This window comes from Paenibacillus thalictri, from assembly GCF_004307995.1.
Classification (GTDB): Bacteria; Bacillota; Bacilli; order Paenibacillales; family NBRC-103111; genus Paenibacillus_AF; species Paenibacillus_AF thalictri.
In genome coordinates this window covers 115,344-173,014 of record NZ_SIRE01000002.1, presented here as the reverse complement: position 1 = coordinate 173,014, position 57,671 = coordinate 115,344, and the positions used below count along the sequence as shown (strand labels likewise).

At 51.7% G+C, this 57,671-nt stretch carries 55 protein-coding genes, 1 riboswitch and 1 other annotated feature (2 of these 57 cut by a window edge); of the genes, 50 read left to right on the top strand and 5 right to left on the bottom strand.

The window, feature by feature from the left end:
• The 7 genes from EYB31_RS01060 to EYB31_RS01030 form a co-directional block, all read left to right on the top strand.
• Positions 1-891 carry the 3' portion of an Rne/Rng family ribonuclease gene (locus tag EYB31_RS01060; RefSeq protein WP_131011411.1) on the top strand. The gene continues 345 nt to the left of window position 1, outside the view, so only the last 891 of its 1,236 coding nucleotides appear in the window; its start codon lies off the left edge, out of view; it ends in the stop codon at positions 889-891.
• A 103-nt stretch (positions 892-994) separates the two neighbouring features.
• Positions 995-1,085 (top strand) — a sequence feature (ribosomal protein L21 leader region).
• Between the two features lie 14 nt (positions 1,086-1,099).
• Complete coding sequence (gene rplU / locus EYB31_RS01055; protein WP_131011410.1) at positions 1,100-1,411, top strand: 50S ribosomal protein L21; 312 nt, start codon at positions 1,100-1,102, stop codon at positions 1,409-1,411.
• Positions 1,412-1,428: 17 nt separating this feature from the next.
• On the top strand, positions 1,429-1,758 hold the full coding sequence (locus EYB31_RS01050) for a ribosomal-processing cysteine protease Prp (protein ID WP_131011409.1): 330 nt from the start codon (positions 1,429-1,431) through the stop codon (positions 1,756-1,758).
• 38 nt (positions 1,759-1,796) lie between these two features.
• Positions 1,797-2,108, top strand: coding sequence for a 50S ribosomal protein L27 (rpmA, locus tag EYB31_RS01045; protein ID WP_131011408.1), 312 nt, complete (start codon positions 1,797-1,799; stop codon positions 2,106-2,108).
• A gap of 236 nt (positions 2,109-2,344) precedes the next feature.
• Positions 2,345-3,106, top strand: coding sequence for a Spo0B domain-containing protein (locus tag EYB31_RS01040; protein WP_165452136.1), 762 nt, complete (start codon positions 2,345-2,347; stop codon positions 3,104-3,106).
• 10 nt (positions 3,107-3,116) lie between these two features.
• Positions 3,117-4,418 carry a GTPase ObgE gene (obgE, locus tag EYB31_RS01035; protein WP_131011406.1) on the top strand — a complete coding sequence of 434 codons (1,302 nt, stop codon included), beginning with the start codon at positions 3,117-3,119 and terminating at the stop codon, positions 4,416-4,418.
• Between the two features lie 166 nt (positions 4,419-4,584).
• Complete coding sequence (locus EYB31_RS01030) at positions 4,585-5,013, top strand: Dps family protein (protein ID WP_131011405.1); 429 nt, start codon at positions 4,585-4,587, stop codon at positions 5,011-5,013.
• A 74-nt stretch (positions 5,014-5,087) separates the two neighbouring features.
• Here EYB31_RS01030 and EYB31_RS01025 read toward each other — a convergent pair whose 3' ends face one another.
• The gene (locus EYB31_RS01025) at positions 5,088-5,591 is read right to left on the bottom strand and encodes an NUDIX domain-containing protein (protein WP_131011404.1); all 504 of its coding nucleotides are present in this window, start codon (positions 5,589-5,591) and stop codon (positions 5,088-5,090) included.
• A 141-nt stretch (positions 5,592-5,732) separates the two neighbouring features.
• Here EYB31_RS01025 and EYB31_RS01020 point away from each other — a divergent pair, with 141 nt between their 5' ends.
• From EYB31_RS01020 to EYB31_RS40630, 7 genes are all read left to right on the top strand, one after another.
• The gene (locus tag EYB31_RS01020) at positions 5,733-6,245 is read left to right on the top strand and encodes an ACT domain-containing protein (protein ID WP_131011403.1); all 513 of its coding nucleotides are present in this window, start codon (positions 5,733-5,735) and stop codon (positions 6,243-6,245) included.
• A gap of 37 nt (positions 6,246-6,282) precedes the next feature.
• The gene (locus tag EYB31_RS01015) at positions 6,283-7,569 is read left to right on the top strand and encodes a homoserine dehydrogenase (protein WP_131011402.1); all 1,287 of its coding nucleotides are present in this window, start codon (positions 6,283-6,285) and stop codon (positions 7,567-7,569) included.
• Between the two features lie 49 nt (positions 7,570-7,618).
• Positions 7,619-8,587 (top strand): homoserine kinase, encoded by a 969-nt coding sequence (gene thrB, locus EYB31_RS01010; RefSeq protein WP_131011401.1) that lies wholly within the window; start codon positions 7,619-7,621, stop codon positions 8,585-8,587.
• Positions 8,584-9,447 (top strand): prephenate dehydratase, encoded by an 864-nt coding sequence (gene pheA / locus EYB31_RS01005; protein ID WP_131011400.1) that lies wholly within the window; start codon positions 8,584-8,586, stop codon positions 9,445-9,447. Before thrB ends, pheA begins: the two co-directional genes overlap by 4 nt.
• Positions 9,448-9,666: 219 nt before the next feature.
• Complete coding sequence (gene ahpC, locus EYB31_RS01000; RefSeq protein WP_131011399.1) at positions 9,667-10,230, top strand: alkyl hydroperoxide reductase subunit C; 564 nt, start codon at positions 9,667-9,669, stop codon at positions 10,228-10,230.
• Positions 10,231-10,244: 14 nt separating this feature from the next.
• Positions 10,245-11,774: an alkyl hydroperoxide reductase subunit F gene (ahpF, locus tag EYB31_RS00995; protein ID WP_131011398.1), complete on the top strand. Its 1,530-nt coding sequence runs from the start codon at positions 10,245-10,247 to the stop codon at positions 11,772-11,774.
• A 355-nt stretch (positions 11,775-12,129) separates the two neighbouring features.
• A complete protein-coding gene (locus EYB31_RS40630) occupies positions 12,130-13,755 on the top strand; it encodes a LysM peptidoglycan-binding domain-containing protein (protein WP_206105416.1) in 1,626 nt (541 codons plus the stop codon).
• 47 nt (positions 13,756-13,802) lie between these two features.
• Here EYB31_RS40630 and EYB31_RS00985 read toward each other — a convergent pair whose 3' ends face one another.
• Positions 13,803-14,066 carry a hypothetical protein gene (locus EYB31_RS00985; RefSeq protein WP_131011397.1) on the bottom strand — a complete coding sequence of 88 codons (264 nt, stop codon included), beginning with the start codon at positions 14,064-14,066 and terminating at the stop codon, positions 13,803-13,805.
• A 62-nt stretch (positions 14,067-14,128) separates the two neighbouring features.
• Between EYB31_RS00985 and EYB31_RS00980 the strand changes: the two genes are divergently transcribed.
• From EYB31_RS00980 to yajC, 8 genes are all read left to right on the top strand, one after another.
• Complete coding sequence (locus EYB31_RS00980; protein ID WP_131011396.1) at positions 14,129-14,818, top strand: BofC C-terminal domain-containing protein; 690 nt, start codon at positions 14,129-14,131, stop codon at positions 14,816-14,818.
• A 170-nt stretch (positions 14,819-14,988) separates the two neighbouring features.
• Positions 14,989-15,492, top strand: a complete 504-nt coding sequence (gene ruvC / locus EYB31_RS00975; RefSeq protein WP_131011395.1) for a crossover junction endodeoxyribonuclease RuvC — start codon at positions 14,989-14,991, stop codon at positions 15,490-15,492.
• Complete coding sequence (gene ruvA / locus EYB31_RS00970) at positions 15,489-16,121, top strand: Holliday junction branch migration protein RuvA (RefSeq protein ID WP_131011394.1); 633 nt, start codon at positions 15,489-15,491, stop codon at positions 16,119-16,121. Before ruvC ends, ruvA begins: the two co-directional genes overlap by 4 nt.
• 23 nt (positions 16,122-16,144) lie before the next feature.
• Positions 16,145-17,152, top strand: a complete 1,008-nt coding sequence (gene ruvB, locus EYB31_RS00965; RefSeq protein WP_131011393.1) for a Holliday junction branch migration DNA helicase RuvB — start codon at positions 16,145-16,147, stop codon at positions 17,150-17,152.
• Between the two features lie 98 nt (positions 17,153-17,250).
• On the top strand, positions 17,251-19,332 hold the full coding sequence (locus EYB31_RS00960; RefSeq protein ID WP_165452135.1) for a SpoIID/LytB domain-containing protein: 2,082 nt from the start codon (positions 17,251-17,253) through the stop codon (positions 19,330-19,332).
• A 7-nt stretch (positions 19,333-19,339) separates the two neighbouring features.
• A complete protein-coding gene (gene queA / locus EYB31_RS00955; RefSeq protein WP_131011391.1) occupies positions 19,340-20,404 on the top strand; it encodes a tRNA preQ1(34) S-adenosylmethionine ribosyltransferase-isomerase QueA in 1,065 nt (354 codons plus the stop codon).
• A 69-nt stretch (positions 20,405-20,473) separates the two neighbouring features.
• The gene (gene tgt / locus EYB31_RS00950; protein WP_131011390.1) at positions 20,474-21,607 is read left to right on the top strand and encodes a tRNA guanosine(34) transglycosylase Tgt; all 1,134 of its coding nucleotides are present in this window, start codon (positions 20,474-20,476) and stop codon (positions 21,605-21,607) included.
• A gap of 35 nt (positions 21,608-21,642) precedes the next feature.
• Entirely contained in the window at positions 21,643-21,975 is a 333-nt protein-coding gene (gene yajC / locus EYB31_RS00945) for a preprotein translocase subunit YajC (RefSeq protein WP_131011389.1), read from the top strand.
• Between the two features lie 72 nt (positions 21,976-22,047).
• Here yajC and EYB31_RS00940 read toward each other — a convergent pair whose 3' ends face one another.
• The gene (locus EYB31_RS00940; protein ID WP_131011388.1) at positions 22,048-22,437 is read right to left on the bottom strand and encodes a TIGR04086 family membrane protein; all 390 of its coding nucleotides are present in this window, start codon (positions 22,435-22,437) and stop codon (positions 22,048-22,050) included.
• Between the two features lie 192 nt (positions 22,438-22,629).
• On the opposite strand from EYB31_RS00940, the gene EYB31_RS00930 reads away from it, so the two are divergent.
• Positions 22,630-23,307, top strand: a complete 678-nt coding sequence (locus EYB31_RS00930) for a DUF421 domain-containing protein (RefSeq protein ID WP_131011387.1) — start codon at positions 22,630-22,632, stop codon at positions 23,305-23,307.
• A 35-nt stretch (positions 23,308-23,342) separates the two neighbouring features.
• On the opposite strand, the gene spoVB is transcribed toward EYB31_RS00930, so the two are convergent.
• Entirely contained in the window at positions 23,343-24,908 is a 1,566-nt protein-coding gene (gene spoVB / locus EYB31_RS00925) for a stage V sporulation protein B (RefSeq protein WP_131011386.1), read from the bottom strand.
• A 160-nt stretch (positions 24,909-25,068) separates the two neighbouring features.
• Here spoVB and EYB31_RS41385 point away from each other — a divergent pair, with 160 nt between their 5' ends.
• The 15 genes from EYB31_RS41385 to EYB31_RS00855 all read left to right on the top strand — a co-directional run bounded on the left by EYB31_RS41385 (position 25,069) and on the right by EYB31_RS00855 (position 45,123).
• Positions 25,069-25,443 carry a post-transcriptional regulator gene (locus EYB31_RS41385; RefSeq protein WP_131011385.1) on the top strand — a complete coding sequence of 125 codons (375 nt, stop codon included), beginning with the start codon at positions 25,069-25,071 and terminating at the stop codon, positions 25,441-25,443.
• Between the two features lie 105 nt (positions 25,444-25,548).
• Positions 25,549-26,781, top strand: coding sequence for a protein translocase subunit SecD (gene secD, locus EYB31_RS00915; RefSeq protein WP_131011384.1), 1,233 nt, complete (start codon positions 25,549-25,551; stop codon positions 26,779-26,781).
• Entirely contained in the window at positions 26,771-27,688 is a 918-nt protein-coding gene (gene secF, locus EYB31_RS00910) for a protein translocase subunit SecF (protein WP_131011383.1), read from the top strand. The genes secD and secF overlap by 11 nt, the downstream gene beginning before the upstream one ends.
• A gap of 111 nt (positions 27,689-27,799) precedes the next feature.
• Positions 27,800-28,753, top strand: a complete 954-nt coding sequence (locus tag EYB31_RS00905) for a cation diffusion facilitator family transporter (RefSeq protein ID WP_131011382.1) — start codon at positions 27,800-27,802, stop codon at positions 28,751-28,753.
• Between the two features lie 15 nt (positions 28,754-28,768).
• On the top strand, positions 28,769-31,216 hold the full coding sequence (gene recJ / locus EYB31_RS00900; protein WP_131011381.1) for a single-stranded-DNA-specific exonuclease RecJ: 2,448 nt from the start codon (positions 28,769-28,771) through the stop codon (positions 31,214-31,216).
• Positions 31,213-31,731, top strand: a complete 519-nt coding sequence (locus tag EYB31_RS00895) for an adenine phosphoribosyltransferase (protein ID WP_131011380.1) — start codon at positions 31,213-31,215, stop codon at positions 31,729-31,731. Before recJ ends, EYB31_RS00895 begins: the two co-directional genes overlap by 4 nt.
• 142 nt (positions 31,732-31,873) lie before the next feature.
• Complete coding sequence (locus EYB31_RS00890) at positions 31,874-34,063, top strand: RelA/SpoT family protein (RefSeq protein ID WP_131011647.1); 2,190 nt, start codon at positions 31,874-31,876, stop codon at positions 34,061-34,063.
• Positions 34,064-34,079: 16 nt separating this feature from the next.
• The gene (gene dtd / locus EYB31_RS00885; protein ID WP_131011379.1) at positions 34,080-34,520 is read left to right on the top strand and encodes a D-aminoacyl-tRNA deacylase; all 441 of its coding nucleotides are present in this window, start codon (positions 34,080-34,082) and stop codon (positions 34,518-34,520) included.
• A gap of 134 nt (positions 34,521-34,654) precedes the next feature.
• Positions 34,655-34,828 carry a hypothetical protein gene (locus tag EYB31_RS40010; protein ID WP_165452134.1) on the top strand — a complete coding sequence of 58 codons (174 nt, stop codon included), beginning with the start codon at positions 34,655-34,657 and terminating at the stop codon, positions 34,826-34,828.
• 342 nt (positions 34,829-35,170) lie between these two features.
• On the top strand, positions 35,171-37,126 hold the full coding sequence (locus EYB31_RS00880; protein ID WP_240761985.1) for an FAD-dependent oxidoreductase: 1,956 nt from the start codon (positions 35,171-35,173) through the stop codon (positions 37,124-37,126).
• Between the two features lie 387 nt (positions 37,127-37,513).
• A complete protein-coding gene (gene hisS, locus EYB31_RS00875) occupies positions 37,514-38,770 on the top strand; it encodes a histidine--tRNA ligase (RefSeq protein ID WP_131011378.1) in 1,257 nt (418 codons plus the stop codon).
• A 12-nt stretch (positions 38,771-38,782) separates the two neighbouring features.
• Entirely contained in the window at positions 38,783-40,561 is a 1,779-nt protein-coding gene (aspS, locus tag EYB31_RS00870; RefSeq protein WP_131011377.1) for an aspartate--tRNA ligase, read from the top strand.
• A gap of 149 nt (positions 40,562-40,710) precedes the next feature.
• Complete coding sequence (locus tag EYB31_RS00865; protein ID WP_131011376.1) at positions 40,711-41,460, top strand: tRNA threonylcarbamoyladenosine dehydratase; 750 nt, start codon at positions 40,711-40,713, stop codon at positions 41,458-41,460.
• Between the two features lie 30 nt (positions 41,461-41,490).
• Positions 41,491-42,801, top strand: a complete 1,311-nt coding sequence (locus tag EYB31_RS00860) for a replication-associated recombination protein A (RefSeq protein WP_131011375.1) — start codon at positions 41,491-41,493, stop codon at positions 42,799-42,801.
• Positions 42,802-43,833: 1,032 nt separating this feature from the next.
• Complete coding sequence (locus EYB31_RS00855; protein ID WP_131011374.1) at positions 43,834-45,123, top strand: hemolysin family protein; 1,290 nt, start codon at positions 43,834-43,836, stop codon at positions 45,121-45,123.
• A 56-nt stretch (positions 45,124-45,179) separates the two neighbouring features.
• Here the strand turns inward: EYB31_RS00855 and mnmA are convergent, their stop codons facing one another.
• A complete protein-coding gene (gene mnmA, locus EYB31_RS00850; protein WP_131011373.1) occupies positions 45,180-46,292 on the bottom strand; it encodes a tRNA 2-thiouridine(34) synthase MnmA in 1,113 nt (370 codons plus the stop codon).
• 249 nt (positions 46,293-46,541) lie between these two features.
• Between mnmA and cymR the strand changes: the two genes are divergently transcribed.
• The 12 genes from cymR to mltG form a co-directional block, all read left to right on the top strand.
• Entirely contained in the window at positions 46,542-46,961 is a 420-nt protein-coding gene (gene cymR, locus EYB31_RS00845) for a cysteine metabolism transcriptional regulator CymR (protein ID WP_131011372.1), read from the top strand.
• Positions 46,962-46,972: 11 nt separating this feature from the next.
• Positions 46,973-48,118, top strand: a complete 1,146-nt coding sequence (locus EYB31_RS00840; RefSeq protein WP_131011371.1) for a cysteine desulfurase family protein — start codon at positions 46,973-46,975, stop codon at positions 48,116-48,118.
• Positions 48,119-48,315: 197 nt separating this feature from the next.
• Entirely contained in the window at positions 48,316-48,837 is a 522-nt protein-coding gene (locus EYB31_RS00835) for a PRC-barrel domain-containing protein (protein ID WP_131011370.1), read from the top strand.
• A gap of 9 nt (positions 48,838-48,846) precedes the next feature.
• On the top strand, positions 48,847-49,047 hold the full coding sequence (locus EYB31_RS00830) for a hypothetical protein (protein WP_131011369.1): 201 nt from the start codon (positions 48,847-48,849) through the stop codon (positions 49,045-49,047).
• 181 nt (positions 49,048-49,228) lie between these two features.
• Complete coding sequence (locus EYB31_RS00825; protein WP_131011368.1) at positions 49,229-50,299, top strand: AI-2E family transporter; 1,071 nt, start codon at positions 49,229-49,231, stop codon at positions 50,297-50,299.
• Between the two features lie 162 nt (positions 50,300-50,461).
• Positions 50,462-50,603: riboswitch (cyclic di-AMP (ydaO/yuaA leader) on the top strand.
• A 115-nt stretch (positions 50,604-50,718) separates the two neighbouring features.
• Positions 50,719-52,551, top strand: coding sequence for an APC family permease (locus EYB31_RS00820; protein ID WP_131011367.1), 1,833 nt, complete (start codon positions 50,719-50,721; stop codon positions 52,549-52,551).
• 700 nt (positions 52,552-53,251) lie between these two features.
• Positions 53,252-55,879 carry an alanine--tRNA ligase gene (gene alaS / locus EYB31_RS00815; RefSeq protein ID WP_131011645.1) on the top strand — a complete coding sequence of 876 codons (2,628 nt, stop codon included), beginning with the start codon at positions 53,252-53,254 and terminating at the stop codon, positions 55,877-55,879.
• A gap of 96 nt (positions 55,880-55,975) precedes the next feature.
• Positions 55,976-56,239, top strand: coding sequence for an IreB family regulatory phosphoprotein (locus EYB31_RS00810; RefSeq protein WP_131011644.1), 264 nt, complete (start codon positions 55,976-55,978; stop codon positions 56,237-56,239).
• 81 nt (positions 56,240-56,320) lie between these two features.
• The gene (gene ruvX / locus EYB31_RS00805; protein ID WP_131011366.1) at positions 56,321-56,737 is read left to right on the top strand and encodes a Holliday junction resolvase RuvX; all 417 of its coding nucleotides are present in this window, start codon (positions 56,321-56,323) and stop codon (positions 56,735-56,737) included.
• A 5-nt stretch (positions 56,738-56,742) separates the two neighbouring features.
• Positions 56,743-57,045, top strand: a complete 303-nt coding sequence (locus EYB31_RS00800; RefSeq protein WP_131011365.1) for a DUF1292 domain-containing protein — start codon at positions 56,743-56,745, stop codon at positions 57,043-57,045.
• 43 nt (positions 57,046-57,088) lie between these two features.
• Complete coding sequence (locus tag EYB31_RS00795; protein ID WP_131011364.1) at positions 57,089-57,376, top strand: DUF1292 domain-containing protein; 288 nt, start codon at positions 57,089-57,091, stop codon at positions 57,374-57,376.
• An 86-nt stretch (positions 57,377-57,462) separates the two neighbouring features.
• Positions 57,463-57,671, top strand: partial view of an endolytic transglycosylase MltG gene (mltG, locus tag EYB31_RS00790; RefSeq protein WP_131011642.1) — the 5' portion only. It continues 856 nt past the right edge of the window; the window shows 209 of its 1,065 coding nt (coding positions 1-209); it begins with the start codon at positions 57,463-57,465; its stop codon lies beyond the right edge, outside the window.

Genomic DNA, 57,671 nt, shown 5'->3' with positions numbered 1-57,671 from the left:
CATTTTTCGATTCCCGGCCGCTTTGGGGTCTATATGCCCGATGCCGGTTATATCGGCGTCTCCCGTAAAATCGGCTCTGAGGCCGAACGCGAGAGGCTGAAGGGCATCACCGAAAAGCTGCTTCAACCGGAAGAGGGATTTATTGTTCGTACCGTGGCGGAGGGCGAATCGGAGCAATCGCTTGCCGACGACCTGCAGCTTCTGCGCCGGGTATGGGACTCGATCCGCCTGGAACAGGCAGCTTCTGTCCACGCTCCCCGCAGGTTGTACAGCGAGCCCGGGCTGATTCACCGTCTGGTCAGGGATTTGATGAAACACGATGTGGACGAGCTTGTCGTAAGCCAGCAGGCGATTTTAAACGATGTCGTGCTGCTGCTGCGTTCCTTGCTTCCTTCGTTTAGCCGCAACATTCGCGAGTATCTCGGCCGGCAGCCTTTATTTTTGGAGCTGGGCATCGACGAGCAGATCTATAAGGCGTTCAGCCGCAAGGTGTGGCTCGATAACGGAGCTTATCTGGTCGTGGACAAAACGGAAGCGCTGACCGTGTTTGACGTCAACACGGGGAAATATACAGGAGCTATCGGTCTCGAGCAGACGGTATACGAGGTGAACATGGCCGCGGCCAAGGAAATCGCCCGGCTGCTTCGTCTGCGGGACATCGGCGGTCTGATCGTCATTGACTTTATCGATATGGATGCGGCCGAACACCGGCAGCAGGTGGTGGATATGCTGGAGGAGCAGGTAAAGCGGGACCGTACGAAAACCGTCATTTTTGGCTGGACCCGGCTTGGCCTTGTCGAGCTCACGCGCAAGAAAGTCAGAGAAAACCGGGAGCTGCAAGGGCTTCAGGATTGTCAAGCATGCGGCGGCAGCGGCAAAATCCGCGTCTGAGAGAGGCGTACACCTTGAGAATATGAGCTTATGCAAAAAAAATCCACAGCAGGCATTGCGCCTACCCTAACATTTGTGATAATATATTTCAGTGTGTTGCTATAGCATGCTGTAACCGCTCGAATCGGGTACTCAAGAACAACTGCCGTTTTACGCAGCGCTGTCACCTGGACTAGGCGAGTCTTAAGACATGAGGGAGGTGCAACAAATGTACGCAATTATTGAAACTGGCGGTAAGCAATATAAAGTTCAAGAAGGCGATGTTCTGTACATCGAGAAATTGGAAGCTGGCGAAGGCGAATCCGTTACTTTTGACCGTGTTCTCGCGGTATCCAAAGAAAGCGGCCTCGTAATCGGCGCTCCGACCGTTTCCGGCGCTAACGTTTCCGCGAAAGTGGAAAAGCAAGGCAAAGGACGGAAAATCATCGTTTACAAATACAAAGCAAAGAAAAACTACCACAAAAAGCAAGGTCATCGTCAACCGTACACGAAGGTTGTTATTGAGAAGATCCAAGCTTAATTTGGCGGAGATCTCTTATGATTCGTGTCAATATAAAAAGACGGCCGGATAATCGGCGCATCGAGCGGTTTCGGGTTGAAGGCCATGCGGAGTACGACAAGTCCGGTAAAGATATTGTGTGTGCTGGCGTATCGGCTGTTACGGTCGGAACGGTCAATGCGGTAGAGGCCCTTTTGGGCGTCGAGCTTGTCCATCGGATGAAGAACGGCTTGCTGCAGGTCGATGTGCCTGCGAAGCTGGATCCTCGTATCGAAGAGCAAGTACAGCTTTTGCTGGAATCGATGGTAGTGATGTTAAGTACGATAGAACAATCATACGGTGCATATATAGCAATGCAAGAATCGTAATTGAACCACACAACTATTAGAAGAAGGAGGTAACTCTCATGTTGCAATTAAATCTTCAGTTGTTCGCATCCAAGAAGGGTGTAGGTTCCACGAAGAACGGCCGCGACAGTATGTCGAAACGTCTTGGCGTGAAACGTTCGGACGGACAAACGGTTACAGCCGGCAGCATCCTCGTTCGTCAACGCGGTACGAAGATTCACCCGGGAAATAACGTGGGCATCGGCTCCGATGATACGTTGTTCGCGAAAATCGAAGGCGTTGTGAAATTCGAACGTTTCGGACGCGATCGCAAAAGAGCGAGCGTTTATCCGGTGGCAGCGGCTCCTGTGGCTGCATCCGTGGAAGTGTAACAAACAAGCGGTTATAACCCTGGCGAATTCCGGTTCGCCGGGGTTTTTTATTAATTTTTATCCAATCGGACAGCTTTAGACGGGACTGGTGAACTTTCCCATACAGCGTGGTATACTGAATAGGCGCCAATAAGAGTTGCGAACATTTGCCTTGAGTACACTTATGTTGACGCGGACCTGTGCGCAGCTGCGGTAAAAGCGGCAGAGGGTTGATGCGGAAGTGGGGAGAAAAGCGCATGAATCAAAACAACGGCCTGCAGTTGTTCAGAGCTGCAAGTTTTATGGGATTATTGTTAATACTGGTTGTATATCCGCTGGCATGGCCGCTGCGTCTAGTTGTCTGTCTGCTGCTGCTTGTTATCGCGGTTTTCGAAATCAAGGCCGTACGCGCAGGGGAACAGCGCGAATGGTGGGCTCTGCTTGAGAACGAACGGCGCGAATCGGAGAACCGGATGATCCGGACGCTGAATCATCACCGTCACGATTGGATGAACGATATTCAGGTTTTGTTCGGTTATATCAAGCTGAAGAAATACGAGCCGCTGCAGGATTACGTGGAAAAAATCAAATTCAACATCGGGCAAGAAAGCGGCATCTCGAAGCTGGGCGTAAGCCGGCTTGTCGCCTACCTGCTGTCTTTCCGTACGCTCACCAATGAAGTGCGGCTCGAAGTGGAGATGGGGCAAGAGATCAGGTTAAGCGAGCTCCCGCTCGACAAGCAGGAAGCCGCTGAGGCCATCATTGAACTATTGGAAGCGTTCCGGCTCCATGCCAAACCTTCCTCCGAAGATGCGGGACTGATCAGTCTGGAGCTGGCGGTGGAAGAGGATCATTTGCTGATCGATTGCGTGTACCAAGGCGGGTATAACGAACCGGAGCTGAAGCGGGTTTTACATGATACCGTATTAAACGACTCAGGCAAACTTCAGATCATAACGGCCGAGTTTTCCGAGGAGGAAGCGGCTGTATCGGTAGGTGTGCCTTTTATACATAATTGAGGTGGAAACCATGTTTGTAGATAAAGCGAAGATTTACGTCAAGGCCGGTGACGGGGGCGATGGGCTCGTAGCTTACCGCAGGGAAAAATATGTGCCTGAGGGGGGACCCGCAGGAGGCGACGGGGGAAATGGCGGTGATGTGATTTTCCGCGTCGATGAAGGGTTAAGAACGCTTGTCGACTTTCGCTACCAGAAGCATTTTAAAGCCGACCGGGGAGAAAAGGGCCGCAATAAAAGCCAGCACGGCGCCAATGCGGAAAAAATGATCGTGCGTGTGCCGCCGGGGACCGTAGTCATCGACGATGATACACACGAGATTGTCGCAGATTTGACCCGTCACGGGCAGCAGGTTGTGATCGCCAAGGGCGGCCGCGGCGGCCGCGGGAATACGCGTTTTGCAACACCTGCCAACCCGGCTCCGGAAATTGCCGAGAACGGCGAGGAAGGGCAGGAACGCTGGGTTGTGCTGGAACTTAAGGTCATGGCGGACGTCGGACTTGTCGGTTTCCCCAGCGTCGGCAAATCGACGCTGTTGTCCGTTGTATCGGCGGCGAAACCGAAGATCGCCTCGTACCATTTTACGACGCTGACCCCGAATTTGGGCGTTGTGGATGTAGGAGAAGGACGCAGCTTTGTGATGGCCGATTTGCCGGGTCTGATCGAAGGCGCTCATACCGGAATCGGCCTTGGCCACGAGTTTTTGCGTCACGTCGAGCGCACGCGGGTGATCGTTCATGTCATCGATATGGCGGCGACCGAAGGCCGCGATCCGTACGACGATTTTGTCAAAATCAATGAAGAAATCAAGCTTTACAATGGGAAGCTCGAACAACGGCCGCAACTGGTTGTGGCCAATAAAATGGACATGCCGGAAGCCGAAGAGCACTTGCTGGAGTTCAAGGAGAAGCTGAAGCAATACCGCGCCGATATCGCTGTATATCCGATCTCCGCAATTACGAAGGATGGCGTGCAGGAACTGCTGTACCGGGTAGCCGATCTGCTTGAAACGGTGCCTGAAATGCCGCTGATTGAAGATGTGGTTGAAGTAGAGGAACGGAAAGTGTTCCGGCTGCAGCGGGAGGACGAAGATGAATTCACGATTTCCCGCGACAACGAGACTTTTGTCATAGAGAGTCCGAAAATCGAGAAGATGCTGAAACGCAGCCAAATGAACACGCAAGATGCGATCATGCGGTTCGCGCGGACGATGCGCAAGATGGGCGTTGATAAGGAGCTGCGTAAACGCGGCGCCAAGGACGGCGATATCGTTCGGATCAGCGATTTTGAATTTGAATTCGTAGAGCAGGAATAATCGCAGCTGCGAGGGAAGGCATGGCGAAGGTGTGTATACATCGTTGAACATGCCTTTTTGTTTTGTTGTTAATTATAATTATTATAATATAATACTTGTTATAAATAAATATTGGGTGTATAATAAGGACATGAAGTAAATTGGGGAATGAGAGGAGAGATTTCACATGGTTATCGATGCGCTTAACCGGCAGCTTGCCAACTGGAACGTATTGTACGTCAAACTCCACAACTTTCATTGGAACGTGAAAGGCCCGCAATTTTTCGTATTACATCCGAAGTTTCAGGAGCTTTATGAGGAAGCGGCGACCCACGTCGACGACTTGGCCGAACGTGTGCTTGCCCTGAAAGGAACTCCATATGCGAAGATGTCCGACTACTTGCAATATAGCGGTGTTAAGGAAGCTTCGGGCGGCGAGAGCGCCGAAGAGATGGTTGCCGCTGTAGCAAGCGATTATACGTTGATGGTCGGCGAACTGAAGGAAGCGATGGCGCTTGCCCAACAGTCCGGCGATGAACCTACGGCGGACATGCTGCTCTCCATTCAGACCGAGTTGGAGAAACACGTGTGGATGCTGAGCGCCTTTTTGAAATAAAAAACGAAGCACAGTGAAAAACAACCTCGGGGCCAAGCGCTCCGAGGTTTGTTGTGTGTTTATGCCGTTCCCGGCTAAACGCGCTGCGGGTCGATCAGCTCCGTCCAATGAACGGCAGGTTCGCCAGCGTCCGTGAAGCCGGCAGTCCCCACCCATACGTGCGCGGAAGGGCCGTTTGCAAAATAATGCTCCAGCAACGAACGGAAGATAAAAGGAATTTCCCTATCCAGCACTTGTTCGCGGGGAATCCAGAACAATTCGCCTTCATCGGTTTGGGATAAAGTCCTGCTTGTCGTCTCTCCGGTATAAATAAACTGCTGGCGGACCTCGTTTTGATTCAGCCTGAGCAAAATATATTGCAGCTTCAGATGCAGCAGCTGATCCGGCTCCAGCCCGGTTTCTTCAGCAATTTCGCGCAGGCAGGCGGCCTTGGGGTCGCCGATTTCATGCGGCTCCAGATGTCCGCCGACGGCTGCCCATAAGCCGGGGGATAAGGTGCGATTCAGCGATCTTTTCATCATGAGCATGTCGCTGCCGTTAAATAACATAGCTGTCGCCATCATGCGGGCTTTGATCATAGAGGGACCTCTCTTTCGTACGTCTTTTTGTGAGCAGACTAGATACAGTATAACGGAAAAGAATAACCGGGGACACGGGATGGACACAGATTAACGCAAGAGCCTATTGCCGTTACCTGATCTTTCTTGTATAATGTCCACATGACAAGAACAACCGTCTTTCCAGAAAGGACTGATCTCGTGCTGGAACGAAAACAGGCGGAGTTGAAAGAAACGGGAAACGAACGTTTTTATTTGGTGCGCGAGGATATATTGCCGGAGGCGCTGCTCAAGACCATTCAGGCCAAAAATTTGCTGGCCCGCGGAGAAGTGAAAACGATCCACGAGGCGGTTGAACAGGTCGACTTGAGCCGCAGCGCTTTTTACAAATACAAGGACGGTATTTTTCCGCTCAACCGGCTGGACCGCGAAAGAATTGTGACCATCTCGATGGACTTGGAGCATCGATCGGGAATTTTGTCCCGGGTGCTATCGATGATCGCCGGTTTGGAGGGCAATGTGCTGACGATCCATCAGACGATTCCGCTGCAAGGGATGGCGAACGTTGTGATTACTGTGGATACGGCGACGATGGGCGAGAACCTGGCCGTTCTGCTGGATCAGCTTCGCAACCAGGACGGCGTACGCAGAGCGGCGATTATCGGACAAGGGTAATTCTGATTTACATATACTATCATGTGGAGGGATCAAGATGAAGCCAATCAAGGTTGGATTATTGGGACTGGGTACTGTGGGAACCGGTGTTGTGCGTATTGTGGAGAATCATCAGGAGGATTTGGTCAGCCAAACCGGTACGCCGATTGAAATAGCGAAAATATTGGTTCAAGACCCTTCGAAGCAAAGAAACGTTGCCATTCACCCGGATAAGCTGACGGATAATCCGCGCGAGATCCTGGAGAATGAAGAAATCGACGTGATTGTGGAAGTAATGGGCGGCATCGATCCGGCAAAAACGTACATTTTGGAGGCGCTGGAAAGAGGAAAACATATCGTTACGGCGAATAAAGATTTAATGGCGCTGTACGGCAGAGAAATTCTCGCCAAAGCTTCGGAGAAGGGCTGCGATGTGTTCTACGAGGCAAGCGTAGCGGGCGGCATTCCGATTATCCGCACTTTGATCGAAGGGTTCTCATCGGATCGCATCACGAAAATTATGGGGATCGTCAACGGGACGACGAACTATATTTTAACGAAAATGAGCCAGGAAGGCGCTGCTTATGACGATGTGCTGAAGGAAGCGCAGGCGCTTGGTTATGCGGAGGCCGACCCGACTTCGGATGTGGAGGGTCTGGATGCGGCGCGTAAAATGACCATTCTCAGCACGCTTGGTTTCCGGTCCAATGTCGATTTGGCGGACGTCTCGGTTAAAGGCATTTCCCAAGTGTCCAAAGAAGATATTGCTTACGGCAAGCAACTGGGGTATGAGGTCAAGCTGCTTGGCATTGCGGAACGGCAGGACGATTACATCAGCATCGGCGTGCAGCCGACGATGGTGAAGAAGTCGCACCCGCTTGCTTCCGTCAACGGCGTATTTAACGCAGTATACGTCTACGGCGAAGCTGTTGGCGAGACGATGTTTTACGGGCCGGGAGCGGGCGAAATGCCAACGGCTACATCTGTTGTCTCCGATCTCGTGGCGGTTGTGCGCAATCTGAAGCTGAACAACGGAGGACGCAAGTCGTTTGGGACGTATAAAGAAAAGAAGCTGAAAACCGACGAGCAGATTTTGTCCAAAAATTATATCTTGCTGCACGTGGCAGACCGCGCAGGGGTGCTTGCGCAAATCACTCAAGTATTCGCAGAATACGAAGTGAGCTTGGAGTCGGTGCTGCAGCATCCGAATAAGAACAATCCGAAAGCGGAAATCATTATCATCACCCATGAGGCGAATCAGGCCAGCATGAAGAAGGTTTTGAAAAAATTCGAGCAATTGGATGTCGTCGACTCGATCAAAAGCGTGTACCGCGTTGAAGGGTAACGGCATTCGAAGCAGCAACTGCGCAATCAAAGCATGAGGAGCATAATCAATGGCAAACAAAAAGGTTCGCGTCAAAGTTCCCGCCAGCACCGCAAATCTCGGGCCCGGCTTCGATACGCTTGGTATGGCTTTGAACTTATATGCCTGGATTGAAATGGGAGCCGCGGATCATACGCATATCGAGTTGTACGGCGACCAAATGCAAGGCATTCCTACGGATAAAAACAACTTGATCTACGAAGTGGCGCAAATGGTATTCGATAAGGCAGGGGTCAGCTGCCCCGAGTTGTACATTGCGATGTATAGCGACATTCCGCTTACCCGCGGCCTTGGCAGCAGCGCTTCGGCCATTGTAGGCGGTCTGGCGGCGGCCAATGCGCTGATCGGCAGCCCTTTTGACAACGATGCATTATTCCAAATGGCGACGTCGCTGGAGAAACACCCCGATAATGTCGGAGCTTCATTGTTCGGCGGACTGGTGGTGGCGTTTTGGGACGGCGAGCGTGCGGAGCATATCCGGCTGGAGCCAAGCGACAGGCTGGAAGCGCTGGTGGCGATTCCCGACTTTCAGCTGGCCACGGAAAAAGCCCGCGGCGTGCTGCCGCAGCAGCTTTCGATGAAAGATGCCGTCTTTAACGTCGGACACTCCTCCGTACTGGTGGCGGCGCTTGCTTCGGGACGGCTGGATATGATCTCGCGGGCGATGAAAGACGCGCTCCACCAGCCTTATCGCGCAGCGCTGATCCCGGGCATGGAGACGATTCTGCGCGACGCGTCCGATCACGGAGCATTGGGAGCGGCCTTGAGCGGAGCCGGGCCTACGCTGCTGGCGCTTGTCGACAGCGAAAGCGCCGGCAAAGCGGGGCTGGAACGGTTTCTTTTGGAAACGCTGGGCCAAGAGAACATATCCGCTGCAACGTTGTGGCTGAAACCGGATCGGGAAGGCACACAAGTCATAACCGGTTTTAACGAAAGCAGCACATTGTTCGAATACATTCAAGGGGAGGTCCGGGCATGAAACGAATAGCAATACTCGGACCCGGAACCTTTACCGAGGAATCGGCACATTATTTTCTGGGAAACGCGGAACATGAATATGTTTCATTGAAAACGATTGAAGATGTATTTCTTTCGACGGTTTCGGGGAAAACTGATTTAAGCGTCATCCCGATTGAAAATACGTTTGAGGGCTCCGTTCGTCTACATATCGATTGGCTCGTTAACGAAATGGAACTGCTTATTCAGGCGGAGTGGGATTACCCGATTTCCGTCAATCTGCTTGGCAAGCGTATTCCCGGCGAATCGGCGGAAGAGATGTATGCGCGCATTCGCAAAATATACTCCCACCATGTAACGCCGGCCCAATGCCGTGAATTTGTCAAGGAGCATCTTCCTCACGCCGAGTTTGAGCTTGTCGGCAGCAACGGCGAAGCGGCCCGTTTGGTCAAGGAGCTGGGCACCTCCGACATTGCCGCGATCGGCCCGCTTGCCGCTGGCGGAATGTACGGCTTGGACACGCTGGCCGGCAACATCCACGATCATCAAAACAACTTTACGAGATTTGTGATTGTCGGAGCCGAACCGCCTGAATTGAAGCCAAACGATTATTGGAAAACGACGGTGGTCGTCACATTGCCTGAGGATTTTCCAGGGGCGCTGCATCAGGTATTGTCCGCATTCTCTTGGCGCCGGATCAACTTGTCCAAAATCGAATCCCGGCCGACCAAAAAGAAACTGGGTACCTATTACTTCTATATCGATATCGAAGCGTCGATGGACTCGGTTCTGCTGCCTGCGGCTATCGAGGAAATTCGCGCGCTTGGCTGCCTTGTGCGTATTCTCGGCTGTTATCCAAGTTACAGCTACGAGCAGGCTTGAAACAACATAAGAAAAATCCCCTTCCAGCAAGGGAGGCCATTAACCATTCGCTCATGTTGCGTTCACTTTCCCAGTGGCCCCCGGTAAGCCGGACGGGGATTTTTAAGTACGGTTTGCACGTAATTGAGAAAAGTTATCATTTTCACTTGACAAATGCGGCTGTAATAATTAATATTAGATTGTAATCATTATAAAAAACCTTTGGGAGGAAATTACACTATGTCACTTATCGGAACAGAAGTTAAACCATTCAAAGCTCAAGCATACCAAAACGGCAGGTTTGTTGAAGTTACTGAAGAAAACTTTAAAGGCCAATGGAGCGTTGTATGCTTCTATCCAGCCGACTTTACTTTCGTATGCCCGACGGAACTCGGCGACTTGCAAGACCAATACGAAACGTTGAAATCGCTTGGCGTTGAAGTATACTCCGTGTCGACAGACACCCATTTTACACATAAAGCATGGCATGACAGCTCGGAAACGATCGGCAAAATTACTTACCTCATGATCGGCGATCCTACGCATACAATTTCCCGCAACTTCGACGTGTTGATTGAAGCTGACGGCCTTGCTGACCGCGGCACATTCATCATTGACCCGGACGGCGTGATCCAAACCGTTGAAATCAACGCTGGCGGCATCGGCCGCGATGCAAGCGCGCTGGTTAACAAAATCAAAGCTGCTCAATACGTGCGCAAAAATCCGGGTGAAGTTTGCCCTGCTAAATGGCAAGAAGGCGGAGCAACACTGAAGCCAAGCCTTGATCTTGTAGGAAAAATTTAAGGAGCTTACGGACTATGGCACTGGACGGAGATATTAAGGCACAATTAAACCAATACCTTCAGCTCATGGAAGGCGATGTGCTAATTAAAGTTAGCGCAGGCTCCGATTCGGTATCTGCTGAAATGCTGGCTTTAGTGGACGAACTAGCCGGCATGTCGTCCAGAATTATTGTTGAAAAAGCCGAATTGGAGAGAACGCCGAGCTTTAGCGTGAATCGTGCGGGCGAAGATACGGGTGTTGTATTTGCCGGTATCCCCTTGGGACACGAGTTCACTTCATTAGTGCTGGCGCTGCTGCAAGTAAGCGGCAGAGCTCCTAAAGTCGAGCAAGACGTAATCGACCAGATCAAAAACATCAGCGGTGAATACCGCTTTGAATCTTACATCAGCTTAAGCTGCCATAATTGCCCCGACGTGGTGCAAGCGCTGAATCTGATGAGCATCCTCAATCCGGGCATTTCGCACACGATGATTGACGGCGCGGCGTTTAAAGCCGAAGCCGAAAGCAAAAACGTCATGGCCGTCCCGTCAGTGTTCCTGAACGGCGAATTTTTCGGCAGCGGCCGGATGACGATTGAGGAAATATTGGCCAAGCTCGGCACCGGTCCGGATGCCTCGGAGTTGTCCGATAAAGCTCCGTTTGACGTGCTTGTTATCGGAGGCGGGCCTGCCGGTGCAAGTGCGGCAATCTATGCTGCACGCAAAGGCATTCGCACGGGTATTGTTGCAGAGCGCTTCGGCGGTCAGGTGATGGACACCGTAGGCATCGAGAATTTCATCAGCATGAAATATACGGAAGGCCCGAAGCTTGCGGCTAGTCTTGAAGAGCATGTGAAGGAATACGGCGTCGATATCATGAAGCAGCAGCGTGCGAAGCGGCTGGAGAAAAGAGAGTTCATCGAAGTCGAACTCGAAAGCGGAGCCGTTCTCAAAAGCAAAGCCGTTATCGTCTCGACGGGCGCCCGTTGGCGCAACGTGGGCGTGCCGGGTGAAGCCGAATTCAAAAACAAAGGCGTGGCATATTGTCCTCACTGCGACGGTCCGCTCTTTGCAGGCAAACATGTAGCGGTTATCGGCGGCGGAAATTCCGGCATCGAAGCAGCCATCGATCTTGCCGGCATCGTCAGCCATGTCACCGTGCTTGAATTTATGCCGGAGCTGAAAGCGGACGCCGTGCTGCAAAAACGTCTCTTCAGCTTGCCGAATGTTACGGTGTTGAAGAACGTGCAGACGAAGGAAATTACCGGTACGGATAAAGTGGACGGTATTTCCTACATGGACCGCGATAGCGGACAAATCGGGCATGTTGAATTGCAGGGCGTATTTGTCCAAATCGGCTTGGTGCCAAACACCGATTGGCTGGCCGAAACACTCGAACGGACCCGTATGGGCGAGCTCGTTGTGAACGGCCATGGCGCTACCAGCGTTCCCGGAGTGTTTGCCGCAGGAGACTGTACGAACAGCCCTTATAAGCAAATCATCATTTCTATGGGATCCGGCGCTACTGCAGCCCTGGGCGCATTTGATTATTTGATCCGAAATTAATAACGGTAAGAAAAGAAAGCCGCAGTTGCCTAACCAGCAGCCATGCGGCTTTTTTGGCGTTAAAAAACGATGTTTCATGCCGCGGCTGCCCGCCTCATGTTTTTCAGTCGGGTTTTTTCTTGTTTTCAAGCTATTTTTTCATTGTTTTGCGAATTAGGAGGTACAAAAGCCCAAGTGCTGCATAAACTGTACTGTTATTGCATGCGGCCCTAAAGCCGAGACACCGAATCGATTCTTCAGGCTTTTTTTCCGTAAATCAGGGGGAAACGTCTGTGCCGGTTGGCGGAACGGTCTTTCTAGCGCGCTTGCCGCCCGGTTGCCTCTGGCAACAAAATTTTGAGGAGGTAGCATAAAAGTGAAAATCCATATCGTGAAATCAGGCGATACGTTGTATGATCTGTCACAAAAATATGGCGTTGATTTGGAAAAATTGATTGCAGCCAACCCGCAAATCGCCGATCCTAACGCGATTGAGGTGGGGATGAAAGTGAAAATCCCCTCATCTCCAATGTCGGTGGAGCCGCCCTCAGACTACTTGTATAAGCATTTAGTCGTGCAAGGCGATACGCTTTGGAAACTTGGCAAGGCTTGGGGGATCCCGCTGGCGGAAATGATTTCGGCCAATCCGCAGCTGAAAAACCCGAATGTGCTTATGACCGGAGAGGTAGTGTACATTCCGAAATTGGGAAAACAGCAACAGCAACATCATCATGGTCAAACTCAGCATCACGGCCATCTGCCTAACAACAAAAAAAATACATCGCAAATTGTCGTTCCACCGACTGCTCCCGTCGCGCCGATCGAAACCCCTCCCAAAGAGGTTGCGCCAATCGAGACAGCTCCTAAGGAAGTTGCGCCAATCGAGACGACTCCTAAGGAAGCAGCGCCAATCGAAACGGCTCCTAAGGAAATAGCGCCGATCGAAACAGCGCCAGCGCCTAAAGAAATGGCACCGGTCCAAACGCTGCCGAAAGAAGTATCGCCGATGGAGACACCGCTTAAAGGAATGGAGCCGATGGAGACGACGCCTAACTTCACGTCGCCAATCTCATCGATGCCTAACTTTACTTCGCCTATTTCATCGATGCCTAACATATCCATGCCGAACGTCACATCGCCGTCCATGGAAATGCCGAAAGCCGGATTTGCGTTTCCGGAGGCTTATGTGCCCAAAGCGCCTGAAATGCCGGCCGTACCGCCATTTCAGCAATTCCAAATGCCTGCGGTGGAAGTATCGCTGCAAGAGCAGGAAATTAACATATATGAGCAAGCGCCTGTTCATCATCATATGCACCATGCCGTCAATCCGATCCAATGGGCGCCGCAAGAGCTGCCCTGCGTAGATCAGATGCCGGCCTTCCAGCAGATGCCGATGTTCCCGAATTACCCGGCGTTTACGCCCACTCCTCCATTTCCGGCGATGCCGATGTTTGAGCAGGCCGCTCCGAAAAGCGATTGCGGCTGCGGGTGCGGAGGCCACGGAGCCGTGCAGCCCGCTCAGATGTTTAACGCTTCCCCGGAGATGTATCAAGTCAGTCCGGAAATGTATCACGTCAGTCCAGAAATGTTTGGCGCCAACCCGAACATGATGCCCGGATTTTCCCAGCAGCCTTCGTTTTTCCCATATGGGCAAGCCGAAATGCAGCTGCACGGCTTTCCGGGAACCGCCGGGGTTCAAGCTTCCCCATTCCCGGGAGCAGCTTACGGTCCGATGTTCAACTCCCCGTTTGTCTCGCCGTACGGGACATTTGGAGTGCAGCAGGCTGAAAAGGAATGCGATTGCCACAAAAGAGGAAATGAACAAACAGGCGCCGTTTCAGCTCAACCGGTGAAGGAGCAAGAACCCGCCGCCGCCCGTTCGGCTTCCCGCAAGAAAAAGCCGTCCAGTGCGAAAGCGGCAATCAACAGCCTCATTAGGAAAAACAGCAAAAAGAAACAAGAACGGATTTACCGTGAAAATATACCATGGGTTAACAGATAGTTTGGCGAAGCTGTGATTTTGGTCACAGCTTTTTTGCTTAGAGTTCCTTATTCTAAAAGAACAACCATATCCGTTCTAACGATGGAGGGGAACTTGATGATTACTTGCGGCAATTGCGGTAAAACGCTAGGACACGGCAGCAGCGGAAACCACTGGATATGCGGAGATTGCCGGGAAGGCTCCCGTATTTCCGAAGAACGTGAAGGCGATGTTCCAGATAATGAGCCCGCCGATTCCCAACAATAGGCATATTCATAAGATTGCATGCGCTCTTCGCTATTTGCGAAAGGGCGTTTTTCTTTTTTGGGCATGTATAACGCTTTCCCCCTTGGGAAATATAGTTAATAAACGTACACATAAGAAGGGGATGCGAATGATTTTTCTCAGTTGGTTTAAACAATTAAAGAAAAAGCTGCGTGCAAGGCGCCGCAGTTTGGCGTTCGGTCTTGCGTTCCTCGTGCTCTGTGGCGCTTCGGTATGGTTGTACGGTAAAGTTCATGAACCCGGATCGGGCGGCAAGGCGGAGCTAAGCCCGGACCGCAGCGTGTTCGGCTATATCCGGCAGGAGCCGGTCCGTAATATGGAGGAGCAGATTGCCGTCATCAAAAACAGCCGCCAGCAGCGGGAAACGTTTATCAAGAAATCGTATATTTGCGGTGAGGAATTGCAAAGCTTGGGGCTGCTTCAGCCCGATGATATATTAAAATACGCGAAAGAGCACCCGGATCTGGCTTTGTCGTTAGACGAAGCAGGCAAAGTTTATTTTGTTCAAACGGTCGAGGACCTTTCGCAGCAGTGCAAGGAGCATGCCTATTTCGGTCTGGACGAAAAGGGCAACTTGTCGCTGTTTAACGGAGTGCCCGGCAAAGATAACGTCATCCGGACGTTTTTCCAATTAAACATCAACTTTCTGAAAAGCAGCCTGCCGCTGGAAACGGTTGATCAGTTGTATAGCGGAATTCGTGTGACCGATCTGGACGAATACAACAGCATCATCTCGACTTTCAGCGATTATGCTGTGGAGGAAACGGAAAAAGTGATGACACAGCCGGATGTGAAGTAAGGACAAATCCGTCAAGGTGAGCAATGTGCAAGAAGCCCTTTTAAAGGCCGAATTTGGCTGGCGAACAGGGCTTTTTTGCGTTGCCCGGGCTATCTCTTTGCGCGCTTCTCTGTTATAATGGCATAAGAACACATATGTTCGTGTTTTGTGACCCAAGGGAGCGTGTCGGCATGAGAATATTGGGAATCGACCCCGGATATGCCATTGTCGGGTTCGGTTTTATCGATAAACAAGGGAGCAAGGTTGTACCTGTGCAATATGGCAGCATACAGACGGAAGCCCATACGGATCCTGCGCTGCGCTTGAAAACGATCTATGAAGCGGCGGTTCAGTTGATCGATACTTATCAACCGGAAGCTATGGCGATTGAAAAGCTGTTTTTTAACCGCAATGTCACGACGGCGCTTGCGGTCGGCCAGGCGCGGGGGGTATTGATGCTCGCTGCGGTGCAGAAGGGCCTGACCATTTCGGAATATACTCCGCTGCAGGTGAAACAGGCGATTGTTGGTTACGGCAAGGCGGAGAAACGTCAGGTGCAGGAAATGGTCAAGATGTTTTTGCGTTTGCAGGCCGTTCCGAAACCTGACGACGTGGCGGATGCGCTGGCTGTGGCGATCTGCCACGCTCATACGGCTACGCTGCAGCATAAAATAGACGAGGTAACGAAGCGATGATCGATTTTTTAAGAGGAACGGTTGCTCACAGAGAGATGGATTATGTCGTGTTGGACGTGCGAGGCGTAGGGTATCGCGTGTTTTGCGCCAATCCGTATGCGATTCAGCACAAAGACGGCGAAGAAACGACGATGTACATACATTACAATGTGCGTGAGGATGCGCACCTGCTGTTTGGCTTTGCGACACGCGAGGAGCAGTCGCTGTTCCGGAGGCTGATCGAAGTGACCGGCATCGGTCCCAAAGTGGCGGTCGGCATTTTGTCCGGGGGCCGGCCGGAAGTGATTATTTCCGCGATCCAGCAGGAGAATCTCGCATTTCTGACCAAGTTGCCCGGCATCGGCAAAAAGACGGCGCAGCGGATCATTTTGGATCTGAAAGATAAGCTGGGGACTATTTTCGGAGCCGGCTCGGAAGCCGTCTTTTCATTCGGCACATTAGCCGAACCTGCCTCCGTTATTGCCGGAAGCGGCCCGTGGGCGGAGGCGAAAGAAGCGTTGATGACGCTTGGCTACACGGAAGCGGAGGCGGATCGCGCAGGGCAAGCGATAAAGGGCAAGCTGAAGGACGGCGATACCGTCGATACAATGATGAAGCTTGCGCTGCAGGCGCTGTATCAAGGTGTGTGACGTAGAACAGGAGGCTCTCATATATGGATGACCGCATCATTTCCGCCCATCTGATGATGGAGGACCAGACGGTGGAGCTCAGCCTCCGGCCGCGTTATTTAGCGGAATATATCGGGCAATCGCAAGCGAAGGAAAATTTGAAAGTTTACATAGAAGCGGCCAAAATGCGCAAGGAAGCGCTCGATCATGTGTTGTTATACGGCCCGCCGGGTCTTGGCAAAACGACGCTTTCCAACATCATCGCCAATGAGCTGGGCGTGAATATCCGCACGACATCGGGGCCGGCCATTGAACGGCCGGGAGATTTGGCGGCGATTCTGACCAACTTGCAGGAAGGCGACGTATTGTTTATCGACGAGATCCATCGCCTGCACCGGACGGTAGAGGAAGTGCTGTATCCGGCGATGGAGGATTTTGCGCTGGATATCATCATCGGCAAAGGGCCAAGCGCACGTTCGGTGCGGCTTGATCTGCCTTCGTTTACACTGATCGGGGCGACGACTCGGGTTGGCTTGTTGTCCGCGCCGCTGCGCGACCGGTTCGGCGTTGTCAGCCGGCTGGAGTTCTACACAGTGGACGAACTTGCCTATATCGTCAGCCGCGCATCCGATATATTGCAGGTGCAGATTGTCGGCGAGGCCGCTTTGGAGATCGGCAAACGCTCGAGGGGGACACCGCGGATCGCCAACCGGCTGCTCAAACGGGTACGGGATTTTGCTCAAGTTAAAGGGGACGGCATCATTACGGTCGACATCGCCCGGGTCGCTCTCAAGCATATCCAAGTTGACGATTTGGGACTGGACGAAATCGATCATAAAATGCTGCGCGCTATCGTCATTTCCTTTCAAGGCGGCCCGGTCGGACTCGATACGATTGCCGCTACGATCGGGGAGGAAAGCCAGACTATCGAAGACGTATACGAGCCTTATTTGCTGCAGATCGGCTTCTTGCAGCGTACGCCTAGGGGGCGTGTGATTACGCCGCAAGCTTGCGATCATCTCGGATTGCCGAGGCCCAAGTCGGCGGATTGAGAAACCTTTGTTAAAATCAATTTGCCGCTAAAGTGAAACTTTTTCCAGCCTTCCGTGTCTAATGAGTAGACATCATGCAGAGGAGGCTGTCACTTTTTATGCCATCATATCGTCGTTTTCAAACATTTCTTATGTCCGCCGCTGCTGCTGCGGCCTTTCTTATTGCCCTCCCCGGCGGTGCTGCAGCCGCCGATATTCCGAAATCGGATCAAATCAGAGTCGCTTTATATCTGGATAACGGCAAATATAATGTGACCACGCCATTTGTAACGTTATCCGCCGCGCAGGGGTTGGACGCCGCTTTGGGAGCCGCTGCGGGCTTTAATTCCGTCGCATCCGGCCTTACCGCGGTCCGGGCGATGGCCGACAAACCGCTGCTCATCCTGCTGGAGACCACGGATGTGAAACAGGCGCAGGCATTGGCGCAGAAGCTGTCTGATACGGACAAGCCTGCGGGAGTCATCGGCAGAGAGAAGTCGGGAGAAACGCTCTACCAGGTGTATGCGGGCCCTTATCCGACAAAAGAGACTGCGCAAGCCGCCAAAGATACACTGCTGAAGCAAGCCGCCGTTGCCCAAGCGGTTAAGGATTTTACGCCGTATGTAGCGGGAGCGCTTCATTGGAACGCCGGTACCTACACAGACGAAGCCGATGCGGCGGCCCAAGTGAGCGCGATCGCCCAGGCCGGCTTTGACGTCGATCTGGCTTATATGGACAATGGCGGCAAACTTCAATATGCCGCACTCATCGGCAATGAGTCGGACAATGACGGATTAAACTCGCTGAAGCAAAAAGTATCCGGCAAGCTGCCCAACGTGACGCTGCAGCCGGTGTCCGCCGCAACGCCGTATGTGCTGAAGCGGACGGAGGGCGGCGGGAAAGCTTCCGGCAACGCCACCGATTTGTGGGCGGTAGGAGCCGGAGCGAAGCTTAAGGTGACAACGCAGCAGGACGGGATCAAAGTGGCGGAGAAAGCCGCCCGTTCCTATCGCGGAAGCTTGGAGTTATCCCAGCTGAATAGTAAGCTGGCAGTCGTTAATGAGCTGCCGATGGAAGATTATGTAACGTCAGTCGTAGGCTCCGAATTAGGCAGCAGCTGGCCTGCCGAGGCATTGAAAGCGCAAGCGGTAGCGGCCCGCACGTTTGCTTTGAAGCAAGGGGCAAAATACGGTGTCGCTCAAGTTTCCGATTCCAGTTCGGATCAGGTGTACAAAGGGATCGGCGGCGAAGCGCCGGCGATTGCCGAAGCCGTCAAAGCTACCGAAGGAGAACTTCTGGCCGACAAAGACGGTCTGATCACGCCGTTTTTTTATTCCAACGCCGGCGGGATGACCGCCGATCCGGTCGAAGTGTGGGGCAAACCGATCTCTTATTTGCAAAGTGTGCCAAGTCCGGACGACGGAGCGGAAACCACTAAGACCGTTTGGCTGCACGTTGTGATGCCAAATGGCAATATGGGCTATATCACCTCGGCTTATGCCAAAGATACCGGGAAGAAAAACGATGCGGGTTTGCCTTATTACGAATCGACGGGCAATGCCGTCAATGTGCGGTCGGGCCCGGGAACGGATTCGCCGTCGCTGTTTAAGGTGAACACTGGGGACCGCTTTGCTGTGCTTGACCAGGCGCCTGAGTCCAACGCGTACTCCTGGGTGCGCGGACCGGTTGCGGCCAGCTCCCTGCTGGACAAAATCAACGCGGTGTTGGATAAACCGATTACGGGCAAGCTGGAGAGTTTGGAAGTAACGGCCCGCGGCCCTTCCGGCCGGGTGACGGAGATGAAGGCCAACGGCCAGACGCTGAAAGTGGCGAATCCCGATGCTTTGCGGACTGTGCTTGGCGGTCTTCCCAGCACGCGGTTTGAAATCGAGGAGGCGGGAAGTTATACTATATGGGGAGCAAACGGCACCACGGCGCCGTCGGCCCCGCAAGGAACTTCGAGCCAGACCGGCAGCCAGCCGCCCGCCTCGATAGGCCCGTCACAACCGCCCGCCGCTCAAAGCGCAGAGAGCAAACCGCTGCCGATCGGAACGGAACGCGCTTTTATTTTTAAAGGCAAAGGCAACGGGCATGGGCTTGGCATGTCGCAATGGGGCGCACGAGGTTACGCGCTGCTTGGCTACGATTACAAACAAATACTCCAGGCTTATTACGTCGGAGTGACTATACTGAAGGAATGAATGAAATATGGAAGTGGATTTGTTTGATTACGAGCTTCCCGAAGAGCTGATCGCTCAGACGCCGCTTGCGGATCGCACCGCATCGAGGCTGCTGACGCTGAATAAAGCGACCGGTGAAGTAGGGCACCATCAGTTTGAACAATTAATCGATTATGTAAAAGCCGGCGATGTGCTCGTGTTGAACGATACGCGAGTCATACCCGCCCGGCTTTTTGGCGTCAAGAGGGATACCGGGGCCAAAGCCGAACTGCTGCTGCTGAAGCAGCTTGAAGGCGACCGGTGGGAGACGCTCGCGCGTCCGGCTAAACGATTGAAGGTAGGAACACGGATCGATTTCGGCCCGGGCCCGGACGATCAAGAAGGTGCGGGACTGCCGCAGCTGACCGCGGTCGTAGAGGAAGAAGCCGATATGGGCGGCAGGATTGTCCGCTTCGAATACAACGGTATTTTTAACGAAATTCTGGAGCGTCTCGGTTCAATGCCGCTGCCGCCTTATATTAAGGAGCAGCTTTCCGAGAAAGAACGTTATCAGACGGTTTATGCCAAACACGAAGGGTCGGCGGCGGCTCCGACGGCGGGATTGCATTTTACGAAACCTTTTTTGGACCGGCTCGTAGATAAAGGAGTGAAGTTAGCCTATATCACTTTGCATGTCGGTCTGGGCACGTTTCGTCCCGTGTCGGCCGAAAGAGTAGAAGAGCATGAGATGCACGAGGAATCGTATCATGTTTCAGCCGAAGCGGCCGGGATCATTAACGAGGCGCGCGCGCGAGGAAACCGCGTCATCGCTGTAGGAACCACTTCCGCACGCACGTTGGAAACGGCGGCCCGCGAGCATATGCAAGGCGGCCTGCTGCAGCCGTGCCGCGGCTCGACAAGTATTTTCATCTACCCGGGAGTCGAGTTGTTGATGGTGGATGCGCTGCTGACCAACTTCCATCTGCCCAAATCGACGCTGCTGATGTTAATCAGCGCACTTGCCGGGAGAGAGCGAATTCTTGCCGCATACCGCGAGGCGGTGGAGCGGAAATACCGGTTTTTCAGCTTCGGCGATGCCATGTTTATATACTAGTGCGAGTTCCCCGAGTCAATTTCTGATGACTTTTTGAACAACCTCATCTCAAGAGAGAAGTGATGATAAATGGCTATTACATACGAACATATTAAAACCTGCAAGCAATCCGGCGCGCGCCTTGGACGAGTGCACACGCCACACGGAGTTATTGAAACGCCGACGTTTATGCCGGTAGGCACCCAGGCGACGGTAAAGACGATGAGCCCGGAAGAGCTTAAAACGATGGATGCGCACATTATTCTCAGCAACACATACCATCTCTTTTTGCGTCCCGGCCACGAACTGGTAAAAAAGGCGGGCGGGCTGCACAAGTTTATGAATTGGGACAGACCGATCTTGACCGACAGCGGCGGTTTCCAGGTGTTCAGCTTAAGCGAGATGCGCAAAATCACCGAAGAAGGCGTCGAATTTCGTTCCCATCTGAACGGAGACAAGCTGTTTATCTCGCCGGAAAAAGCGATGGAAATCCAGAATGCGCTTGGAGCGGACATCATCATGGCGTTTGATGAGTGCCCGCCGTTTCCCGCCGAGCACAGTTATGCCAAGCAATCGCTGGAGCGCACGAGCCGCTGGGCGGAGCGTTGTCTGAAGTCGCATGCCCGGCCGGGCGATCAAGGGTTGTTCGCGATCGTGCAGGGAGGCATGTACGAAGACCTGCGCCGTCAAAGCGCAGCCGAGTTGACTTCCATGGATTTCCCGGGGTATGCTATTGGAGGATTGAGCGTAGGCGAACCAAAACCGCTGATGTACGAGGTGCTGGATTATACGGTGCCGCTGCTTCCGGCCAACAAACCGAGATATTTGATGGGTGTCGGTTCACCCGACGCGCTGGTGGAAGGTTCCATTCGCGGGATCGACATGTTCGACTGCGTGCTGCCGACACGGATTGCCCGCAACGGGACCGTGATGACCAGCTCGGGCCGGCTTGTTGCCCGGAATGCCAAGTTTGCCGACGATCTCGGCCCGCTGGATCCCGAGTGCAGCTGTTACACCTGCAAAAATTACTCTCGCGCCTACATTCGTCATCTGCTTAAAGCGGATGAAACGTTCGGTATTCGATTGACGACATATCACAATTTGCACTTCCTGATTGAATTGATGCGTAATGTGCGCAAGGCGATTATGGAGGACAGGCTGCTCGATTTTCGCGATCAGTTTTTTGCCCAATACGGCATCGATGAAAACAGCAAAGGGTTTTAGCGCATGAACGTTGATATTGGAAAGGGGGGATAAAGATGTGGTTTTTAGCGGATGAACCTGCTGCACAAGCTGGAGGTATTGAAGGCATGCTCGTCACGTACGGTCCGCTCGTGCTGATGTTTGTTGTGCTCTATTTCTTGCTTATTCGTCCTCAGCAAAAGAAGCAAAAAACCCGCAGTTCAATGCTTAGCGCTTTGAAAAAGGGTGATAAAGTGGTGACGATCGGCGGACTTCACGGAACGATTGCGGAAATTACCGACGATACGATCGTATTACGTGTTAATGACGTAACGAAATTGACGTTCGAGCGTTCCGCCGTCAATGCGGTGTCGGCTTCCAGCCAGGCGGCTGCGGAAGAGAAGAAATAAATGGTTATGAACTCGAACTAAAAGACGAGCATCCTCGTATCCGCGAGAGACGCTCGTCTTTTTTTGCGCAGTTTATTTTCTCATGTTAACGCCGATCATGCCGCCAAGCGCTCCGGACGCGAAAGTCAATCCGAGCAAATATAACGTCATTTTACTGAATCCGGCGTCGTAAGCCAGAAAGGCTACAATGAAAATAATAACGCTGTAGAGCAGTCCCAACAGCCCCCCGTGGTACCAACCGCTGCTTTCGCTTCGTTTGCCGGCAATAACCCCGCCCAAAAATAACGATATGGCATGGATGCCGTATGCGTATCCAATCAAAGACGATTCTTTCATGTTTGTCGAAAACAAAATCAGCGATGTCAGCAGCGTTAAGATGGTCATCGTGACTAAGGAGTAGAGCAGGCCGGACAAAACAGGAGAAGACGGGCGTACTTGTTTCATTTTGTTCATCGGAATCATGGACGGACCTCCAACTCATCAATGTGGCGGCATATTCCCGGCGGTCTTTAATATCTCTTACCATCATTGTATGGGCACGTACCACAAATTAGTACATGTTGTTTTACCAATAATTCAACAATCATCCGCCGCATGACAGCTTGTTCCCAAGGTCAAAATATCCATGGAATGCAGAGGGAAGGGGCAAAGAAAATGGAGATGTTGACCCTTTTTTTACGCACAGTGGCCGTCTACATCATTGTGTTTGTCATACTGCGGGTAATGGGAAAACGGGAGATCGGCAAGCTTTCGGTATTTGATCTGGTGATCTCGATCATGATTGCGGAAATCGCCGTCTTTGTGCTCGAGGATGTAGGCAAGCCGATGCTGCAGGGGATTTTGCCGATGGCCACACTTATGATCGTCCAGCTGACGATCGCTTTTTTGTCTTTGAAAAGCAGAACCGTGCGGCGTTTGTTTGAGGGAGAGCCAAGCTACATTATCAAAAACGGTAAAATCGACCGCGAAGAAATGCGGCGGCACCGCTACAATTTGGACGATTTGCTACTGCAGCTGCGCCAGAGCAAGGTTATGGACGTAGCGGATGTCGAATTCGCCATATTGGAGAATTCGGGTAAACTGACCGTTGTCGAGAAGAAGGAGAAGGAAGCGAAACCGCCCGCAGAGCCGGGAACCTCCATACGTTACGAAGGCTTGCCGCTGCCGCTTATCATGGATGGCAGAGTACAAGATACGAATTTGGAGAAAATCGGAAAGACGCGATTTTGGCTGAAAAACGAGCTGCAGTCCCGCGGCGCGAAGGAGTTCAAAGAGGTGTTTTTCTGCTCGATCGACCACCGCGGCAATCTGTTTCTGGATAAGAAGCGGTAAAAAGGACGCCGCGGCGCACGCCGGCTGCACGTTCCTTATCGCCATATTTTGCGGCCAAGGGTGAAAATGCGCAGCAGGTCGGATTTATCGACCAGCCGGAACACGACGGTGAGCAGCAGGTACAATCCGCCGCCAAGGGTGCAAGCCGAAAGAAACCGGAGCAAGTTGCTGTCCGACCAAGGGACCGACATCACAAGGTAGCTGGCAATGCCGGTAAGCGCCATGGCCGCGCCAACTTTGGCAAAATCGAGCATTTCCATGCGGAATTTAAGCAGGCGCACTACGCTTTGCCAGTGAAGCAGCGTAACGAGCACAATGTTCAGGTTAATCGCAAGCACAACGCCCAAGATGCCAAACGACGGCATGGAAGCCACCCAATAAATGCAGGTCAGCTTGACCACCGAACCGGTTAATGTGTTCACCAAAGCGGTTCCCGGCCGGTCCAGCGCTTGCAGGGCGGCTTGCAGCGGGGCTTGCAAATAAATAAACATAGCTATCGGAGCCATCATTTTCAGCATCGTGCCCACATCGCTTTGATTGTACATATACAAACATAACGGTTCCGCAAGCACAAACATCAAGGTGGCGAACGGCGCGCCGGTTACAAGCGCAAGACGCAGCGACTGGTGCAGCCGGGAATGGATCGTTTTCATATCATTTTGCGCCGCGGCTTCGGATAACGAAGGGATCAGCGATACTGAAAGCGAATAGGTGAGTGCGCTCGGCAGCAGCAAGATCGGGAATACCATGCCTTGCAGCGCGCCGTATTGCGCGGTCGCCAGCTTGGTTGCGATACCGGCCGCCGCTAAGCTCTGCACCGTTAGGATGGATTCGAGAAAATACGAGCAGGAGCCGACCAGCTTGCTGCCGGTTACGGGAACGGCGATGCTGAGCAGCTGCTTCAGATTGGACAGCCTTCCGTATGCGGCGACGGAGCCAATTTTTGATTTGGGAAATGCCGGTCTGAGCTTTCGCGCAGCAGCATACTGGCTCATTAATACCAGCGTCGCCGCGATCTCGCCTACCATAACGCCGATCATCGCCCCTGCGGCGGCATATTCCAGTCCGTAGGGCATCAGCCAATAAGCGAAGGCAAGAATCGTGACAATCCGCACCAGCGTCTCCACCACTTGCGAAAGCGCCGTTGGAATCATGTTTTGCCTTCCTTGGAAGTAACCGCGGTAAACGGCGGAAATGCTGACAAACAAGATGATCGGACTCATGCACAAAAAGGTATAATACACTCGGGGATCCGTAAACAAATGAGCGGTGATCCACTTTGCGGCGAGCAGGCAGCCTGCCGTGAACAACAAACCTAATGTGGCGCAGATGGTCATCGAGATTTTTAATATGGAGCGTATACGGGCTTCGTTATTCTCGGCTTCGGCTTCTGCGACAAGCTTGGCTATAGCGATAGGAATACCGCCAGTGACCAGCGTCAACACGACAATCAGGAATGGATATCCCATCTGATATAATCCGATGCCTTCAGGGCCGATAATTCTCGGAAGGGCAATCCGCGGGATGAAACCCAATATCCGATTGACGATACCTGCGGCCAGCAAAATCATAGTGCCCTGGATAAACGTTTGCTTGGTCACTTGAACTCCTCTTTCTGCTCGTAGAGTATATTCCATCCTTATGCGGAACCTGTCCAAGCTCATGCAAAATATTTATTGCAAAACGTAAGGGATTAGAGGAGAATGCAGCTTTATAGCGAATTGTTCAGTATATGATAGCAATGGGCAGGGGAGGATCAACATGGAGAAGGACGATCCGCAGCATTCTGGCAGCTTAAGAGACACCGCAGCCGACAACAATTCAACGGAACATCCTGCTGAAGAGGACTCGTATTCGCCCTTGCCGGCCGCTTCGGAGCAAGAGCACTCAGGAGGGTTGTCCGAGCAGGAGTTGAACGAAAGCATTGAAAGCATATGCAACAGCAAAGCGGAAGAGTTTCATATGCTGGGATACGAACAAGTGACGGGCAGCGACATCTGGGATTGTGTCAGCGATAAGTACTTGAAATCGGGGATTCCTCCGCTGCATCGCGTGATCAACGATATTTTGTCTTTGAAAACGACACAGTTTATGAACTGGATGACGATGAGCATTTACAAGGATCGCCCATTTTAACGAATGGGCTTTTTTAGTGCCTTGCCTTTCGTCAATTTTCGGCAAATTGACTCCAATTTTCGAGGTGGGTATAATAGGAATATTGAGTATGGAAGGAGAACTTAAATGGACATCAAAAGAATAGTAACCTTTATCTTGGTGGTAGTGGTTACTTTGGGGGTCGTCGTTTGGACAAGCCCGGGTCTTGTATCGAAAATCAAGCTTGGCTTGGATTTAAAGGGCGGATTTGAAATCCTTTACGTAGCCGAACCGATTGAGGCGGGAAAGCCGGTTACGATGGAATCGTTGAAAGAAACGGCCCGCAGTCTGGAGAAGCGTGCCGATGAACTCGGAGTTGCCGAACCGGAGATTACGACTGAGGGCTCCGACCGGATTCGCGTACGCCTTGCCGACGTGAAAAATGAAGACGAGGTGCGGAATGTCATCAAGAAGCCAGCTGAGCTGACGTTCAGAGGACCTGATGGCACAAAAGAAATGCTCGGCAGCGACTTTGTAGAGGGTGCGGCTAAAGTCGGCTTCGACCAAGCGAACCGTCCGATGATCAGCATTAAAGTGAAAGAGCCGGATAAATTCAAGAAGGTGACGGAAAAGCTGCTCGGCCAGCCGCTTGCCATTTATTTGGACGAACGCCAGCTTTCGGCCCCGGTCGTACAGGCCGTTATTCCTGACGGTGTGGCTACAATTTCCGGCAACTATACATACGATGAGGCGAAATCGCTCGCCGATACGATTAATTTGGGCGCTCTGCCGCTCAAGCTGACTGAGAAATATACCCAAGTCGTAGGCGCGTCGCTTGGCCAAGCGTCCCTGCATGAGACCGTTAAAGCCGGTCTGATCGGTTCGGTGCTGATTCTGCTGTTTATGGTGGGATACTACCGGATTCCGGGTTTGGTAGCCGCAATTACGCTGATTACTTACACGTGGCTGCTGCTGCTTGTGTTTGACCTGATTAACGCAACGCTAACCTTGCCTGGTATCGCGGCGCTGGTGCTTGGCGTCGGGATGGCGGTGGACGCCAATATCATTACGTATGAACGGATCAAAGAGGAAATCCGCAGCGGTAAAAGCATTCTTTCTTCGCTGCGCGCCGGTTCCAAACATTCGTTCCGCACGATTATGGACGCCAATATTACGAATATCATTGCGGGGATCGTCCTGTATTATGTGGGCAACGGGGCTATCCGCGGTTTTGCGCTGATTAATATTTTGAGCATCTTGGTCAGTATTTTGACCAACGTATTTTTCTCGCGGCTTCTCATTTATTTGCTGATCCGCGGCAATCTTTTCAAGAAACCGGGTTACTTCGGTGTCAAGGAGGCGGAAATTCGTGGACTTTAACGCACACTACAAGGACCGGTTTGATTTTGTAAAGCACCGTAAAAAGTTTTTTGGCATTTCGATTGCCATCACGGTGCTGGGGATCATCGTATTGCTGTTTGCCGGCATGAACTACGGCGTCGATTTCAGAGCGGGGACCTCGCTTGATATATCCATCGGACAAGCTACGGATAAAGCAAAGGTGGATCAGGTATTCACCGATTCGGGCCTTGTGCCGACGATCGTGACGATTGGCGGAAACAATAACGATCATGTGTCCGCCAGATACAACAATATTTTAGCGGATGACGAAATCAAAAAGGTACAGAAAGCTTTTGTCACGACCTACGGGGACAAAGTGTCCCAAGAAGTCAATACCGTTTCGCCGGACATTGCCCGTGAGCTTGGAATTAAAGCGATGATCGCCGTCGGCATCGCAAGTGTGGCGATTTGCATATACGTAAGTATCCGTTTTGAATGGAGATTCGCTATTGCGGCGATCATATCGATTCTTCACGACGCGTTTATCGTCATCAGCTTGTTTGCGATCTTCCGCTTGGAGGTCAATCTGCCGTTCCTTGCGGCGATACTGACGACGATTGGTTATTCGATTAATGATAAGATCATCATCTTTGACCGGATTCGTGAAAACCTGCGTTTTGCCAAGGTTAAATCCAACGAAGATCTGGCTGACTTGATTCATCACAGTACATGGCAGACCATGTCGCGGAATATCAATACGGTGGTTACCGTGCTTGTGGCCGTCCTTTGTTTGTTCATCTTCGGCAGCCAATCGATTAAACTTTTCGCTTTAGCCAAAATGATCGGGCTTGCAAGCGGCGCATACTCTTCGATTTGTATCGCCAGCCCGTTGTGGTACTTGCTCAGAAACAAATCGTTAGGTTCTAAACGGAAAGCTACAGCGTAAAACAGTAAAGTAAACGGCCGCGTGAATGTTATTTCCGCGGCTTTTTAGAATCAGTATTCCTGCAGAAACGTTTATCTTGTCGTTTATTATGATTTTTCAAGGAGTGGCCACATGATACAACAGCGGTTTCAAAAGGCGGAATATACGGCTTGGATCGGGATCGCGACCAATATAGCGCTGGCGCTGACAAAAGGATCCATCGGCTTGTCGGCAGGCAGCAGAGTGCTTATCGCCGATGCGGCGCATTCGTTCTCGGAAGCGGCGGGCGCATTTGCGTCGCTCGGACGGCTTCGGGCCGCCAAGCAGCGGCCGGATGAAGGCCGGCCCTTCAGACCGGGTAAAACGGATACAGCCGCATCCATTATTGTTGCTACTATTATTTTGCTTTTGGGCATCGAAGTTGGCATTTCGTCGGGCAAGGCCATTTATTACGGGACTGAAAAACCGCCGGCGGCTTATGCACTTATCGCTATCGTTATATCCATGATCGTCAAAGAAGCGATTTTTCGCTACAAATACAGAGTCGGCAGGCAGCTGGGCAGAGAGGAATTAATTACTAATGCATGGGCATACCGTTCCGATGTATACTCCTCATTGGCAGCGATTGCCGGAATTGGCGGAGCCTTGCTTGGCAAATATTTCGGGATTGGTTATCTTGTTTATCTGGATCCGGTTGCCGGAGTGATTGTTTCCGTGATGGTGCTGAAGATGGGTTATTCGATGATCATGGAAGTGATCCATCATTCGCAGGAAGATGTGCTGCGTCAAGAAGACGCCGAAGAATTGCTGAAAACGGTTCAGAGAATAAAAGGCGTCATCGCAGTGGATGAAATTAATGCGCGCGAGCACGGGCATTATGTGATCGTTGATTTGAAAATTAGCGTTAACCCGAGAATTTCCGTAATGGAAGGCCACGAAATCGCCAAAATCGTCAAGATGACGTTGATGAAGCGGTTTATCCATGTGTCCGACGTTTTTATTCACGTGAATCCTTACGATCCCGGATACCCCTATAAAAATAATGTCGATTCCGAGCAGAACGATGCCCCGACAGTGCTGCATTGAACCGGAGGTGTATGGATGCTTCACCAAAGAGCAAGATGGAATGTGAACGATATAAACGAAGAGACGGCTGACCGATTGGCCGGCGAGCTGGGCATTCAGCCATTGATTGCCCGCTTGCTGGCCGTCCGCGGCTTCCATGACACAGAACAAACGAAAACTTTTTTGTATGGAGGAACGGAGCACATTCATGATCCGTTCCTTTTCGATGGAATGAAAGAAGCGGTTGAAAGAATCCGGCTGGCGATCGAGCGCGGCGAGCGGATTCGGATTTACGGCGATTACGATGCGGACGGGGTCAGCAGCACTTCGCTGATGATCCGGCTGTTCAGGCAATTCGACTGTTCATTCGATTATTATATCCCTCATCGTGTGCATGAGGGTTACGGCTTGAACCGTAAGGCGCTGGACCATGCGAAACGCAATGGCGTGTCGCTGCTTGTAACGGTCGATACCGGTATCAGCGCGAGGGAAGAGATCGCGTATGCAAGCGAGATCGGGATCGATGTCATCGTAACCGACCATCATGAGCCTCCTGAATGGCTGCCGGAGGCTGTGGCGATCATTAATCCGAAGAAGCCGGGTTGTCCTTATCCATACAAGTATCTTGCCGGCGTCGGAGTTGCGCTAAAGCTGGCACAGGCGCTGCTCGGACACTGGCCGGATGAGCTGATCGAGATTGCCTCCATCGGTACGGTAGCCGATTTGATGCCCCTAACCGGCGAGAATCGGGTGATCGTCAGGCAAGGCCTGAAAGTCATGAGATCAACTTCGAATCATGGCATACGCGCCTTGCTTGGGGCCGCAGGGGTGGAGTGCAAGGATGTCAGCGAAACGCATATCGGCTTTTCGCTGGCGCCGCGGATCAATGCCAGCGGACGCCTGCACAGCGCCGACGATGCGGTCCGGCTGCTGACAACGGACGTGCTGCAGGAAGCGGAGCATTTGGCGCACGATTTGGACACGCTAAACAAAGAGCGGCAGCGGCTTGTCGACGATATGACCAAACACGCTTTTGCCATGATAGAGGAAAACATGACAACGGAGCAGCTCCCGTCCGTCATTGTGCTTGCCCATGAGACATGGAATGTCGGAGTGATCGGGATTGTTGCGTCCAAAGTTTTGGATAAATTTTACCGTCCGACCATTATATTGGGGATCGATTCGGAGACGGGACTCGCTAAAGGATCGGCGCGTTCGATTGCCGGCTTCGATGTGTACCGGGCGCTGACGCATTGCGGCGACTTAATGGAGCATTACGGCGGCCATCAAGCCGCTGCCGGCATGACGATACATAAGGATCATCTTCACGAACTATCGAAGCGGCTTAATCGCCTTGCGGACGAATGGCTTACCGAGCAGGACTTTGTCCCCCTGCTGCAGGCGGACATTGTTTGCGGATTAAGCGAGATTAGCGTTGACAGCATCCGCCAGCTTGATCTGCTCGCTCCTTTTGGAATGGGAAATCCGAGCCCGCGATTTTTGTTTAACGGCTTAACCGTACGCGAGCTGCGGTCCATCGGAAAGGAACGGCAGCATATCAAGCTGGTTCTCGCACAAGCGGCCACCGAAGCCGGTACCGGGACGGAGGCTGTGGATGCCGTCGGATTCGGCAAGGGAGAATCGCTGGAATTTATCTCCGCCTCCTCACATCTTGATGTGCTTGGAGAGTTGTCCATTAACGAATGGAACGGCACTCGTAAGCCGCAAATTATGATTAAGGATTTACGGGTAGGCCACGTTCAGCTGTTTGATTGGCGGGGAGCGAATCTTTCCGCAAGAATGGGCGAGCTGGCCCGCCGTATGGCGGCTGGACAACGCATGGACGTTGTTTTGTTCGGGGAGGCGGATTCATTGCCCTGGAAGACAGCCGCCGCAAACTGCGCGGTATGGGTGGTAACGCATGTCGGCCGCGTGCTGCCGGGCAATGAGCTGGCCAAGATGAGCAGACTCTCCGAGGCGACGGATGTGATATTGGGATCATTGCCGGGGACGTTATCAGAGCTGGATACGGCTATTGGCGCGGCAGCAGGGGCCGAGCGCTTCTATGCGGCATTTGCCGACGGAGGCTCGAAGGAAAGCGCGACTATGCCCTCCAGAGATATGTTTAAGCTGGTGTACACGTCTTTGCTGCGCGGCGAGGCCGGATCGCAGGAACGGTTTTCCGCGATGCTGCGAGGCTTAAGCAAGCGGTCGGGATTGTCTGAGAAGCTGATTCGGTTTATGATAGAAGTGTTTGAAGAATTGGGTTTTGTGGAAGGCAAACAAGGCGGATTTATTCCTATTCCGTCCCCGGCCAAAAAGGAATTGTCCGAGTCCATCAAATATAAGCGCCGTTCGTCATTGGCGGAGATCGAAAGGCATCTTGTCTATACTTCAGGCAAGGAAATCGCCGAGTGGTTTTTCGCCCGGCATGCCGAAGCGCAGAAACGCACTGAAAAAGATGTTTTGGAGGGTATTGTATGAACTACAAAGACTACATCCGCGTGATTCCCGATTTTCCGCAACCGGGCATCAGCTTTAAGGACATTACAACGCTGCTGCAAGATGGCGAAGTTTACCGCCGCGTGATCCAGGATTTGGCTGAGCGCTTCAAAGACCTGCACATCGATTGCATTGCCGGTCCGGAAGCCCGCGGTTTCGTCATTGGCGCTCCGCTCGCCGTCGCTTTGGGGGTAGGTTTTGTGCCGATCCGCAAATCCGGCAAGCTGCCCGGAGAAACCATTGAGGCGGACTACGCCTTGGAATACGGCAAAGACAAGCTGGCTATGCATAAAGATGCGATTAAACCCGGGCAAAAGGTGCTTATTGCCGACGATTTGCTGGCTACGGGAGGCACGATTGCGACTTCGATCAACTTGGTGAAGCAGCTCGGAGGGGAAGTCGTCGGCGCTGCCTTTTTGATCGAATTGCTTGAATTAAACGGTAAGGAAAAGCTGGGCGGGATCGATATTTTTTCTTTGGTACAATATAACGGCTAAATATAACCGCAGGAAAGACTCGTGCTCAAGGTGGTGGGCACAAGTCTTTTTTCGCATTGGGCGCGGGCTTGGCATTGACGAAATACGTCAAAAAAAGGCATAATGTTATAAAAATCGACTTAAGGGAATGGGTAAAAATCAAATGGGGATCGAACAGCTTCTGGAGAAAGCATCGAGCTATCTGAAGGAGAACGACTTAAAGCGCATAAGGGAAGCTTATGATTTTGCCGAACAGGCCCATACGGGACAAGTGCGCAAATCGGGAGAGCCCTATATATTGCATCCGCTGGCCGTTGCGGAAATTCTGGTGAACATGCAGATGGACACAACGTCGATCATTGCGGCGCTGCTGCATGACGTCGTAGAGGATACCACCGTATCTTTGGAGACGGTTCATGAGAAGTTCGGGCCCACTTGCGCTATGCTCGTCGATGGCTTAACCAAGCTGGAGAAGATCAAATTCAAAACCAAAGAAGAACAGCAAAACGAAAATTACCGCAAAATGTTCGTGGCGATGGCCCAGGATATCCGTGTGATTTTAATCAAGCTGGCTGACCGTCTGCACAATATGCGGACCTTGAAATATCAGTCGGAAGAAAGCCAGCGCCGGATCGCCGACGAGACGCTGGAGATTTTTTGCCCGATCGCTCATCGGCTTGGTATTTCCGCGATCAAATGGGAGATGGAGGATATCGCCCTCCGTTACCTGAACCCGCAGCAATATTACCGGATCGTCAATTTGATGCAGAAGAAACGCGCCGAACGCGAGCAGTATATCCACGACGTTATCGAAACGGTGTCGGAGAAGCTGCACGAGATGGGAATCGGAGGCGATATTTCCGGACGGCCGAAGCATATATACAGTATTTATAAAAAAATGACCGCCAGAAACAAGCAGTTCAATGAAATCTACGATTTGCTCGCTCTGCGCATTATGGTCGATAATATTAAGGATTGTTACGCAACGCTGGGCATTATCCATACGTTGTGGAAGCCGATGCCCGGCCGGTTTAAAGATTATATCGCGATGCCGAAGCCAAACATGTACCAATCGCTGCATACGACGGTGATCGGTCCCAAAGGCGAGCCGCTCGAAGTGCAGATTCGCACCTTCGAGATGCATCAGACGTCCGAGTTCGGGATCGCCGCCCACTGGGCGTACAAGGAAGGTTCGGCCGTTCCTTCCAACAGCTTTGAGGATAAGATGGGCTGGTTCCGGGAAATTATCGAGCTGCAGCAGGAAACAAGCGACGCTTCCGAGTTCGTGGAATCGCTGAAGATGGATTTTTTCTCGGATTTGGTTTATGTATTTACGCCAAAAGGCGAGGTCATCGAGCTGCCTGCCGGTTCCGTGCCGCTTGACTTTGCTTATCGGATTCATACCGAGGTCGGCAACCGGACGATCGGCGCCAAGGTGAACGGCCGGATCGTGCCGCTGGACCACCGGCTCAAGACAGGCGATATCATCGAAATATTAACGTCCAAGCATTCATACGGCCCTTCGCAGGATTGGGTTAAGATCGCCCAATCATCTCACGCGCGCAGTAAAATCCGGCAATGGTTCAAGAAGGAAAAACGCGAGGAGAATGTGGAGAAAGGCCGGGATTTGGTCGAACGCGAGCTGAGGCGTCTCGGATACGAGCCGTTTACGCTGATGACCGAAGAGCAGCTGCTTGAGGTCGCTAAGAAGTTCAACTTCAACGAAAGCGAAGACATGTTCTCCGCTGTCGGCTTTGGCGGCATTACCGCGGCCCAGATTTGCACCCGTCTGACGGAGAAGCTGCGCAAGGAAGCCGCGGAGGCACAGCAGCAAGCGCTGCAGCTGACTAACGAAATCAAAGAAGTCAAACAGCCGGCCGAGAAGAAAAGCCGTCCGACACATGGCGTGCGGGTAAAAGGCGTGGACAATCTGCTCGTTCGTTTTGCGCGCTGCTGCAACCCGGTTCCCGGCGACAGCATCATCGGGTACATTACGCGCGGCCGCGGCGTTTCGGTCCACCGTGCCAATTGCACGAATATTCCGCAAAGCGACGGCGGCGAGGAAGGCAATCGTGTCATTGAAGTGGAATGGGCCGATTCCGTCGAAGCGAATTATAGTGTCGAAATCGAGATCACCGGTCATGACCGCCGCGGATTGCTTAACGAGGTGCTGCAGGCCGTCTCCGAAACAAAAACGTTTATGTCCGCCGTTTCCGGCCGATCGGATAAAAACAAGATGGCGATGATCCATATGACGATATTGATCCGCAATATCGATCATCTGCATTCGGTCGTCGAAAAAATCAAACGTGTCAAGGACGTATATTCCGTTCAGCGGATTATGCAAACCTAAGGGAGCAAGTTAGAAGATGAGGGTTGTTGTGCAGAGAAGTAAAGAAGCTCATGTAACGGTTGACGGCCAAGCGGTCGGCAGCATTTCGATGGGGCTGGTGCTGCTTGTGGGCATCACACATGAGGATACCGAGCAGGATGCGAAATATATCGCCGAGAAAGTGGCGGGATTGCGGATTTTTGAAGACGAATCGGGCAAAATGAATCTTTCCGTGATCGACGTGGGCGGGCAAATTTTGTCGATCTCGCAGTTTACGCTGTACGGCGATTGCCGCAAGGGCAAGCGGCCCAACTTTATGGCCGCGGCTCGTCCCGAGCAGGCAGAGCCGCTTTATGAGCGGTTTAACGCGCTGCTGCGCGAGCAAGGATTGCAGGTGGAGACAGGCCGGTTCGGAGCGATGATGGACGTGTCGCTGACCAATTGGGGACCGGTCACCTTGATCGTTGACAGCAAATAAGGCTGCGGCCGCAAGCGGCGGGGAACGGTGACGGAGCTTGCTCCAGACTAATCGGCGCCGTTTTTGGCAACAATAGGCTCCAAGGGACTGCGCGAGCAGTTCCGATTCACAACAAGTGAAGGGGCTGCTTGCACTTGCGTCAATCCATTAAGGAAAAGCTGATTACACGGCCCGAGCATCAGCTGCTGGCCTATGAATTTGCCGAAGCGATGTCGATGGGGCCGGCCATGAGTGAGGCGGAAATCGCCGCAAGCCATTCTTCCGTTCACGAGAAGCTGCGCAGTACGCCGCGGAAAACGTATCGGTGACGGCTACTTTTTAGTGAACTCGCGGAGGGCATCTGCGGTTTTATGTGCGGATCAGGCTGCTTGAGGGCAGCCGGTTGTTGCAAGTTGCGGACCGTGCCGAGTGGGACTTAAGAAGCGGTTGATTTGCTTTTTGGAAAGCGGGATGGCGCGACAGCTGTCCCGCTTTTTTCGGCGAGTGAAACTTTATGGCGCTAACCTTCGTATTATCATTGGGGCTTAAGGCTCTGGCATGTCCTGCGTTACTATTTTTCTTCTCATTTCGAATGCTATATACTAGTAGAGTAGTTTGGCTAGTAGATGAAGTACGACGGGACTTATTTTTTAATGGCATGGGGTGCATTCATGAAATTGTTGGATCGGTTGATGAATAAGCAAAACCGGGGACACGCCATCATTTTGATCGCATTTGTCGTGATGATGATCGTTGCTGCAGTCTGGGGGGCATTTCAGGGCAAAAAAAGCGGAACTCCCCACAGCGTTGCCGGACAGGTTCAAAAACTCAAAGAAGTGAAGTCCGTATCGGATCCCAAATCGAGTTATGACGTCATTGTAGTCGGGACTGATCCCGAAGGGGTGGCGGCTGCAGTATCCGCAGCCCGCAACGGCCAGAAAACGCTGCTTGTCGACGGCAAGGACCGCGCTATTCTCGGGGGTCTGATGACACTTGGCTGGCTGAACAGCATCGACATGAACATTGAGCCGGGCAATTGGGCCAAACAGCCGATGAACAAGGGCATTTTCAGCGAATGGTTCGGCAAAATCGAAGGCGACTCGTTTGATGTCGTGACGGCGGCAAACGCTTTTAACGACATTGTCGCAGCGGAAAAAAATATTGACGTGCTGCTCAAAACTAAATCGATTGAGCCGCTTGTGACAGTCAAAGGCGATGCTAAGACGGTAACCGGCGCAAGCATCACAAAAGCCGACGGGACAAAAATCAATGTGCAGGCGAAATCGGTCATCGATGCGACGCAGGATGCGGATTTTGCCGCTGCTGCCGGGGCGCCGTTTACGATCAACCGCGAGGATCTTGCAGATCCGAAAAGCCGGATGGCCGTCACCGTGGTGTTCCGATTAAACAATATTACGCCGGAGCGTTGGAAACAGTTCGGCAAGACGATCGCCGCCGAAGATAAAGGGCAAGGCAAATACGGCATTAACGAAACAAGCTTGTGGGGATTTGACAAAATGCAGGAGTATCCTGCCGTCAATAAAGATCGCATCCGGATGCGCGGATTAAACGGCGGCCGCCAGAACGACAATACGATGCTCGTCAATGCGCTGCAGGTTTTTAACATTGACCCGTTTGATGCCAAGTCCCGGCAGGAAGCATTTCAAATTGCCAAAGACGAGCTGCCGCATGTGCTCGCATATTTGAAACAACAATACGCGGATTTTGACGGAGTGGAGTTGGACGCTATTGCGCCTGAACTGTACGTCCGCGAATCGCGTCATATGATCGGCGAATACCGCCTCTCCATCATCGATGTATTGGAAAACCGCGATCAATGGGACCGCATCGGTTTCGGCGGTTATCCGGTCGACATTCAGCGCACATCCCCTAAAGATAACGGCGCTGTTGTCACCGATCCGGACAAATACGCGGTGCCTTTCCGCAGCATCGTGCCGCAAAAGGTAGACGGCCTGCTGGTGGTCGGGCGCTCGGCCAGCTTTGATACGCTGCCTCATGGTTCTGCCCGTGTCATTCCAGTCGGCATGGCGACAGGAGAAGCGGCAGGGGCGGCAGCGAAAATCGCAGCCGACGCCAAGATGTCGTTCCGCCAGCTGTCGGCGTCGAAGGAAAACATCGCCAAGCTGCAGGACAAGCTGAACAAGCAAGGCATGGAGCTGAAGCCCTACAATGCGAAGCCGGGAGCTTTTATGGAAAACAAAGCTTATCCGGGGCTGAAAACGGCTATTTCGCTGGGGCTTGCGACCGGGGGCTACAAAAACGAATTTGATCTCGACAAAGCATCCAACGTCAAACGCATGTCCAACGTTGTCGAAGGCATGAAGAAATTCAGCCCAGGCCAGATGAGCGGGAGCGCGGTCAACTGGGTGAACGGCCTGAAGGAGCCAGAAAAATTGCCGCTGACGCTGGATCATGCCAGCTCGATTATCGCCAGGACGCTGAAAGTCGACGTGCCGCTGGATAAAGCCGCTGCAGAGCTGGAGAAAAAAGGATACTTGACGCGTGCGACCATCGATTTGATTGGCAACAAGCAATCGCTGACAAACGGCGATATGTACCTGCTGATCAAAGATTTGGCTGCCGCGTTAAAAATCAACAAAGGCTAGCTTGACTTTGGCAAATTTCAAGTTTACAATAAACGTTAATTGCAATTCGACATAAACTGATCCATTGAAGGGACAAAGTAATTCGAACCTTGCCTACACAGAGAGGGAAGCCTAGGCTGCAAGCTTCCTTAAGCGAATCGGACGAACAGACCTCCCCGAGGACATGCGGTGAACCCGGATGAGCTTCACTTATCCGTGCAGTAGCTGTATTGCGAATAACGGGCGTTAACCGTTTCAAGCGGAATCTGCGGTTCTTTTAAAGGAATGTCGCTGGTTCCAATGTGGGTGGCACCACGGGTGATTACGGCTGTTAATCTCTCGTCCCTGATCGTTACGATCAGAGGCGGGAGATTTTTTAGTTTAGAACAAGGAAAGGAGCCATGCAAAATGAGCATACAGAAACCGACAGGAACTCAGGATCTGCTGCCGGGGGAAATCGAGAAATGGCAGTATATCGAAGGAAAAGCACGCGAGCTTTGCCGGAGATTTAACTATAAGGAAATCAGAACCCCGATTTTTGAGCATACCGAGTTGTTCCAAAGAGGGGTCGGAGAAACGACGGATATCGTCGAGAAGGAAATGTACGCTTTTAAAGATAAGGGCAACCGGGATATTTCGCTGCGCCCGGAAGGAACCGCCGGCGTGGTGCGGGCTTATGTGGAAAACAAGCTGTACGGCGAACCGGATGTCAGCAAGCTGTACTACATCGGGCCGATGTTCCGTTACGAGCGTCCGCAAGCCGGACGTTACCGCCAGTTTCACCAGTTCGGCATCGAAGCTTTTGGTTCAACCGATCCGAGCTTGGATGCGGAAGTTATCGCGCTGGGGTACACGTTTTATAAAGAGCTGGGGCTTTCCGGAGTGACCGTTGAGATCAACTCGGTGGGCAATCCCGCATGCCGCGGCGTTTACCGGGAGAAGCTGCAGCAGTTTTTCGCGCCGGTGAAGGATAAGTTGTGCAAAGACTGCCAGTCGCGTTACGACCGCAACCCGATGCGAATTCTCGATTGCAAAATCGATCAACAATATTGCGAAGGCGCTCCGACGATTTTGGAACACCTGGATGAAGAATGCGAGACGCACTTTCAGGCGGTGCGGGATCACCTGACCGCTATGGACATTCCGTTTCAAGTCAACCCGCGGCTTGTTCGCGGTTTGGACTATTACACGCACACGGCGTTCGAATACAAGGCGGCGGGCATCGGCGCGATCGATACCGTGGGCGGCGGCGGCAGATACAATGGGCTTGTGCAGCAGGTTGGCGGCAACGACGAGCCCGGGGTAGGGCTTGGACTTGGCTTGGAGCGCATTTTGCTGGTGCTTCAGGCGCAAGGTGTGGAACTGCCGGTGAAACAACGGCTTGACGTCTATTTGATCGGTCTTGGCGAAGCCGCCGAGAAAGAAATTGTCCGTCAGCTGTTCCTGCTTCGCGAGGCCGGTTTAAAGGCCGAGAAGGATTATCAAGGGCGCAAAATCAAAGCGCAAATGAAGTCCGCCGACCGCTTCGAAGCGCATTATGTCGCCATCCTCGGCGACGACGAGCTGGCTCGCGGCGAAATCACCGTTAAGGCGATGGCGACCGGGGAGCAGGAAAGCGTGGCCTTGACCGATTTGGTACAGAAAATATCATCTTTTCAACAATAGGAGGAAACAAACATGTTATCCAGAACGCATCAATGCGGTCAATTAACAAAAGCGAATGTAGGAGATGAGGTAGTCCTTAACGGTTGGGTGTCTGTCCGCCGCGACTTGGGCGGTGTCGTATTTATCGACTTGCGTGACCGCAGCGGCATTGTGCAAATCGTATTTAACCCTGAGTTTTCTACGGATGCTCATGCGGTAGCCGATAAAGCGCGCACGGAATATGTCATGGCTGTAAGCGGCAAAGTGGTCGAACGCGATCCGGAAACCGTCAACGCCAACTTGAAGACGGGCGAGATCGAAGTGCGTATTACCGCAGCGGAAATTTTGAACGCCGCCAAAACGCCGCCGTTTTTTATCGAAGACGGGATTGAAGTTGACGAATCGGTTCGCTTGAAATACCGCTACCTTGACTTGCGCCGTCCTGAAATGCAGCGCACGCTGATCTTGCGTTCGAAGGCGGCAAAGCTGTTCCGCGACTTCTTGGACGATAACGGCTTTGTGGAAATCGAAACGCCGATTTTGACCAAAAGCACTCCGGAAGGCGCACGCGATTATTTGGTGCCAAGCCGTGTGCATCCTGGCGAATTTTTCGCGCTGCCGCAATCGCCGCAAATTTTCAAGCAACTGCTGATGGTGGCAGGCATGGAGCGTTATTACCAAATCGCCCGCTGTTTCCGCGACGAAGACTTGCGCGCAGACCGCCAACCGGAATTTACGCAAGTGGACATCGAGACTTCCTTCTTGTCGCAGGATGAACTGCTTGACATGATGGAGCAGCTGGTTGTCCGTCTGATGAAAGAAACGGCCGGCGCCGAAATCGAACGTCCGTTCCAACGTATCACTTATGCCGACGCAATGGGCAAATACGGCTCCGACAAGCCGGACCTGCGTTTCGGACTGGAGCTTGTAGACGTAACCGATCTTGTGGAAACTTCCGGGGTCAAAGTATTTGCCGATGTCGCCAAAAAAGGCGGCCAAGTTAAAGCGCTGAACGCCAAGGGCTGCGCTACGTGGAGCCGTAAGGAAATTGACGACCTGCTGCCGTTTGCCGCCCGTTATGGCGCGAAAGGTTTGGCATGGATCCAAGTGAAAGACGGAGAATGGAAAGGGCCAATCGTCAAGTTCTTCAGCGAGCAGGAGATTGCTTCGCTTAAAGAACGTCTCGGCGCGGAAGAAGGAGACTTGTTGTTGTTCTCTGCGGACAGCAAAAAAGTTGTAGCCGACGTGCTTGGCAATCTGCGTCTGAAAATCGGCCGCGATCTCGGATTGATCGACGACAGCAAATTCAAGTTCGCGTGGGTCGTGGACTTCCCGCTGCTTGGCTACGACGAAGAAGCCAAACGTTGGGTGGCCGAACACCATCCGTTCACCCGTCCGAAAGAAGAAGACGTACATTACTTCGACACCGATCCGGGCCAAATCCGCGCGCAAGCGTATGACCTTGTGCTTAACGGCTACGAAGTAGGCGGCGGTTCGATGCGTATATATAAACGTGAGGTACAGGAGAAAATGTTCGCCGCGCTTGGTTTCTCCAAGGAAGAAGCCAACGACAAATTCGGCTTCCTGCTTGAAGCATTCGATTACGGTACGCCTCCGCACGGCGGCATCGCTTTCGGTTTCGACCGTTTGGTTATGCTGATTACCGGCCGCACCAACTTGAGAGAGACGATTGCGTTCCCGAAAACGGCCAGCGCCACCGATCTGCTCACCGATGCGCCGGGTGAAGTTAGCGACAAGCAGCTTGAAGATTTGTCGATTCGTTTGGCGCTTAAAGCGCCGGCTGCCAAGTAAGCAGCTTTACAGCTTTTAATTAACAATCAGCAACGGGGCTCAGCATTGCCGCGGTTTGGTTTCTTCCGTACAAACGGTGAGGCCGCCGCGGATGCCGTGCCCTTTTTATCAAATGAAACCGATTTTTCATCAAAGGAGGTTAGCTTCATATGCTTCATCAATTTTCCCGCACGGAACTTGCTATCGGTCCCGAAGGGCTTGAAGTGATGCGTAAAAGCACGGTTGCCGTGCTGGGTATCGGCGGAGTCGGAGCGATTGCCGCGGAAGCGCTGGCCCGTACCGGAGTCGGACGCATTATCATGATCGACAAAGATGTTGTCGACATTACGAATATTAACCGCCAGGTGCATGCGCTGACGACAACCGTCGGACAACCTAAGGCCGAGCTGATGCGCGAACGTATTTTGCAAATCAATCCGGAATGCGACGCAATTGCGCTTAAGATGTTTTACACCGAAGAAACACACGAGCAGTTGTTCGAATATCCGCTTGATTATGTCATTGACGCTTCGGATACGATTATTTATAAGGTGCATCTGATTAAGCAGTGCAAGCGCCGCAAAATCAAGATTATCTCCAGCATGGGCGCGGCTAATAAAATGGACCCGACCCGGTTTAAAGTGGTCGATATTTCCAAAACGCATACCGACCCGCTGGCCAAGGTCGTACGGCACAGGCTGCGCAAGGAAGGCATCTCCAAAGGCGTGAAGGTTGTTTTCTCCGACGAAGAACCAATCAAGCCACGCGAGGATGTTACCCAGCGCATTGTGCCGGAGAACGCTCCGGATATCCGCAAGGCGCAAATGCCGCCGGCGAGCAACGCGTTTGTTCCGCCTGTAGCGGGTCTCATCATGGTTAGCGTTGTTGTCCGCGATCTGCTGAAAAAAGCCGGACTGTAGCACGCACTTCAGGTAGAGGATCGTGATTGTATGGATTTGTTCGATTTAGCGGCTTCGCGCGATACGTCGGGCAAGCTGCTCGCCGACCGGATGCGGCCGACAACGCTGGATGAATATATCGGGCAGCAGCACATCGTTGGACCCGGCAAGCTGCTGCGCCGCGCGATTGAAGCCGATCAGGTGAAGTCGATTTTGCTGTACGGCCCGCCGGGCACCGGCAAGACGACACTTGCGCATATTATCTCGAATTCAACCAAGGGAGAGTTCGTGAAGCTGAACGCCGTCGACGCTTCGGTTAAAGATGTGCGTGAGGTGATTGAACAGGCAAGGCAAAATAAATCGCTCTACGGCAAAAAGACAATTCTGTTTCTCGACGAGGTGCACCGTTTCAACACGTCGCGGCAGGATGCGCTGCTGCCTGCCGTAGAGCAGGGAATTATTATTTTTATCGGGGCAACAACGGAAAATCCGTTCCATCATGTGAACGGCGCTTTGCTGTCGCGTTCCACGTTGTTTCAACTGGAGGCGCTCACCAAAGAGCATTCCCTGGCAGCGATGAAGCGGGCGCTGGCCGATGGTGACAAAGGCTTGGGTTTTATGCAGCTGAAGGTGGACGACGAAGCGCTGGAGCATGTAGCAAGCATGGCCAGCGGCGATATCCGGCGGGCGTTGAATGCGCTTGAGCTGGCTGTGGTCACGACACCGCCGCGACCGGACGGCACTGTCCATGTGACGCTGGAGGTAGCGGAGGAATCGATTCGCCAGGCGGTCGTCAGGGCCGACGAATCGACCCAATACGATGTGTTGTCCGCATTCCACAAAAGCGTGCGTGGTTCCACCGATGCCGCGTTGTTCTGGTTTTTGTACGCGGTGGAGAAGCTGGGCATGGACCCGATGACATTCCTGCGGCGCTTGATTGTCGCTTGCAGCGAAGATATCGGACTGGCCAATCCGCAGGCCATGGTGCAGGCTGTAACCGCGATGGACGCCTATCACAAAATCGGCTGGCCGGAGTCCAAATATGTGATCGCACAAGCGATCCTGTTTGCCGTCGAAAGCCCGAAATCCAACGCAATTCCTGTCGCTATTTCCCGGGTAATGGAATCGTTCGACCGGATCAAATCGGCGGACGTGCCGCTGCACTTAAGGGATACGCATTATAAAGGGGCGGAGAAGCTTGGCCATGCCGGCTATAAATACCCCCACGATTACCCCGGTCATTATGTGGAGCAGCAGTATTTGCCCGACTCGATCAAGACGGAAAGTTTCTACTATGCCTCAGAGCAGGGCATGGAGGACAAAATCAGGTTAAATCAGGAACGCCGGCGGAAACATAGATAGCCGCGTCCGCTATGCCTGGTGGGGAGGGGTTATCCTCCATGTTGTCAGGTTAGCGATAAATGGCTGGTTTTCACCGGAACCATAACATGCTTGAACGCGGCAAATGAAGCGATTCCGGTTCAACCTTGATTAACGTTGATCTTTGGCTAATTGTCAGTATGGACATCCTCGTGTGTTATGGGTGGTCTCTATGCATGCGAATGTCATGCTCCATCGCTAACGGACAGGCGCGCCGTTATGTGGCAAAAAAATCGAGGTTATCATTTTTAACGGACGTAAGCGCCTTTATTTGCCCGAAAAAGTCGGAGAAACCGCGACGGTAGGCCGAATAAGAGCGCTGGTGTCCGTCCCTCGCAGCAAACCTCAGATTTGGTTTACATTGCAGCGTCCATGTCCGTTAGAGGGAGGCCTCTCCAATGCTGGGGGAGCACAATGGCTGGGGGATGCGCAATGAATCGACATTCTCCCTCAGTCCGTTATCCATCCGGCTGGTTTGTCTGTTCAGATCGGGCCGCGACGCATAAAAGAAGCCTGTGACGATATTTTGGTCCATCGCCTTTTTGTCCTGACAACATTAGGGTTACCTTCTCCGTACGTAATGCGCTGCCACAACTTCAATAAAGCACCTCAAGTTACTTTTTCCACCTTCCGGACTACTCCGCTATCGCCATGTTTCTCTATACAGAGGTGTCAACTTTATACCCGCTTGCGTATGAATGGATATCGTTTACGGCTGCCATATTGCGCCAAGCTGCAGATCTGGATTTCGTTTCAAACAATGGCTGTTAGATCCGAATGAATGTCTCTCATTTGAGCTTCATCTGCCGGTTACGTTGTCACACTCCACTCTCTTGTACTTTTTTAGCGTAAATCGGCATAGAGCCATGCTGCAAAGTAATATTTATGTAGAAACACATACATCGATGTTTCCGCATGCAAAAGCAAGGGAGGTGAACCTGATCTTCCGCTAGGGAGACAGGAAGCTGATTGAGCAGTGACCCGCTACCGATACTTTTTCAGCTAGGTTTGGTCATGCTGCTGGTATTGTTAAACGCTTTTTTTGTGGCGGCGGAATTTGCGATCGTCAAGGTCAAGGAGAGCCGAATTGAAACACTGGCGCAAAACGGCAATCTGCGGGCAAAAATGGCACGGACGATGATCGGCAATATGGATGCGTATTTATCGGCTTGCCAGCTTGGGATTACGTTTGCCTCATTGGGACTTGGCTGGACCGGAGAACCTATTATCGCGAAGTGGCTGCTGGTGCCGTTTGGCTCGATGGGGCTGCCATTACCCGTTGTTCACACGGCTGCGTTTATTATCGCGTTTCTGCTGATTACAGCACTTCATATTACCCTGGGAGAGCAATTTCCTAAAACATACGCGATCCGTAAATCGGAACAGCTTACGCTGCTGACGGCAGCTCCTCTGATCGTGTTCTACAGGGTGTTTTATCCTTTTATCTGGTTGCTGAACGGCGCTTCAGTATGGCTCCTGCAAAAAGCGGGCATTGAGCCGGCTGAGCAGCGCAGCTTGGCGCATACCGAAGACGAAATCCGCACGATGATGAAGGAAAGCAACAAAAGCGGGCTGATTGACAATACCGAGCTTGCGCTTGTTGACAATATATTCGATTTTGCAGACACGACGGCCCGTGAAATACGAATCCCGCGAACAGAGATGGTGTGTCTCTACGCTAATTTGCCGTTTGAGGAAAATAAAACGATCGCTATCTCCGAAATGCACACGCGTTATCCCGTATGTGATCCGGATAAAGACAATATCGTCGGATTCGTGCACATCAAGGACCTGCTGAGAACAGGAGATGATGACGGCCACCTGAAAACATTTGTCCGCCCGCTGATTCATGTCCCCGAATCGATACAGATCAGCAGCTTGCTCAAGCTGATGCAGAAACGGAAGGCGCAGATGGTGCTGCTGATCGACGAGTACGGAGGCACTTCAGGGCTGGTAACATTTGAGGATATCATTGAAGAGATCGTAGGCGAGATTCAGGATGAGTTCGACGAAGAACGGCCGCAGATCGAATTCGTGGAAGAAGGAAGGCATTCTATTGACGGGCGGTTGTTGATCGAAGAGGTGAACAGCTACTTCAGGCTGGAAATCGAATGCGACGATTACGACACCATCGGAGGTTGGATGTACTCGCAAATCGAAATTCCCCCTACACGGAATCAAACGATAGCTCACCGGGGCTTCGAATTCAGGATCGAGGAAACGGATCACCTGCGCATCTCCCGGATTCTTGTCTCCCGCAGAGAGCAGCCCGGTAATCTGGAGGGCGTCACCTTAAGCTCATAAGAAAAAAGCGGGGCCGGCGGCCGGAGCCGCATGCCTCGCTTGTATTCATTCACGTTTCAGTTGACCGGCAGCGCTTCGGCTAACGGCACTGTTTTATGGATGACCGCTCCCCCCAGGCACTCATCGCCATTGTAAAAAACGACCGATTGTCCCGGTGTAACGGCCTTTTGCGGTTCATGAAAGTGAACATCGCAAGTTCCATCGCCATGAAACGTTACGCTTACTCTCTGATCGGGCTGGCGGTAGCGGAACTTGGCCGTGCAGCGCAATTCGCCTTCCGGAAGCGGACCGCCGGCGATCCAGTTGACGTCGGTTGCGGACAACCCTGTCGAATAAAGGCTGGGATGCCGTTCCCCCTGCACCACGTAAAGCACATTGTTGTCCAAATCTTTGCTGGCCACGAACCACGGCTCACCCGAACCGGAACCGCCTATGCCAAGACCTTGGCGCTGCCCCAACGTGTAGTACATCAGACCGTCGTGTGTGCCTTTAACTTCGCCTGCGAACGTGCGCATTTCACCCGGCCGGGCCGGCAAATAGCCGCTTAAGAACTCTTTGAAGTTGCGTTCGCCGATAAAACAAACGCCGGTGCTGTCTTTTTTCTTGGCGGTAGCCAGACCCGCTTCTTCCGCAATGCGGCGTACCTCGGGTTTAGGCAGATGGCCGATGGGAAACATCGCTTTGGAAAGCTGCTGCTGATTCAGCGCATTTAAGAAATAGGTTTGGTCCTTGCCGGCATCGACGCCGCGTAAAAGACGATATACGCCATCCCGCTGCTCGACTTGCGCATAATGTCCCGTAGCCAAATAGTCGGCTCCCAGTTCCATCGCTTTTTGCAAAAATTCGCCGAATTTGATTTCCCGGTTGCACATGACATCGGGGTTCGGCGTGCGTCCCTTGCGATACTCGTCCAAAAAGTAAGCGAACACTTTATCGAAATACTGCTTCTCAAAATTGACCGTATAATAAGGGATTCCGATTTGGTCGCATACCCGGCGCACGTCTTCTGCGTCGTCCTCCGCCGTACAATGGCCAAATTCGTCGGTATCATCCCAATTTTTCATAAACACGCCGATGACTTCATAGCCCATTTGCTTAAGCAATAGCGCAGAAACCGATGAATCGACGCCGCCCGACATTCCGAGCACGACCCGGGCTTTTTTCTCCATGTTGTTTAACCTTCTTTCTTGTAAAGCAGTTTAATTTGTATTATACATTCAATTCATACAATAAGAAAATAGACTTATATTTTAGAGCATTCTGACGAAAAAATAAAATTTTTCATCAATATGTCACTGTTTTTCTCCCACAATAGGATGAATTATGATAACATAGAAATGATACAGAAATGTATGAAATGTTTCTTGGAATTTTGGCAATGCTTGTTATATAACGTACATGAAGATGAGGTGCTAGTTTTGAAGATTTCTACAAAAGGCCGATACGGTTTGACCATTATGATGGAGCTTGCGTCAAAATACGGTGAAGGCCCCACCTCCTTAAAAAGCATAGCGGAAAAACATCAGCTTTCCGAACACTACTTAGAACAGCTTGTTGCTCCTTTGCGGAATTCAGGTCTTGTGAAGAGCATCCGCGGAGCATACGGTGGATATATTTTATCGAAAACCCCTGAGGAAATTTCTTCGGGAGATGTGATCCGGGTACTGGAGGGGCCGATCAGCCCTGTCGATTTTACGGAAGAGGATGATCCGGCTAAGCGTGACTTGTGGGTGCGTATCCGCGATAGTATTGCGGAAGTGCTTGATTCGACGATGCTTTCCGATTTGATTTCTTATAAGGATGAAGGTCAGAACGATAATTACATGTTCTACATTTAAGCGGTGATTTCATGAGTATTTATTTAGACCACGCGGCAACAACTCCGGTACATCCCGAAGTGCTTGATGCAATGCTGCCTTATTATAGTAACAATTACGGAAATGCCTCCAGCACACATAACTTTGGCCGTGCGGCACGTGCGGCGATTCATTCGGGAAGAGACCAGATGGCGGAGCTGCTCGGCTGCCGTCCGAACGAGCTGACGTTCACAAGCGGGGGAACGGAAAGCGACAACACCGCGATTATCGGTATTGCCGAGACGTTGCGGGAAAAGGGCCGGCATATTATTACGACAGCCATTGAACACCATGCCGTGTTACATACATGCGGTTTTTTGGAACGGTTTGGTTATGATGTGACGTATCTGCCCGTTGATGAACACGGACGGATTCGCCTTGACGATTTGGAACGGGCGATCAGGCCGGATACGATTCTGATCAGCGTGATGTATGCCAATAACGAGATAGGAACGATTCAACCGATCGTCGAGATCGGCGAGTTGGCCAGAAGCAAGGGCATTTTGTTCCATACGGATGCCGTTCAGGCGCTGGGTCATCTGAATCTCCGGCTTAACGATCTGCCGGTCGATCTGGCTGCATTTTCCGCTCATAAAATCCATGGACCCAAAGGTATCGGCGCGCTTTATGTCGCGGGGCATGTTCAGGTTGCTCCGCTGCTGCACGGCGGGAATCAAGAGCGAAAGCGACGTCCGGGAACAGAAAATGTTGCAGGCATAGCGGGTTTTGCCAAAGCGCTGCAAATTTCGATAAAAAATATGTATGAAATGCAACAAAACTTGGAAAAACTACGTCAAGTAATGGTAGATGGGCTTTTTTCCGAGTTGAATTCGGGTTTTGTCGTTAACGGAGATGCCGCGAACCGGGTGCCGCATATTTTGAATGTCAGCTTTCCAGGCGTCAGCACGGAGACGATGTTAATGAATCTGGATCTTGAAGGAATTGCGGCCGCCAGCGGTTCTGCTTGTACTTCCGGATCGCTTGAAGTATCGCATGTGCTGAAGGCGATGCGACTGCCGGAGGACGTCGTTTCCTCCGCCGTCCGGTTCAGCTTTGGCAGAGACAACAACGAGTTTCAGGTTCAGGAAGCCGTGCATAAAATTGCAACCATTGTGCGGCGAATCCGTAATACTAAGTAGGCTTTTAACTTGTGCTTGCAAGTCAGTCAGCATCATGTTATGAAGCCGGCTCTCCAATGGAATAACCCAGATGACCCTTGCGAAGTAAGCTTTCCTGCGGAAAGCTCAGTAGTGCTTACGAAGTAAGTTTTCCTGCGGAAAACTCAGTAGTGCTTACGAAGTAAGTTTTCCTGCGGAAAACTCTTAGGAGGGCTATCATGCGCAAAGCGCGTGACGTGATAGGCCTGCCGGTCATCAGTGTGGATACCGGCAGACAGGTTGGCTCCGCTCAAGATTTATTGCTTGATGAAGAGTGGAGAATTGGGGCGGTTTTACTTGCGGGGAAGATGTGGTTTTCTTCGTCCGCTTATGTCGAATGGAACGATGTGCTTGCCTTAGGGGAAGATGCGATTACAATACCAAGTGAAGATGTTCTGAAAACGGCGGATGAGGAGCTTTCGTATTTCTCTTTGGTTGGGGGCCAAAAGAAATTAAAGGGGCTTCCGGTAATTACCGTTAACGGGCAGCAGCTCGGCATTGTGGAAGATGTATATTTAGAAGAGCAAATGGGAAAACATGTAATAGGTTATGAATTATCCGAAGGTTTCATTACCGATTTGAGGGAAGGACGCAAATGGCTGCCGATTCCCGAATCCGTTATATTGGGCGAGGATGCGATCGTCGTTCCGGTCCGCTGCAACGAGGAGCTGGAAGAAATCTTCGTATCTAAAGAAGAATAGGGTGATATTATGGTACGTTGTCCAAACTGCAATTCCAAAGATATTGGCAAAATCGGTTCCCACCAATTTTACTGCTGGGGCTGTTTTATCGAACTGACCATAAATGGTGATAAAATGTCCGTCTTTCAAGTTGAAGAAGACGGCACGTTGAGCTCTCTGGACGATTTGTTTTTCGCCGAAGAGGAAATGCCGCAAGTCCACGCCAACTAACGTTGGCTTTTTTTTTGCCCTTTTTCCGGGTACGACGCCAGACGATTGCCGAGCTCCCGGCTGTCCTTTACCATATATATTTGGCATCCGAACAGATTATGCGGGTGCGGGATTAATTCGGACAGGTTGTACATATACTGTTACAAGAGGCGGAATCCGGGATAAGAGGGAGGCGGAGGAAATGGAGCGGTTTACGAAAAGCCATGCGTTTGTCATCTTGGTTTATGTGCTGCTTGGCTTGCTGGTTTTGTTCATGCTGCTGCAGATCAAACCGATCATCAGCGCCGTGTATACGTTTCTTAAGGAGATTTTGACTCCTTTTATTATCGCGATGATTATTTCGTATGTGCTTAATCCGGTCGTCACCTTGCTGAATTCCCGAAAGGTGCCTCGCACGATCGCCGTGCTTCTAATTTATGCCGTTTTTATTACATCAACGACGGTCATTCTGATGAATATGATCCCGATGTTTATGAATCAGCTGCAGCAGCTTAACGCCAGTATGCCGGAGATGGCGATGAAAGCGCAAAGCGTCGTCGACAGTTTGGACGATTTCAAGTTTTTGCCGGATAGCGTGCGGGAAGGGATCAACAACTCGCTGGCTAAGCTGGAAGACGGGATCTCGGTGATGATCTCGGAGCAGATCCGCGGGATCGGGAATACGATCAATGCGCTGTTTATCGCTTTTATCGTGCCTTTTTTGGCATTTTACATTTTAAAAGATTTTCAGCTTATTGAAAAAACGGTGCTTGCCATCGTGCCGAAGCAGCAGCGCAATCATACGACCAAACTGCTGGTCGATATTGATACGGCGCTTGGCCATTACATCCGCGGGCAGTTTCTCGTTTGCGTCATTATCGGCGGGCTGGCTTATTTGGGGTATTGGCTGATCGATATGCCGTACCCGCTGCTGCTTGCTTTTGTCGTAGCGGTATTTAACATCATTCCATATATCGGACCGTTTTTCGGCGCAGCGCCGGCCCTTATTATGGCTTCTACGGTGTCTTTTAAAATGGTGCTGCTTGTTGCGATTGTCAATTTGACCTGTCAGGTGCTGGAGGGGAACGTCATTTCGCCCCAGGTGGTAGGCCGCTCGCTGCACATTCATCCGCTGGCGATTATCTTTGCGCTGCTGGTAGGCGGAGAACTGGCGGGAATTGTCGGTTTGATTTTGGCGGTTCCTTTGTTTGCGGTGGTGAAAGTGATCGCTCAGCATGTTTTTTGGTATTATGTACACCGCCGGCCGTTATAAATTGCAATATCGGCCAATTGACCCCGATAATCGATGAAATCGTAAGAGTGAACTTCATGTAAACGCTCTATTCCAATCAGCTAACCATCGCGGCAGATAATGCCGCTTTTTTTCATGTTTTACTTTAGGCTTCGCTCAGGATACACTAAATCAGCAACTGAATATGCGAATACGCTGAATTTCCTTAACGGAAAATGGGGGAACCATGAACTTCGGGGTGAATCGGATGCATCAAGCATTCGTAGAGCAGCTTCTCACGGCTCGAATCCGGCAGCTAACCTCATAAGCGCACGTGAGAAGGATAGAGCAACCCGGGTATTTTTAAACCGGCACAAGGCCTAGCCTTGTGCTTTTTTTGTTGTGCGTTCATTCTCGCTGTGTATTCAGGCAACACTAAGAAGAAAAAGGAACGGGATGGGATGGCTACACGCACGTTAAAAAGGCTGTTGTTTGGTAAACCGCTGAAATCCAGCCAAATGGAATCGGAGCGGATGCCGGTATGGAAAGGGCTTCCGATCTTATCTTCCGATGCGCTTTCTTCCGTTGCTTACGGAACGGAGCAGATTTTGCTTGAGCTCGCTACTGTGGGAGCGGCGGTATTTTATTTTTCATTGCCGGTTGCGATTTCGATTATTGTGCTGATCGGCATACTGGTGATGAGCTACCGCCAAGTGATCGATGCTTACCCGCAAGGCGGCGGCGCCTACATGGTGGCCAAAGAAAATTTAGGTATGGTCTGGGGCAGATTAACCGGCGTTTCTTTGCTTATCGACTATACCTTAACCGTAGCGGTATCGGTATCCGCGGGGGTGCAAGCTATTACATCGGCTTTCCCTTCTACGGTGCCTTATATTGTTGAAATCGCCGTATTTCTTGTGTGGGTGATGGTTTGGCTTAATTTGCGGGGAACTTCAGAATCCGGCACCGTTTTTGCAATCCCTACTTATTTTTTTATCGGCTGTATTGTGCTGCTGCTTGGCAAAGGGGCATGGGATCTGCTGACCGGCGCCCAGGCGGTATCCGTTGAATTGTCACCCCCGTCCGTCGTACCGGATGCGTTAACCTTGTTTGTGCTGCTGAAAGCATTTTCCTCGGGCTGTTCGGCAGTTACGGGAGTGGAGGCGATTTCCGATGCGGTGCCGCATTTTCGCACGCCTTCTACGGTCAATGCGAAACGCACGCTGCTGATGCTCGGCACACTGCTTGCAATTATCTTCGGCGGCGTCACGTTGTTGACGCTGGCTTACGGCATCGCTCCCGATCCGAAGGGCCACACGTCGGTGCTTTCAATGGTCACAGAGCACGCATTTGGCCGCGGCGGCATGTATTACGTTACTCAATTTGCGACGATGCTTATCCTGACACTTGCGGCCAATACGAGTTTTAACGGGTTCCCGATATTGGCATCCATTATGGCGCAGGATAAAAACTTTCCGCGTATGTTCGCGAATCGGGGGGACCGCCTGGCTTATTCCTACGGCATCATTACGCTTGGCGTATTGGCTTCGATTCTGCTTACGTTGTTTCACGGGAAGACGGACTCGCTTATCCCGCTGTACGCAATCGGAGTGTTCTTATCGTTCACCTTGGCCCAGAGCGGTCTTGTGCTAAAGTGGTCGCGCGAAAAACCGCGCGGTTGGACCCGCAAGCTGATCATTAACGGTTTGGGCGCAATGGTGTCGTTAGGTGTGCTTGTGATTTTTTGCGTAACCAAATTTTTGGCGGGGGCATGGATCGTCATTGTGCTCACACCGGTCCTGCTTCTGTTTATTTCGAAAATTTATCGCCATTACGAAGGTGTCGCCGATCAATTGCGGATTTGCTTGGATATCCCGGTGTTTCAGACGGAATCGGTCATTATCGTGCCGGTTGCCGGTATCCATCGGGTCGTTGCGACGTCCATTTCATTTGCCAAGTCGCTTTCTCCGAATGTAGTCGCTTTTTACGTAACATTCAGCGAAGAAGATGAAAAACGGATGATGGAGAAATGGGAACAGTGGAACCCCGGTGTAAGACTGGTCGTATTCAGATCGCGGTACCGGGCGATCATAAAACCGCTGCTTGAATTCATCGACCGGATCAATACGCATGTTGAGGAAAAGCAGAAGGTCATGGTGCTTCTGCCCGAATTCATCACTCATAAATGGTGGCATCGTCTGCTGCATAACCAATCGGGAAGGCGCATCCGCTCCAGACTGCTGAAACGCCGAGATATTATCGTAGCGACGGTTCCTTATCATTTGCAGGAGTAAAGCGTAGTTCGTTCTCGGAATAAAAACAAAACCCCACCGGTTGCGGCCGGGGGGCTTTGTTTGAGGTTTTATGAGGTTTGAGGGATTATCGAAAATGAAAATCATTATCACTGAAATTAGTGTAATATAAATGAGAATCGTTGTCAATAAGGAAATGAGCAGTTTTTTCTGCTCGCAATCTTAAGAAGAATTGAGCCGAAAGTTGACATTGCATCGAAGAAAAGTTTATAATTTCCTTTGAAATAACTGCATACTGCCAAAGTGTTGAAGAAAACAAATTAGGCCATAGTCCGTTATTGCAGAGAGAAGGTTTCGGATGTGCTGACTGTCTAATCACAGTTATCGTTTCCGGCTGCGAAAACCTTTATAATGAAGGATGGCTGAAGCTCTTTCGGAGCGCGGGCTACAAATCCCGCCGGGTGGAACCGTTATAAGTCCGATCAAGGAGATTGTGCCGGCTGATGGCCGCGCAATAACAAGGGTGGTACCGCGAATCAATTCGTCCCTGCATATGCAGGGACTTTTTTTGCTAATATCGGGGTGTAGGATGTAGACAGCCCCATGCGAATGCTGCAAGGAAAGCTTCAGTTGGAGCACAAATGCTACATTATATAGAAGCTTTTCATGTTGACGCATGAATTTCAATAAGCGAAGCCGGTATACAATCCGGCACTAAATACATTAGGGGGTTCCTATGATGATGAAAGCAGCAGATATCCGCAGAAAATGGCTTGAGTTTTTTGCCGAAAAAGGACATAAGATCGAGCCCAGCGCTCCGCTTGTGCCGCATAACGATCCGTCGCTCTTATGGATCAACGCCGGTATGGCGCCGCTTAAACCTTACTTCGACGGACGTGTGGTCCCGGAAAATCCGCGGATTGCCAACTCTCAGAAGTGCATACGCACCAACGACATCGAAAATGTAGGCAAAACACGCCGGCACCATACGTTTTTTGAAATGCTCGGCAATTTCTCCATCGGCGATTATTTTAAGGAAGAAGTTATTCAATGGGCATGGGAATTTCTGACCGACCCGAAATGGATCGGCTTTGACCCGGAACGCCTTTCCGTTACAGTGTATCCGGAAGATACGGAAGCTTTTGATTTGTGGAACCAGAAGATCGGTTTGCCGGCAGAACGCATCTATAAGCTGCAGGAGAATTTCTGGGATATCGGGGAAGGTCCGTGCGGCCCTTGTACGGAAATTTTCTATGACCGCGGCGACAAATACGGCGACTTGAACGACCCGGAATGCTGGCCCGGCGGGGAAAACGAGCGTTTTCTCGAGGTGTGGAACCTCGTATTCTCGCAGTTCAACCACAACAAGGACGGCAGCTATACGCCGCTTCCGCAAAAAAACATCGATACCGGTGCGGGGCTTGAACGGTTTGCTTCCATTGTACAAGATGTCGATTCCAACTTCGACACCGACTTGTTCCAGCCGATTATCCAGGAAACTTGCCGTCTGGCCGGCGTGAAATATAATGAAAACATCGAAACCAACGTGGCGTTAAAAGTCATTGCCGACCACATTCGGACGGTTGCTTTCTCCGTAGGCGACGGCGTGTTGCCTTCCAACGAAGGCCGCGGCTACATTATCCGCCGTTTGCTGCGCCGCGCCGTCCGTTATGGCAAAGTGATCGGCATGGAAAAGCCGTTTTTGTACCAATTGGTCTCAATCGTCGGCGATGTGATGGGAGAATACTACCCCGAAGTCGTGCAAAAACGCGAGTTTATCGAAAAAGTGATCCGCACCGAAGAAGAACGTTTCCATGAAACGTTATCGGACGGATTGGCCATTCTCGGAGATATGGTTTCCCGCGCCCGTGCCGCAGAATTAACGCAAATATCCGGTCCGGATGCGTTTAAACTGTATGACACGTACGGTTTTCCATTCGATTTGACGGAAGATTTCGCTGCGGAAAAAGGCATGACCGTCGACCGCGAAGGTTTCGATCAAGCGATGCAGGAGCAGCGCAACCGTGCGCGCAAAGCCCGTCATGAATCGGAAAGCATGAAGGTACAAGGCGGTCCGCTTGCCGATTTTACGGTTAAAAGCGAATTTGTTGGTTATACTGAATTGGTAACAAGTGCTAAAGTGATTGCGATTGTGCATGAAAATGAATTTGTCGATCTGGTCGGAACCGGCGAGACTTGCCAAGTCATACTCGATCGTACGCCGTTCTACGCTGAAAGCGGCGGACAAGTCAGCGATCACGGTGAGATGACAAGCGGCAGCTTGAAGCTGAAAGTCGAAGACGTCGGCAAAGCGCCTCATGGCCAACACGTGCATACGGTTGTTGTGGAAGCGGGCGTGCTGCGCAAGGGCGAGCAAGTGGAAGCGGCAGTATCCGCCGAACTGCGCCAGGACATCGTGAAAAATCATACCGCGACACATCTGCTGCATAAGGCGCTGAAGGAAGTGCTCGGCGAGCACGTCAACCAAGCCGGCTCGCTGGTTTCGCCGGAACGTCTGCGTTTTGACTTCTCGCATTTTGGCAGCATTACCGCAGAGGAACTTCAGGATATCGAGGAGCGGGTAAACCGCCAAGTATGGAACGGCATTCATGTCGACATCACGCTCAAACCAATCGCAGAAGCCAAAGCAATGGGCGCTATGGCCTTATTCGGCGAGAAGTATGGCGACGTGGTGCGTGTTGTGCGTGTCGGCGACTACAGCTTGGAGTTGTGCGGCGGCTGCCACGTGCAAAATACGAGCCAAATCGGCTTGTTTAAACTGCTCGGCGAATCGGGCATCGGTTCCGGCGTCCGCCGGATCGAGGCAGTGACCGGCCGTCACGCTTACCGCTTCCTGGAGCAGCAAATGCAGCTGCTGCGCGAGTCTGCAGTTTTGCTGAAGTCCAACATTGCCGATGTGCCGAAGAGAATCGACGCTTTGTTCGGACAACTGAAAGAATTGTCCCGCGAGAACGAATCGCTGCGCGGCAAGCTGAGCAGCATCGAAGCGGGCTCCTTGACCGATCAGGTTAAGCAGGCAGGCGAAGTGTCCTTGCTTGCTGCGCAGGTGAACGCCGCCGATATGGATTCGCTGCGCAATATTATGGACCAGATGAAAACAAAACTTGGCTCGGGTATTATTGTGCTGGGAGCTGCCGTCGAGGACAAGGTTAATCTTGTAGCGGGCGTAACTCCGGATCTCGTATCCAAAGGTTACCATGCCGGGAAAATCATTAAAGAGGTTGCGGCGCGTTGCGGCGGAAGCGGCGGGGGCAAGCCGGAAATGGCTCAGGCCGGGGGCAAGGACCCGTCCAAGCTGCAAGAAGCGCTGGCCAGCGTAGAAGATTTGGTCACGGCAGGTTCCCGTTAAAATATTACTGCTTGTAAGAGGAATCTTAAGACAAAGAGCGAATATATAAGCAAGGAGCAATACTTGGGTCGAATGCTTACGGAATGGGGTGCTGCTATGAGTTCCATGGACAAAACAATGAAGTTTAATGTGAAAGCGGAAGAAATCGAAACATCACCCAAAGAAGTGATTTTGACCGTTTTTGACGCTCTGCAGGAAAAAGGGTACAACCCGATTAATCAAATTGTCGGGTATCTGTTATCCGGCGATCCTGCTTACATTCCGCGTCATAATAACGCCAGAAGCATGATCCGCAAACGCGAGCGCGATGAATTGATCGAGGAGCTTGTACGTTCCTATTTGCAGCAGCATAAATCGTAACCTGCGGTTTACGGTCACAACTTCAATAAACCGCCTGGGTTGCGGCAAGCATGTACGTTTTATTTGGTCAGGAGATTATAGATGAGATGGATGGGACTGGACTACGGGGATAAGACCATCGGCGTCGCGTTAAGCGACGAATTGGGTTTCACCGCGCAAGGACTTGAAGTGATTCGGCGTAAAAGAGACGAACCCGATATAAACCGCATCAAAGAGCTGGTCAGGCAATATGAAGTTACCGAAATTATTGTCGGACTGCCCAAAAATATGAACAATACGATTGGCCCCCGCGGAGAGCTATGCATCGCTTTTGCGGAAGGACTGAAAGAAGAACTGCAGCTTCCCGTGCATATGTGGGATGAACGCCTTACGACGGCCGCCGCTGAGCGTACGTTGCTCGAAGCCGATGTGAGCCGAAGGAAACGCAAGTTGGTCATCGACAAGATGGCCGCGGCTATTATTTTGCAAGGTTATATGGATTATTCTAAGAAGAGGTGAACGGCATGGCTAAAGAAGAATTGCTTAACGAGGAAGAACCGGAAATCATTTTTATTCCGGACGATGAAGGAAATGAAGAAGAGTTCGAAGTCATCATGAAATTTGAGGTGGACGGCTCGGACAAAAAGTACATGATGGTTGTCCCGGTAGAGGGCGACGAAGAATCCGACGAGGTATACGCCTTCCGTTATGAAGAAGACGGCGACGACCTGCAGTTGTACACGATTGACGACGAAGAAGAATGGAATATCGTCGAAGAGACGTTTAACACGTTGATGGACGAAATGAATCAGGAGGATGCGGACTAACCGCATCCGAAAGAGAGGTTATAAGTTGTATTCGCTCGCAGATATGAAGGAAACGAATCAGTTGCGCTCCCAGTACGGAGATGATATTATTTTATATGATGAGCAAGATGAATCAACCGTATACCGCATATTGGCCGAATTCAAGCTTGGAGAACAAGGCTATGCGGTCATTCAGTCCGATGAACTGAAGAAGGAAGAGGAAGTTGCTATCTTTAAAGTTTCCGTCAAGCAGGATGGAGAGCTTGAATTGGAGACGATCGAAGACGACGATGAGTGGGAGACGGTCTCCGAGCTTTATGACGAGATGACCTTTCCAGCGGATATCGAGTAGTTCTACTAGCGAAAAACTGCCGAGCGGACGTTAATCTCCGCTCTTTTTCGTTTTCGCCTAAGAAGGAGCGTTAAGACGAGTTGAATATGCATTACCGAGCTTCCAGAAGAGCAAACAGGATATGGATTGCGGCGCTTGCTGCAATGGCCGTTGCCGGTTTTCTAATCGGAATCGGTCTGTACCTTGCCAATGCTTTAAAGCCGATGCCGGAAGGCGGGGCCAACGTGCAATTCGAGATTTTGCCGGGAACCGGATCGGCCGGCATCGCAAAGCAATTGGAGAAGCAAGGGATTAT

Coding starts and splice junctions, on each gene's coding strand:
- EYB31_RS01015 (WP_131011402.1), top strand. CDS start 6,283: ATGAAGCCAATCAAGGTTGGATTATTGGGACTGGGTACTGTGGGAACC.
- EYB31_RS41385 (WP_131011385.1), top strand. CDS start 25,069: ATGGAGAAGGACGATCCGCAGCATTCTGGCAGCTTAAGAGACACCGCA.
- tgt (WP_131011390.1), top strand. CDS start 20,474: ATGGCTATTACATACGAACATATTAAAACCTGCAAGCAATCCGGCGCG.
- EYB31_RS01050 (WP_131011409.1), top strand. CDS start 1,429: ATGATTCGTGTCAATATAAAAAGACGGCCGGATAATCGGCGCATCGAG.
- yajC (WP_131011389.1), top strand. CDS start 21,643: ATGTGGTTTTTAGCGGATGAACCTGCTGCACAAGCTGGAGGTATTGAA.
- EYB31_RS00960 (WP_165452135.1), top strand. CDS start 17,251: ATGCCATCATATCGTCGTTTTCAAACATTTCTTATGTCCGCCGCTGCT.
- EYB31_RS00840 (WP_131011371.1), top strand. CDS start 46,973: ATGAGTATTTATTTAGACCACGCGGCAACAACTCCGGTACATCCCGAA.
- EYB31_RS01030 (WP_131011405.1), top strand. CDS start 4,585: ATGGTTATCGATGCGCTTAACCGGCAGCTTGCCAACTGGAACGTATTG.
- EYB31_RS00905 (WP_131011382.1), top strand. CDS start 27,800: ATGATACAACAGCGGTTTCAAAAGGCGGAATATACGGCTTGGATCGGG.
- EYB31_RS01020 (WP_131011403.1), top strand. CDS start 5,733: ATGACAAGAACAACCGTCTTTCCAGAAAGGACTGATCTCGTGCTGGAA.
- secD (WP_131011384.1), top strand. CDS start 25,549: ATGGACATCAAAAGAATAGTAACCTTTATCTTGGTGGTAGTGGTTACT.
- thrB (WP_131011401.1), top strand. CDS start 7,619: ATGGCAAACAAAAAGGTTCGCGTCAAAGTTCCCGCCAGCACCGCAAAT.
- alaS (WP_131011645.1), top strand. CDS start 53,252: ATGAAAGCAGCAGATATCCGCAGAAAATGGCTTGAGTTTTTTGCCGAA.
- EYB31_RS00835 (WP_131011370.1), top strand. CDS start 48,316: ATGCGCAAAGCGCGTGACGTGATAGGCCTGCCGGTCATCAGTGTGGAT.
- EYB31_RS00855 (WP_131011374.1), top strand. CDS start 43,834: ATGCTGCTGGTATTGTTAAACGCTTTTTTTGTGGCGGCGGAATTTGCG.
- ahpF (WP_131011398.1), top strand. CDS start 10,245: ATGGCACTGGACGGAGATATTAAGGCACAATTAAACCAATACCTTCAG.
- EYB31_RS00880 (WP_240761985.1), top strand. CDS start 35,171: ATGAAATTGTTGGATCGGTTGATGAATAAGCAAAACCGGGGACACGCC.
- EYB31_RS00895 (WP_131011380.1), top strand. CDS start 31,213: ATGAACTACAAAGACTACATCCGCGTGATTCCCGATTTTCCGCAACCG.
- EYB31_RS01040 (WP_165452136.1), top strand. CDS start 2,345: ATGAATCAAAACAACGGCCTGCAGTTGTTCAGAGCTGCAAGTTTTATG.
- recJ (WP_131011381.1), top strand. CDS start 28,769: ATGCTTCACCAAAGAGCAAGATGGAATGTGAACGATATAAACGAAGAG.
- EYB31_RS01025 (WP_131011404.1), bottom strand. CDS start 5,591: ATGATCAAAGCCCGCATGATGGCGACAGCTATGTTATTTAACGGCAGC.
- EYB31_RS00820 (WP_131011367.1), top strand. CDS start 50,719: ATGGCTACACGCACGTTAAAAAGGCTGTTGTTTGGTAAACCGCTGAAA.
- dtd (WP_131011379.1), top strand. CDS start 34,080: ATGAGGGTTGTTGTGCAGAGAAGTAAAGAAGCTCATGTAACGGTTGAC.
- EYB31_RS00810 (WP_131011644.1), top strand. CDS start 55,976: ATGAGTTCCATGGACAAAACAATGAAGTTTAATGTGAAAGCGGAAGAA.
- EYB31_RS00980 (WP_131011396.1), top strand. CDS start 14,129: ATGATTTTTCTCAGTTGGTTTAAACAATTAAAGAAAAAGCTGCGTGCA.
- EYB31_RS00800 (WP_131011365.1), top strand. CDS start 56,743: ATGGCTAAAGAAGAATTGCTTAACGAGGAAGAACCGGAAATCATTTTT.
- obgE (WP_131011406.1), top strand. CDS start 3,117: ATGTTTGTAGATAAAGCGAAGATTTACGTCAAGGCCGGTGACGGGGGC.
- EYB31_RS00795 (WP_131011364.1), top strand. CDS start 57,089: ATGAAGGAAACGAATCAGTTGCGCTCCCAGTACGGAGATGATATTATT.
- EYB31_RS00985 (WP_131011397.1), bottom strand. CDS start 14,066: ATGCCCAAAAAAGAAAAACGCCCTTTCGCAAATAGCGAAGAGCGCATG.
- queA (WP_131011391.1), top strand. CDS start 19,340: ATGGAAGTGGATTTGTTTGATTACGAGCTTCCCGAAGAGCTGATCGCT.
- EYB31_RS00940 (WP_131011388.1), bottom strand. CDS start 22,437: ATGATTCCGATGAACAAAATGAAACAAGTACGCCCGTCTTCTCCTGTT.
- EYB31_RS00830 (WP_131011369.1), top strand. CDS start 48,847: ATGGTACGTTGTCCAAACTGCAATTCCAAAGATATTGGCAAAATCGGT.
- mnmA (WP_131011373.1), bottom strand. CDS start 46,292: ATGGAGAAAAAAGCCCGGGTCGTGCTCGGAATGTCGGGCGGCGTCGAT.
- rplU (WP_131011410.1), top strand. CDS start 1,100: ATGTACGCAATTATTGAAACTGGCGGTAAGCAATATAAAGTTCAAGAA.
- rpmA (WP_131011408.1), top strand. CDS start 1,797: ATGTTGCAATTAAATCTTCAGTTGTTCGCATCCAAGAAGGGTGTAGGT.
- EYB31_RS00825 (WP_131011368.1), top strand. CDS start 49,229: ATGGAGCGGTTTACGAAAAGCCATGCGTTTGTCATCTTGGTTTATGTG.
- ruvX (WP_131011366.1), top strand. CDS start 56,321: ATGAGATGGATGGGACTGGACTACGGGGATAAGACCATCGGCGTCGCG.
- aspS (WP_131011377.1), top strand. CDS start 38,783: ATGTTATCCAGAACGCATCAATGCGGTCAATTAACAAAAGCGAATGTA.
- ruvA (WP_131011394.1), top strand. CDS start 15,489: ATGATCGATTTTTTAAGAGGAACGGTTGCTCACAGAGAGATGGATTAT.
- hisS (WP_131011378.1), top strand. CDS start 37,514: ATGAGCATACAGAAACCGACAGGAACTCAGGATCTGCTGCCGGGGGAA.
- EYB31_RS00860 (WP_131011375.1), top strand. CDS start 41,491: ATGGATTTGTTCGATTTAGCGGCTTCGCGCGATACGTCGGGCAAGCTG.
- EYB31_RS00930 (WP_131011387.1), top strand. CDS start 22,630: ATGGAGATGTTGACCCTTTTTTTACGCACAGTGGCCGTCTACATCATT.
- pheA (WP_131011400.1), top strand. CDS start 8,584: ATGAAACGAATAGCAATACTCGGACCCGGAACCTTTACCGAGGAATCG.
- EYB31_RS00890 (WP_131011647.1), top strand. CDS start 31,874: ATGGGGATCGAACAGCTTCTGGAGAAAGCATCGAGCTATCTGAAGGAG.
- ahpC (WP_131011399.1), top strand. CDS start 9,667: ATGTCACTTATCGGAACAGAAGTTAAACCATTCAAAGCTCAAGCATAC.
- ruvB (WP_131011393.1), top strand. CDS start 16,145: ATGGATGACCGCATCATTTCCGCCCATCTGATGATGGAGGACCAGACG.
- EYB31_RS00865 (WP_131011376.1), top strand. CDS start 40,711: ATGCTTCATCAATTTTCCCGCACGGAACTTGCTATCGGTCCCGAAGGG.
- ruvC (WP_131011395.1), top strand. CDS start 14,989: ATGAGAATATTGGGAATCGACCCCGGATATGCCATTGTCGGGTTCGGT.